48 protein-coding genes (1 of these 48 running past the window's edge) are annotated in these 57,671 nt (G+C 60.1%); 18 read left to right on the top strand and 30 right to left on the bottom strand.

The window, feature by feature from the left end; all coding sequences use genetic code 11:
• Window positions 1-69: 69 nt before the first annotated feature.
• The gene (betB, locus tag ACR0FB_RS16805; protein ID WP_209835194.1) at window positions 70-1,524 is read right to left on the bottom strand and encodes a betaine-aldehyde dehydrogenase; all 1,455 of its coding nucleotides are present in this window, start codon (window positions 1,522-1,524) and stop codon (window positions 70-72) included.
• Window positions 1,525-1,711: 187 nt separating this feature from the next.
• Between betB and ACR0FB_RS16800 the strand changes: the two genes are divergently transcribed.
• Complete coding sequence (locus tag ACR0FB_RS16800; protein WP_480621476.1) at window positions 1,712-2,041, top strand: hypothetical protein; 330 nt, start codon at window positions 1,712-1,714, stop codon at window positions 2,039-2,041.
• 7 nt (window positions 2,042-2,048) lie between these two features.
• Here ACR0FB_RS16800 and ACR0FB_RS16795 read toward each other — a convergent pair whose 3' ends face one another.
• A complete protein-coding gene (locus ACR0FB_RS16795; protein ID WP_480621475.1) occupies window positions 2,049-2,558 on the bottom strand; it encodes a potassium channel family protein in 510 nt (169 codons plus the stop codon).
• A gap of 65 nt (window positions 2,559-2,623) precedes the next feature.
• A complete protein-coding gene (trhO, locus tag ACR0FB_RS16790; RefSeq protein ID WP_209835193.1) occupies window positions 2,624-3,529 on the bottom strand; it encodes an oxygen-dependent tRNA uridine(34) hydroxylase TrhO in 906 nt (301 codons plus the stop codon).
• Window positions 3,530-3,625: 96 nt separating this feature from the next.
• Here trhO and pncA point away from each other — a divergent pair, with 96 nt between their 5' ends.
• Entirely contained in the window at window positions 3,626-4,219 is a 594-nt protein-coding gene (gene pncA, locus ACR0FB_RS16785) for a bifunctional nicotinamidase/pyrazinamidase (RefSeq protein ID WP_480621474.1), read from the top strand.
• On the opposite strand, the gene ACR0FB_RS16780 is transcribed toward pncA, so the two are convergent.
• A complete protein-coding gene (locus tag ACR0FB_RS16780; protein ID WP_171637376.1) occupies window positions 4,216-4,746 on the bottom strand; it encodes a hypothetical protein in 531 nt (176 codons plus the stop codon). The two genes, pncA and ACR0FB_RS16780, sit on opposite strands and share 4 nt — an antisense overlap.
• A 164-nt stretch (window positions 4,747-4,910) precedes the next feature.
• On the opposite strand from ACR0FB_RS16780, the gene pncB reads away from it, so the two are divergent.
• Both pncB and ACR0FB_RS16770 read left to right on the top strand, forming a co-directional pair.
• Complete coding sequence (pncB, locus tag ACR0FB_RS16775) at window positions 4,911-6,203, top strand: nicotinate phosphoribosyltransferase (protein ID WP_480621473.1); 1,293 nt, start codon at window positions 4,911-4,913, stop codon at window positions 6,201-6,203.
• 87 nt (window positions 6,204-6,290) lie between these two features.
• Window positions 6,291-7,451, top strand: coding sequence for a hypothetical protein (locus tag ACR0FB_RS16770; protein ID WP_209835190.1), 1,161 nt, complete (start codon window positions 6,291-6,293; stop codon window positions 7,449-7,451).
• Between the two features lie 16 nt (window positions 7,452-7,467).
• Here the strand turns inward: ACR0FB_RS16770 and ACR0FB_RS16765 are convergent, their stop codons facing one another.
• The 6 genes from ACR0FB_RS16765 to ACR0FB_RS16740 form a co-directional block, all read right to left on the bottom strand.
• Entirely contained in the window at window positions 7,468-8,919 is a 1,452-nt protein-coding gene (locus tag ACR0FB_RS16765; RefSeq protein WP_480621472.1) for an aldehyde dehydrogenase family protein, read from the bottom strand.
• A gap of 33 nt (window positions 8,920-8,952) precedes the next feature.
• The gene (locus ACR0FB_RS16760; RefSeq protein ID WP_480621471.1) at window positions 8,953-10,551 is read right to left on the bottom strand and encodes an ABC transporter ATP-binding protein; all 1,599 of its coding nucleotides are present in this window, start codon (window positions 10,549-10,551) and stop codon (window positions 8,953-8,955) included.
• Window positions 10,548-11,363, bottom strand: a complete 816-nt coding sequence (locus ACR0FB_RS16755) for an ABC transporter permease (RefSeq protein ID WP_480621470.1) — start codon at window positions 11,361-11,363, stop codon at window positions 10,548-10,550. The genes ACR0FB_RS16760 and ACR0FB_RS16755 overlap by 4 nt, the downstream gene beginning before the upstream one ends.
• A complete protein-coding gene (locus ACR0FB_RS16750; protein ID WP_171724716.1) occupies window positions 11,360-12,307 on the bottom strand; it encodes an ABC transporter permease in 948 nt (315 codons plus the stop codon). The genes ACR0FB_RS16755 and ACR0FB_RS16750 overlap by 4 nt, the downstream gene beginning before the upstream one ends.
• Window positions 12,308-12,347: 40 nt before the next feature.
• Window positions 12,348-13,319 carry a ligand-gated ion channel gene (locus ACR0FB_RS16745; RefSeq protein ID WP_480621469.1) on the bottom strand — a complete coding sequence of 324 codons (972 nt, stop codon included), beginning with the start codon at window positions 13,317-13,319 and terminating at the stop codon, window positions 12,348-12,350.
• Window positions 13,320-13,480: 161 nt separating this feature from the next.
• Window positions 13,481-14,968: an ABC transporter substrate-binding protein gene (locus tag ACR0FB_RS16740; RefSeq protein WP_480621468.1), complete on the bottom strand. Its 1,488-nt coding sequence runs from the start codon at window positions 14,966-14,968 to the stop codon at window positions 13,481-13,483.
• A 169-nt stretch (window positions 14,969-15,137) separates the two neighbouring features.
• On the opposite strand from ACR0FB_RS16740, the gene panB reads away from it, so the two are divergent.
• The 3 genes from panB (at window position 15,138) to glpK (ending at window position 18,373) form a co-directional block, all read left to right on the top strand.
• Entirely contained in the window at window positions 15,138-15,977 is an 840-nt protein-coding gene (panB, locus tag ACR0FB_RS16735; protein WP_171637391.1) for a 3-methyl-2-oxobutanoate hydroxymethyltransferase, read from the top strand.
• Window positions 15,974-16,825 (top strand): pantoate--beta-alanine ligase, encoded by an 852-nt coding sequence (gene panC / locus ACR0FB_RS16730; protein WP_480621467.1) that lies wholly within the window; start codon window positions 15,974-15,976, stop codon window positions 16,823-16,825. The genes panB and panC overlap by 4 nt, the downstream gene beginning before the upstream one ends.
• A 69-nt stretch (window positions 16,826-16,894) precedes the next feature.
• Window positions 16,895-18,373, top strand: a complete 1,479-nt coding sequence (gene glpK / locus ACR0FB_RS16725; protein ID WP_480492022.1) for a glycerol kinase GlpK — start codon at window positions 16,895-16,897, stop codon at window positions 18,371-18,373.
• Here the strand turns inward: glpK and smpB are convergent.
• From smpB to ACR0FB_RS16675, 10 genes are all read right to left on the bottom strand, one after another.
• Window positions 18,370-18,846: an SsrA-binding protein SmpB gene (gene smpB, locus ACR0FB_RS16720; RefSeq protein WP_171637398.1), complete on the bottom strand. Its 477-nt coding sequence runs from the start codon at window positions 18,844-18,846 to the stop codon at window positions 18,370-18,372. The two genes, glpK and smpB, sit on opposite strands and share 4 nt — an antisense overlap.
• 58 nt (window positions 18,847-18,904) lie before the next feature.
• Window positions 18,905-19,447 (bottom strand): isopentenyl-diphosphate Delta-isomerase, encoded by a 543-nt coding sequence (idi, locus tag ACR0FB_RS16715; protein ID WP_171724719.1) that lies wholly within the window; start codon window positions 19,445-19,447, stop codon window positions 18,905-18,907.
• 201 nt (window positions 19,448-19,648) lie between these two features.
• The gene (locus ACR0FB_RS16710) at window positions 19,649-20,062 is read right to left on the bottom strand and encodes a c-type cytochrome (RefSeq protein WP_209835180.1); all 414 of its coding nucleotides are present in this window, start codon (window positions 20,060-20,062) and stop codon (window positions 19,649-19,651) included.
• A 113-nt stretch (window positions 20,063-20,175) separates the two neighbouring features.
• Window positions 20,176-21,192, bottom strand: coding sequence for a P1 family peptidase (locus ACR0FB_RS16705; RefSeq protein WP_171724720.1), 1,017 nt, complete (start codon window positions 21,190-21,192; stop codon window positions 20,176-20,178).
• 82 nt (window positions 21,193-21,274) lie between these two features.
• Window positions 21,275-22,021, bottom strand: a complete 747-nt coding sequence (locus ACR0FB_RS16700) for an SDR family oxidoreductase (protein WP_171637403.1) — start codon at window positions 22,019-22,021, stop codon at window positions 21,275-21,277.
• Window positions 22,022-22,081: 60 nt separating this feature from the next.
• Window positions 22,082-22,501, bottom strand: a complete 420-nt coding sequence (gene arfB / locus ACR0FB_RS16695; RefSeq protein WP_171229972.1) for an alternative ribosome rescue aminoacyl-tRNA hydrolase ArfB — start codon at window positions 22,499-22,501, stop codon at window positions 22,082-22,084.
• A gap of 263 nt (window positions 22,502-22,764) precedes the next feature.
• A complete protein-coding gene (locus tag ACR0FB_RS16690) occupies window positions 22,765-23,412 on the bottom strand; it encodes a queuosine precursor transporter (protein ID WP_171637404.1) in 648 nt (215 codons plus the stop codon).
• Between the two features lie 91 nt (window positions 23,413-23,503).
• A complete protein-coding gene (locus tag ACR0FB_RS16685; RefSeq protein WP_480621466.1) occupies window positions 23,504-24,388 on the bottom strand; it encodes an esterase-like activity of phytase family protein in 885 nt (294 codons plus the stop codon).
• A complete protein-coding gene (gene mepA / locus ACR0FB_RS16680; RefSeq protein WP_171637407.1) occupies window positions 24,361-25,224 on the bottom strand; it encodes a penicillin-insensitive murein endopeptidase in 864 nt (287 codons plus the stop codon). Before mepA ends, ACR0FB_RS16685 begins: the two co-directional genes overlap by 28 nt.
• Window positions 25,221-26,588, bottom strand: a complete 1,368-nt coding sequence (locus ACR0FB_RS16675; protein WP_480621465.1) for an MFS transporter — start codon at window positions 26,586-26,588, stop codon at window positions 25,221-25,223. The genes mepA and ACR0FB_RS16675 overlap by 4 nt, the downstream gene beginning before the upstream one ends.
• Before the next feature lie 128 nt (window positions 26,589-26,716).
• Here ACR0FB_RS16675 and ACR0FB_RS16670 point away from each other — a divergent pair, with 128 nt between their 5' ends.
• The 3 genes from ACR0FB_RS16670 to yaaA all read left to right on the top strand — a co-directional run bounded on the left by ACR0FB_RS16670 (window position 26,717) and on the right by yaaA (window position 29,924).
• On the top strand, window positions 26,717-27,004 hold the full coding sequence (locus ACR0FB_RS16670) for a YggT family protein (protein ID WP_005980077.1): 288 nt from the start codon (window positions 26,717-26,719) through the stop codon (window positions 27,002-27,004).
• A 76-nt stretch (window positions 27,005-27,080) separates the two neighbouring features.
• The gene (gene recQ, locus ACR0FB_RS16665; protein WP_210093637.1) at window positions 27,081-29,120 is read left to right on the top strand and encodes a DNA helicase RecQ; all 2,040 of its coding nucleotides are present in this window, start codon (window positions 27,081-27,083) and stop codon (window positions 29,118-29,120) included.
• 33 nt (window positions 29,121-29,153) lie between these two features.
• Window positions 29,154-29,924 (top strand): peroxide stress protein YaaA, encoded by a 771-nt coding sequence (gene yaaA, locus ACR0FB_RS16660; protein WP_209835175.1) that lies wholly within the window; start codon window positions 29,154-29,156, stop codon window positions 29,922-29,924.
• Window positions 29,925-30,014: 90 nt separating this feature from the next.
• Here the strand turns inward: yaaA and ACR0FB_RS16655 are convergent, their stop codons facing one another.
• Window positions 30,015-32,273, bottom strand: coding sequence for a response regulator (locus ACR0FB_RS16655; protein ID WP_480621464.1), 2,259 nt, complete (start codon window positions 32,271-32,273; stop codon window positions 30,015-30,017).
• 116 nt (window positions 32,274-32,389) lie between these two features.
• On the opposite strand from ACR0FB_RS16655, the gene ACR0FB_RS16650 reads away from it, so the two are divergent.
• Together ACR0FB_RS16650 and pbpC are read left to right on the top strand one after the other, a co-directional pair.
• A complete protein-coding gene (locus tag ACR0FB_RS16650) occupies window positions 32,390-37,816 on the top strand; it encodes an alpha-2-macroglobulin family protein (RefSeq protein WP_480621463.1) in 5,427 nt (1,808 codons plus the stop codon).
• A gap of 36 nt (window positions 37,817-37,852) precedes the next feature.
• Window positions 37,853-39,889: a penicillin-binding protein 1C gene (pbpC, locus tag ACR0FB_RS16645; protein ID WP_480621462.1), complete on the top strand. Its 2,037-nt coding sequence runs from the start codon at window positions 37,853-37,855 to the stop codon at window positions 39,887-39,889.
• Here the strand turns inward: pbpC and ACR0FB_RS16640 are convergent.
• From ACR0FB_RS16640 to ACR0FB_RS16625, 4 genes are read right to left on the bottom strand one after another with little or no spacing between them, the layout of a single operon-like run.
• Window positions 39,886-41,928, bottom strand: a complete 2,043-nt coding sequence (locus ACR0FB_RS16640; RefSeq protein WP_480621461.1) for a hypothetical protein — start codon at window positions 41,926-41,928, stop codon at window positions 39,886-39,888. The two genes, pbpC and ACR0FB_RS16640, sit on opposite strands and share 4 nt — an antisense overlap.
• On the bottom strand, window positions 41,925-44,687 hold the full coding sequence (locus tag ACR0FB_RS16635) for a DUF4159 domain-containing protein (protein WP_171724783.1): 2,763 nt from the start codon (window positions 44,685-44,687) through the stop codon (window positions 41,925-41,927). The genes ACR0FB_RS16640 and ACR0FB_RS16635 overlap by 4 nt, the downstream gene beginning before the upstream one ends.
• Window positions 44,684-45,559: a DUF58 domain-containing protein gene (locus tag ACR0FB_RS16630; RefSeq protein WP_171637426.1), complete on the bottom strand. Its 876-nt coding sequence runs from the start codon at window positions 45,557-45,559 to the stop codon at window positions 44,684-44,686. Before ACR0FB_RS16630 ends, ACR0FB_RS16635 begins: the two co-directional genes overlap by 4 nt.
• Complete coding sequence (locus tag ACR0FB_RS16625) at window positions 45,556-46,563, bottom strand: AAA family ATPase (RefSeq protein ID WP_480621460.1); 1,008 nt, start codon at window positions 46,561-46,563, stop codon at window positions 45,556-45,558. Before ACR0FB_RS16625 ends, ACR0FB_RS16630 begins: the two co-directional genes overlap by 4 nt.
• A gap of 64 nt (window positions 46,564-46,627) precedes the next feature.
• Between ACR0FB_RS16625 and ACR0FB_RS16620 the strand changes: the two genes are divergently transcribed.
• Complete coding sequence (locus ACR0FB_RS16620) at window positions 46,628-47,203, top strand: DUF1285 domain-containing protein (protein WP_480621459.1); 576 nt, start codon at window positions 46,628-46,630, stop codon at window positions 47,201-47,203.
• Here the strand turns inward: ACR0FB_RS16620 and ACR0FB_RS16615 are convergent.
• Window positions 47,186-48,154, bottom strand: coding sequence for a DMT family transporter (locus tag ACR0FB_RS16615; protein ID WP_209835169.1), 969 nt, complete (start codon window positions 48,152-48,154; stop codon window positions 47,186-47,188). The two genes, ACR0FB_RS16620 and ACR0FB_RS16615, sit on opposite strands and share 18 nt — an antisense overlap.
• Window positions 48,155-48,312: 158 nt before the next feature.
• On the opposite strand from ACR0FB_RS16615, the gene ACR0FB_RS16610 reads away from it, so the two are divergent.
• Both ACR0FB_RS16610 and ACR0FB_RS16605 read left to right on the top strand, forming a co-directional pair.
• Window positions 48,313-49,068, top strand: coding sequence for a hydroxypyruvate isomerase family protein (locus ACR0FB_RS16610; RefSeq protein ID WP_210093629.1), 756 nt, complete (start codon window positions 48,313-48,315; stop codon window positions 49,066-49,068).
• Window positions 49,069-49,142: 74 nt separating this feature from the next.
• The gene (locus ACR0FB_RS16605; protein ID WP_480609019.1) at window positions 49,143-49,373 is read left to right on the top strand and encodes a DUF2798 domain-containing protein; all 231 of its coding nucleotides are present in this window, start codon (window positions 49,143-49,145) and stop codon (window positions 49,371-49,373) included.
• Window positions 49,374-49,393: 20 nt separating this feature from the next.
• Here the strand turns inward: ACR0FB_RS16605 and polA are convergent, their stop codons facing one another.
• The 3 genes from polA to ACR0FB_RS16590 form a co-directional block, all read right to left on the bottom strand.
• Window positions 49,394-52,192, bottom strand: a complete 2,799-nt coding sequence (polA, locus tag ACR0FB_RS16600) for a DNA polymerase I (protein ID WP_480621458.1) — start codon at window positions 52,190-52,192, stop codon at window positions 49,394-49,396.
• Between the two features lie 70 nt (window positions 52,193-52,262).
• The gene (locus ACR0FB_RS16595; protein ID WP_480621457.1) at window positions 52,263-52,733 is read right to left on the bottom strand and encodes a hypothetical protein; all 471 of its coding nucleotides are present in this window, start codon (window positions 52,731-52,733) and stop codon (window positions 52,263-52,265) included.
• Between the two features lie 82 nt (window positions 52,734-52,815).
• A complete protein-coding gene (locus ACR0FB_RS16590; RefSeq protein ID WP_171637437.1) occupies window positions 52,816-52,992 on the bottom strand; it encodes a zinc-finger domain-containing protein in 177 nt (58 codons plus the stop codon).
• A gap of 87 nt (window positions 52,993-53,079) precedes the next feature.
• Here ACR0FB_RS16590 and ACR0FB_RS16585 point away from each other — a divergent pair, with 87 nt between their 5' ends.
• The gene (locus ACR0FB_RS16585; protein WP_480621505.1) at window positions 53,080-54,072 is read left to right on the top strand and encodes an ABC transporter ATP-binding protein; all 993 of its coding nucleotides are present in this window, start codon (window positions 53,080-53,082) and stop codon (window positions 54,070-54,072) included.
• On the opposite strand, the gene ACR0FB_RS16580 is transcribed toward ACR0FB_RS16585, so the two are convergent.
• Complete coding sequence (locus ACR0FB_RS16580) at window positions 54,069-54,533, bottom strand: DUF1203 domain-containing protein (protein ID WP_171724734.1); 465 nt, start codon at window positions 54,531-54,533, stop codon at window positions 54,069-54,071. The two genes, ACR0FB_RS16585 and ACR0FB_RS16580, sit on opposite strands and share 4 nt — an antisense overlap.
• A 109-nt stretch (window positions 54,534-54,642) precedes the next feature.
• Between ACR0FB_RS16580 and ACR0FB_RS16575 the strand changes: the two genes are divergently transcribed.
• Window positions 54,643-57,561 carry an error-prone DNA polymerase gene (locus tag ACR0FB_RS16575; protein WP_480621456.1) on the top strand — a complete coding sequence of 973 codons (2,919 nt, stop codon included), beginning with the start codon at window positions 54,643-54,645 and terminating at the stop codon, window positions 57,559-57,561.
• A 48-nt stretch (window positions 57,562-57,609) separates the two neighbouring features.
• Window positions 57,610-57,671, top strand: partial view of a group III truncated hemoglobin gene (locus ACR0FB_RS16570; protein WP_480492054.1) — the start only. Its footprint extends 352 nt past the window's final position; 62 of the gene's 414 nt are visible here — the first part of the coding sequence; the start codon lies at window positions 57,610-57,612; its stop codon lies off the right edge, out of view.

The raw sequence follows: 57,671 nt of genomic DNA, 5'->3' as shown, positions 1-57,671 counted from the left end.
GTTTCCTCAGCTCTCGGTGCCGGGCACCGGGAGCTGAGGCGTTAAAAACAGCGGACAACCGTCCTGGATTCAGTACGGGGCTTCAACATCATTCATCGAGACATAGACGGTTTTCATTTCCGAGAAGTGATTGATCGCCAGTTTCGAGTTCTCGCGCCCGACGCCGGACATCTTCGATCCACCAAACGGCGCTTCGACCGGGGCAAGGTTGTAGGTGTTGATATAGCAAGTGCCTGCTTCGAATCCGGCCACGATTCGATGCGCCCGGGTCAGATCATTGGTGAAGACACCTGCGGCCAGACCGAACTCGGTGTCATTGGCGCGGGCCATCACCTCTTCTTCAGTCTCGAAGTCCAGCACCGACATGACGGGGCCAAAGATTTCCTCGCGCGCGATGGTCATGTTGTCCGTGACGTCAGCAAAAACCGTGGGCTGCACAAAATAGCCGTCTCTTTCGATCCGTTCACCGCCATAAACCAATCTTGCGCCTTCGGCTTTGCCCTTTTCGATATAGCCCAGGGCGATGTTCATCTGGTTCTCGCTGACCATCGGGCCAAAGCTGACGTCCTCGTCCATTGGATCGCCGATTTTCGCGTGATCCAGACGTTCTGACAGACGTTTCAGGAAGGCCTCTTTGATACCTTTCTGAACGAAGACGCGGGTGCCATTGGAACAAACCTGGCCCGAAGAGTAGAAGTTGCCCAGGATCGCACCTGAAACAGCGTTTTCGATGTCGGCATCGTCAAAGACGATCATCGGGGATTTGCCGCCAAGTTCCATGGTCACATGCTTCATGCCGTCCGCCGCAGCAGCATAGACTTTGCGGCCTGTCGGCACAGAACCTGTCAAAGAGACCTTTGCCACGCGCGGATCGGTGACCAGCGAAGCACCGACATCGCCGTAACCCTGGATCACGTTGTAGACACCTTTGGGCGCGCCGGCCTCGACAAGAATTTCGGCCACTTTCAATGCCGAAAGGGGCGTGGTTTCCGAAGGTTTGAATACCATCGTGTTGCCGCAGGCCAGTGCAGGTGCACCTTTCCAGCAGGCGATCTGCGTGGGGTAATTCCAGGCGCCGATCCCGACGCAAACGCCCAGCGCCTCGCGGATGGTATAGACAAAATCCCCCCCGCCCAGCGGAATATGCTCGCCAGTCAGAGAGGCGGCCAATCCACCAAAATACTCCAGCGCATCGGCCCCCGAGGTGGCATCGGCCACTGTGGTTTCCTGAATCGGCTTGCCGGTATCATGGGTTTCCAGAACGGACAGGTCGTAATTGCGTTCGCGCATAATATCAGAGGCGCGGCGCAGGATGCGGCCACGTTCCGTCCCGGACAGGGCCGCCCATGCTGCCTGAGCGTTTTTTGCGCTGTTTAGAGCCTGTTCCACGATCGCCGGCGTCGCCGAATGCAAACGTGCAATCACTTCGCCTGTAGCGGGATAGATCACTTCGATGGCTGCGCCGTTTGTATCTTCGACATATTCGCCATCAATGAAATGGCTGGCCCGGGGCTGAAACTTCATACCGTGTCCTTTTCTTTCGCACCCGTCAGGACGGGACAAATGGTCAGTCGAAAATCGGCCTATCGGTTATTGATTGACCAGTCAATAAAATCATCGAAGGGGTGGCTTCACGCCTGCCAAACCCCGCAAACCTTGAAATTTTTGGTTAATGTTCTATTTATGTTCTACATAGTCAGAGGACAAACCGATGACCCAGCAAACACGCCCCACAGCCCTGAACGGGCCGAACAACGACTATCACTTGCTTCCGGTCACCGATCGGCAGATGCGGTATGCGCGAGCGATTGCCGAGAAGTCAGCCCTTGAGATTCCGGTTGAGGCACAGCGTGACCGGCGGCTTTTATCTGACTGGATTTCAGCCCACAAACCACGCGAGACCTCGCAGTTCGACAATTACCCGACGGGAAAACAAGTCGCGTTTGCCGAGCGGATTTCACGCAGTAAACGTCGCCCGATCCCATCCGAGTGTTTCCGCGACAAGAAAATGATGTCGCGCTGGATCGATCACAACAAATAGCCCCGAATTAGGGTCTATCCGGATTGTGGTTGCGGGCATAAAGCGAAACTGCTGCGGCAACAAACATACCCAGTAGGATATAGCCTGTTACGGCCTCGGACACGGCGAGCCCACGGCACATACCGGTCGGGGACATGTCGCCATATCCGACTGTGGTAAAGGTAACATAGGAAAAATACAGGATATCCCCCGGACCCTGCGCACCAACGACACAGTGGTCGTTATACCCAAAGGCCCCGTAAACTGCGGCGAACAGGAATGGAACAACCTGTATGAACGAAACACCCATCAGAAACAAAAGCCTGCGGGGCGATTTCACCTGTGTCATGTAATACCAGGACTGTGACACCAGCCAGATCAACAACCCGATCGAGGCGACTGTGCCAATCGTATCGCCTGCAGCCGCCTCGCTCAGGCGGGACAGGCCATACCAGGCCAGGAAGCTAGCAAGAACCAGCCCCAGTGCCGCAATCAGGGTCGATTTCCATTCGTCCAATGTCGTGGGTTTGCGGTGCATGAACGCCCCCTCAATCCGGTCTTCGGGCAATCATCCGACCTAAAGGCATCGCCCGCAACCCGAATTCAATCCTGCCGCAGATGCGCCTCACCCCGTTCCCGCGCCAGCAGGATCTGCTTTTGCCGCTCGCGAAAGCGCATTTTGTCAGCATCGGACGTCTCATCGATGCATTGATGGCATGAAACGCCGTGCTCGTATTCCGGGCGCTTCATATCCTCGGGCAGGATAGGACGCCGGCAGCCATGACAAAGCTTGTGCGGCCCTTCAACAAGCCCGTGGCCAACCGAAACGCGATTGTCGAATACAAAGCATTCACCCTGCCAGGAACTGTCTTCGGCTGGGATTTCCTCCAGATACCGCAGGATACCGCCTTTGAGGTGATAGACATCCTCGACCCCCTGCCCCAACAAGTAGTTGGTGGATTTCTCGCAACGGATACCGCCCGTGCAGAACATGGCGACCCGCTTGTTGTGAAAGCGGTCCTTGTTCTGTTCCCACCATTCCGGGAAATCGCGGAAACTGGCTGTTTCAGGGTCTATAGCGCCTTCAAACGTCCCGATTGCCACTTCGTAATCGTTTCGCGTGTCGATCAGCACCACATCGTCAGAACGGATCAGGTCATTCCACTCCTGCGGGTCGACATAGTTGCCGACACGGGCGCGCGGGTCCACGTCGGGCTGGCCCATGGTCACGATCTCTTTCTTCAGCCGCACCTTCATCTTGCCGAAAGGCGGGTGGTCCGAGGTCGCTTCTTTCCACTCCATATCAGCGCAACCGGGCAAGGATCGGACATGTGACAGCACAGCGTCGATTCCGGCCCGCGGACCAGCGATCGTGCCGTTGATCCCTTCCTGGGCAAGCAGCAGCGTACCTGTGACAGACTGCGCGCGGCACAGGTCCAGCAAGGGGTCGCGCAACGCGGCCGGGTCCGCGAAACGTGTAAAGTGATAGAGGGCAGCGATTGTGTACATACGCGCGATCTACCTTTGCAGACCCAGAGTCGCAAGGGATTGCATTGACGCCCCGCGCGCCGCCGCCTACCGATAGAGCGGTAAAAGGAGGCCGCCATGACCCATGCCTTGCTCGTGATCGATGTCCAGAACGACTTCTGCCCAGGAGGGGCACTGGCCGTGGCAGAAGGGGACGAGATCGTCGCACCGATAAACGCCATGATGGATGAATTCGATGCCGTGTTCCTGACTCAGGACTGGCATCCGACGGGACATTCTTCGTTTGCCAGTTCCCACGATGGCAAAAACCCGTTCGACCTGGTCGACATGCCCTATGGCCCACAGGTTCTGTGGCCCGACCACTGCGTGCAGGGCACGCGCGGCGCCGGTTTTCATCCCGACTTGCGCACGGATGGCGACCTGATCCTTCGCAAAGGATTCCGCAGTACCATCGACAGCTATTCCGCATTCTTCGAGAATGACCACCAAACACCGACAGGCCTGAAAGGCTATTTGGATACACGCGGTATCGACCGTTTGACACTTGTGGGATTGGCCACCGATTACTGCGTGCGTTATTCCTCGGTAGATGCCGCCAGGTTGGGTTTCGATGTCACGGTCCGCATGGGCGCGTGCCGCGCGATTGATATGGACGGTTCGCTGGCAGCCGCCGAGCAGGCGATGCGAGATGCCGGAGTCGTATTGACCTAAGGTGTGGCCCCTGCGGCGGCCAGAAGCTTGATCATCACGAACAGAACAACCGCCAGACCCAGCGCAAACCCAATGCGCCCTGGTATCGTGCGACGTTCCGGGTTGGTCCGGTCTGACGGAGGTGACGGAACGCGCATCGGTCGGCTGCGCACGATCCCAGCCATGGGTTGCGCGGTTCGCACATAATGCAGGAAATCCCAAAGGTTGAAATCGCCGCAATATTCACCCTGAATTCCACGCGTCCTGATGTTGTCAAACAGCGACCGCAGAATTCGCACCCGATCCGCATGATCCTCGGCCGGAAATACACCTGGCACGATGCCACTGTTGCGCGACTCGAGGCTGAACCCGGCATCCATGAAAATCTTGCGGATTTTCGGCGATGTTCCACGCAACGCGTCCGCGGCTCTGATGTCGCGGAACACCGCACATACCTGGCGTTCCGTATCAGAGGCAGACCCCAGCTTTTCGGGGTCCAGATCTTCCAGCGCTACGTTAACAATATCAAAATCGTACTCGATACCCATTTACAAACTCAGTTTCGACTTTCCATCCCCTCTTCTCACTAACCGGTAAAAACAATGCACAATATGCCGGTATTGTGACGTCAAACTGGCATTGTCACCAAATCAGTGACTCTTGCCATTTCCAGAGTCGATTGATCTAACTACGGAAATCGCAGGAGTTCCCCATGGTCGACATCGCGACCCGCGTCTACAATCACAAATGGAAGATTGACCCGATTGTACGGTCTTTGATCGATACTGATTTCTACAAACTGCTGATGTGCCAGTCAGTGTTTCGAAACAAGCCCCAAACAGATGTCGTTTTTTCGTTGATCAACCGGTCGAATCACGTTCCCCTGGCGCGTTTGATCGATGAAGGCGAGCTGCGGGAACAGCTGGATCACATCCGCTCTCTCAGCCTCAGCCGTGGGGAAAGCACCTGGCTGCGCGGCAACATGTTCTACGGAAAACGGCAGATGTTCCGCTCGGACTTCATGGAGTGGTTCGAGAATTTGCGCCTGCCGCCCTATCATCTTGAACGCAAAGGCGACCAATATGAACTGACCTTTGAAGGCAAGTGGCACGAGGTCATGCTGTGGGAAATTCCCGCGCTGGCGGTGTTGATGGAGCTGCGCTCGCGCGCGGTGCTGAACGATATGCGCCGGTTCGAATTGCAGGTGCTTTACGCCCGCGCGATGACCCGGGTTTGGGAAAAGATCGAAAAGTTGAGCTCGATATACGGGCTTGGGATCGCGGATTTCGGCACCAGACGGCGGCATTCCTTCCTGTGGCAGGATTGGTGCGTGCAGGCGATGATCGAAGGGCTGGGCGCATCCTTTACCGGCACTTCGAACTGCCTGATCGCCATGCGACGCGAGGTCGAGGCCATCGGCACCAATGCGCATGAACTGCCCATGGTCTATTCCGCGCTGGCCGATACGGATGAAGCGTTGGCGCAGGCGCCTTATGACGTGCTCAGCGACTGGCATGACGAACATGATGGCAACCTGCGCATCATCCTTCCCGACACCTATGGCACCAAGGGGTTTCTGGACAATGCTCCTGACTGGCTGGCGGGATGGACCGGCATTCGCATCGACAGCGGAGACCCGGCAGCGGCGGCCGAGGTCGCAATTGACTGGTGGAATGCACGCGGCGAAGACCCGACAGGGAAACGGATCATTTTCTCTGACGGTCTGGATGTCGAGAAAATTCAGGAATTGCACGCCCAGTTCGCGGGCCGCGCCAATATTTCCTTCGGCTGGGGAACTTTGCTGACCAACGATTTTCGTGGGCTTGTTCCCAATGACGCGCTGGCGCCGTTCTCATTGGTCTGCAAAGCGGTATCCGCCAATGGCCGCCCGACGGTGAAACTGTCGGACAACCCGGAAAAGGCGATGGGTCCGAAAGACCAGATCGAACGCTACAAGCGGGTGTTTGGGGTCGGAGAGCAAAAGGCGATCGAGGTGATCGTCTGAACCACGGCGGCGCATTCATCATTTATCGGCAACTCACCTGATGCTATTTTGGAAGGCATTCCCATTGAGCATTAAGGTTGAGATACAATGATTTTTGAACCAAGGAACTTCAACGAAACCGGTGGATCCCGGGATGAGCTTTCACTTTTTTCCTACGCCGCATACCTGATATCCCGCGCGCAGTTTCTGCAAGCCGAAGGCAATGACAGCGACTTTTTACTGTTGGGCCGCGATTGGGAAGAAACCGACGATGCCGTTCTGTCCAAACAGCTTGTCATGCTCGGATTCCGGCCAATTGACGACCGCCAAATATCCGCCCACGAATACATGCGTTTCTTTGATGGCCCCGGCGACCTGAGGCCCTTCGACCTGTTTTCTTTGCCGGAGCCTGAGGGGTATTACCAACGTTTGTTCGAGGCGATCATAGCAGCAGAAGAACAGCCGAACGTCGAATACATCGACGCTGCTTTGAAGCTTGGACTTGCGGCCCCTGATTCAATTGTCGCTCTTGCCGCACTGAGTTCGTGCCTCAAACTGTATTCGCCAGAATCCTTTCCGCCACGTCTTTGGCTTGGTGTGTTTTCGGCACGTTGGACGCAATTGGATCCGCTCTCGCAAGATTTGCTTACTGTGTTGTCGTCCGCTCTGATTTCAGACCCGCCCGCTTCACAGGTTCCACCGGCGCCCGCACAACAATTAGCCGGTGTCCCGGGGTTGCTTCTTGTTCATGGCACTCACTTCGAAGTCAATCCTGACCCCACATGGTACTATCCCCATGTCGGAGATTTGCACAATTACATCAAGCCGCATCGCAACGACATCTATTCAGGGCAGAACTACTATGAATGGGAGGGCCGGTGGTCCGACCGCGGCCGACATATTGCTGCCAAACACTTGAAAAACTGGATAGACCTTGAGGCTTATCACGGCTGCGATGTGGTTGCCCACAGCCACGGCTGCAATGTCGTCATGAAAGCCGCCGAGATGGGGGCGCATTTCAACAAGGTCGTTTTCTTGAGCTGCCCGGTACACTGGCACAAGTACAACCTGAATTCTGGCCGGATCAATGTGCCGTATTCAGTTCGGGTCTGGTTTGACTTCGTGATCCTGGCAGACGGCGGCAGACAAAAGTTCCCCGCCAGTGCCAACGTTTCCGACGAGGTGGTCGGAGGTTGGTTCAGTGGGCATTCTGCCACGCGGACATCACAGATTTGGGGCAATCATACATTGGAAGCAAAGCTGATCTGACTTGCCTGGGAAAAAGCTATCCGTGAAACGCGGCAACTGTCTTTAACTGTGAAAAGCCGTACAAAGCTTCGAACCCTTTTTCGCGGCCATGGCCGGATTTTCCCACACCGCCAAACGGCAGTTCAACACCACCGCCTGCACCGTAGTTGTTGATGAAAACCTGACCGGAGTGCAGCGCTTTCGCCAACCGCATCTGCCGCGCGCCATCCCGCGTCCAGACGCTGGCGACCAGGCCGTAATCCGTACTATTCGCTATATGCAGAGCCTGTTCTTCGGTGTCGAACGGGATCAGAACCTGAACCGGGCCGAAAATTTCGTCCTGTGCCAACTGATGATCTGGCGGCACGTCCGCGAACAAAGTGGGCCGGACATAGGCTCCGGCCTCTGGCGCGTCTTCGACAATCTGTCCCTGCGCAGCGATCGTCAGGTCCGTGGCGGTTTTCAGAAAGCCCCTGACAATCTGTCTCTGCCGGTCCGAGATCAACGGCCCAACCCGCAGATCCTGCATCGCCGGGCCGACGGTCAGTTCTTCATAGGCCTGGGACATGCGCGATCTGACCTGCTCATAAACGCCCCGCTGCACCAGGATCCGGGACGAGGCCGAACAGGTCTGGCCCGCATTTTGGATCCCCGCATTCACCAGAAACGGCAGCGCCGCATCCAGATCGGCATCGTCAAAAACCAATTGCGGGGATTTCCCGCCCAGTTCCAGCGTCACGGGCACCACGTTGCGTCCCGCCGCCTGCTGCACATGGGCCCCTGTGGCAACAGAACCAGTGAACGAGATGTGGTTTACACCCGAATGTCCGGACAGCGCCGCACCCGCCTCGGCCCCCAGACCGGGCACGACATTCAAAGCACCGGCCGGCAGCCCGGCCTGTTGCGCAAGATGGGCAAAGGCCAACGCGGTCAAACAGGCCTCTTCCGCAGGTTTCAGAACACAGGCGTTGCCCATGGCCAACGCCGCCCCGACCGAACGTCCGATAATCTGCATCGGATAGTTCCAGGGCACGATATGGCCCGTCACCCCATGCGGTTCGCGCAGGGTATAGACGGTGTAGCCATCGAGATAGGGAATGGTCTCACCCATCACCTTGTCCGCCGCGCCGCCGTAGAACTCGCAATAGCGCGCCAGGGCGACCGCATCTGCCCGGGCCTGTGTCAGCGGCTTGCCGACATCCATCGCCTCAAGCCGCGCAAGATCGTCCACCCGTTCCAGCACCAGCTGGCCCAGTCGGGTCAGGATGCGGCCGCGTTCCAACGCCGTCTTTCGCCCCCAATCACCATTCAACGCAGACCGGGCGGCTTGTACCGCCGCGTCGATATCCGCCTCGGACCCTCGGGCGATCCGGCAGATCTCGGTCCCGTCCGAAGGGTTGATCAAGGGCAGGCTGTCGCCCGCGGCCGCCCGGATCCAGCGCCCGCCGATCAGGCACAAGGTGGGATCAAACCAAATCTTCTGGGTCATTTTGGGCCTCCAATCAGGCTCTAACAAGGAACTCTACGCCGTCAGCGGCCTTATCTCGGGCAACCGGGGCGCGGCGGCAATCAGTGTTTGCGTATAGGGATGTTGCGGGTTTTCGAACACCTGCTTGGTCTGACCCTGTTCGACGATCCGCCCGGACTGCATCACAAGCACACGGTCGGTGATCGTGCGGACAACGCTCAGGTCATGGCTGATGAACAGATAGGTCAGGTCATAGGCGTCGCACAGTTCAGCGAGCAGATCGAGGATCTGAGCACGGACCGAAACGTCAAGCGCCGAAACCGCCTCGTCGAACAGGATCAGATCGGGCCGGATGATCAGGGCTCGTGCAATGGCGATCCGTTGTCGTTGCCCGCCCGAGAATTCGTGGATGTATTTGCCCGCATCATCAGGGCCGAGGCCCACTGCCGTCAGAATTTCCGAAATCCGGTCCTGGCGTTCTGAATCCTTTGGTGGCGTTTCCAACAGGTGAAAGGGTTCAGTAATCAGGCGCGCGACACGGTGGCGGGGATTGAAGCTGCCATATGGGTCCTGAAACACGACCTGCATCCTCCGGCGTACGGCAAGGTTGGGCCTTTGGCCGGTGAAAACCGGCTGACCATCCAGCATAATCTGACCGGATTGGATATCCTCCAACCCTAAAATAGCACGTGTTAGGGTCGATTTTCCGCAACCTGACTCGCCCACCAGCCCCAACCGCTCCCCTCGGTTGAGGGTAAAGCTGACGCCATCCACCGCGCGGTGGTGGCGCGACGCGTACAGCAGACCTTTGCGGGGAAGGCGGTAATCTCGGACGACCTGCGAAACCTCCAGAAGCGGGCGTTGCTGTGTAGGTTCAGGCAGGGTGACCTGATGACCCGAAGCTTCGAACAACATGCGGGTATAGGGGTGCTGCATATCTCGAAACAGGTTTCGGGTCGCGCCACTTTCGACGACCTCGCCGTGACGCATGACGACAATCTGATCGGCCATATCAGAGACAACGGCCAGATCATGGGTGATCATCAGCAGCCCCATGTCGTATTCGCGCACCAGCCCCTTGAGAAGGTCGAGAATCTGCGCCTGTGTCGTGACGTCCAGCGCTGTCGTCGGCTCGTCCGCGATCAACAGCCTGGGGCGCAGAGCGATGGCCATGGCAATGACCACGCGTTGCCGTTGCCCGCCGGACAGTTCGTGCGGATAGCGGGAAAGGGGGAACCGATCAGGTGGCAGGCCAACGCGGGTCAGCACCTCTTTGGCGCGGGTCCGGGCCTGAGCAGGAGGCATCGCCTTGTGGATCAGGATCGTCTCCATCACCTGATCGCCGACGGTTCTTACCGGATTGAGCGCTGTCATCGGTTCCTGAAATACCATCCCCACGGACGCGCCGCGCAAGGCGCACAAATCGGGCTCTGACCGTGTCAACAGATCCTGACCGTCCAGCCAGATCGCACCTTCCGTGCTGGCCCCATGCGGCAGCAGTTGCATCACCGCCAATGCGGTCATCGATTTGCCCGAGCCGCTTTCACCCGTCACCGCCACGATCTGGCCGGGGTCGATCGACAAGTTGACCTGTTTCAGGATTGGCATCCCGTGGATCGTCAGCGACAGGTTTTCAATCTGCAACAAACTCATGCCCGCGCCACCCTGATCCGGGGATCCATCCAGTCCCGCATTCCGTCGCCCAACAGGTTCAGACCCAGCACCGTGACGATGATCGACAGACCCGGAATCAGAGCCAAATGCGGGGCAAAACTGACCATCGTCTGTGCGTCTGCCAGCATCCGGCCCCAGCTGGGCGTCGGAGGTTGAGCGCCCAGACCGACATATGACAGGCCCGCTTCGGCCAGAATGCCAAGGCTGAACTGGATGGTCCCCTGCACGATCAGCAGATTGGCCACGTTGGGCAGAATATGCTCAGCTGATATCCGCGCGGCCCCTTTGCCCGACACACGGGCGGCGAGGATGAACTCTCTCTCCCAAAGCGACAAAGCAGCCCCGCGGGTGATACGGGCAAAGACGGGGATGTTGAAAATACCGATCGCAACAATGGCGTTGATCGCTCCGGCGCCATAGACGGCCGTGATCAGGATGGCGATCACCAGCGAAGGGAAAGCGAAGACCAGATCGTTGCCACGCATGATGACCTCATCCAGCCATGAGCCTTTGCGCGCGGCCGCTGCCAGGCCAAGAGGAACGCCGATTGCCATGCCGATGCCGACGGCCACCAACGCCACCGCAATCGACGTACGCGCACCGACCATGATCATCGAGAACATGTCGCGGCCGAAATGATCGGTTCCAAACCAATGCGGCCCGTTTGGTGGCTGCAATTTATTGGGAATGTCCAGCGCGGCATGGTCGTAAGGGGTCCAGATGAACGAGACCAACGCGGCCAGAACCACCAGCGACGACAACAAGGCCCCAAGGATCAGGTTCCGGTTCATGTCCTGCTCCTCAGTCGTGGATCCACGGCCGCATAAGCAAGATCGACAAGGAAATTGACCGTTATCACAGCAAAGACCAGCAGCATCACGACCGACTCCACGACGATGAGGTCTCGGGCAGAAATGGCCTGAAACACCAGCCGCCCGAGGCCCGGCAGATAGAACACCTGTTCGATGATGATCGACCCCGCCAGCAGAAAGGAAAACTGCAAGCCGATGATGGTCAGCACCGGAATCAGCGCATTTCGCACCCCATGCCGCCAAAGGGCCTGACGACGGGACAGGCCCTTGGCCCGAGCCGTGCGCATGAAATCCTCACCTAGAATGTCCAGCAAGGCCGACCGCATGACCCGCGCCAGAATCGCCGCCTGTGGCAAGGCAAGAGCCACGGCAGGCAGGGTCAGGGAATGCAGGCCGGCCCAGATCCCGCCGTTCCAACCGACAAACCCGCCTGCATTGAACCAGCGCAGATTGATGGCGAAGATCAGCACAAGCATCATCGCGAACCAGAAGTTCGGGACTGCGATGCCAAGCTGCGTCGCCCCCATCACTGCAAGGTCCCCCGGTTTGCCCCGACGCGCAGCGGCATAGATTCCGGCGGGAAAGGCGATCAATGTGGACAGCGTCAGCGCGTAAAGCGCCAGGGGTAACGACACCCACAGCCGGTCAGCGATCATCTGCGACACTGGTGTGCGATAGGTGTATGACGTGCCGAAATCGCCCACCAGCATGCCGCCAACCCAGTGGAAATAGCGCTGTATCTTTGACCCATCCAGGCCCAGCTCGGCCCGCAGCGCCGCCAGCGTGTCCTCCTGCGCATTGACGCCCAGCATGAACGATGCCGGATCACCTGGGGCAACCTCGATCACGGCGAAGATGACCACCGAGGCGACGGCCAGGCTGACAAGCAAGGAAATCAGTCGTTTGAGGACGTAGCGGAGCATTGGCACCACGTTAGAGTCACATCAGGCACGGGTCCAGCGTCTAAGGCACCAGAAGGAAAGCGGAAACCGCATAGGCAACGATCGCGGCATAGCCCAGTGGATAGATCCACTTGATCGCATAATTGTCCAGGGTGCGCGCCGCCCCCTCCTTGCCGGACACTTTCAATCGTCGCAGCGCGACGTTGAACACGATCAGCGCCCCGGTCATCAGGAACATGCACTGAAGGACAAAATCCAGAAAAGTCAGATAACCCAGCTTGGGCAGATCTGCGGATATTGCCCAGTTGAACGCGACAAAGACCAGCAAGTTGCCGCCAGCAATCTCGATCCTCCGGCGGTATTCATCCAGAAAAAACAGCGCCCAGCCGACCGAGATCAAGACAAGCATCGGCAGGAAAACCCGAATGACGTAATAGGTCAGATGTCGATTGCCCTCAAAAACAAGCGCGACCTGATCGCTTTCTTTCCCGGATAGACCCAAGACCTTGGATGTTTCCAACCGTGCATTGTTCAGAATCCATTCTTCTTCGCCCAGCTGATCTCCGAGGCCCGAGAATTCGTTCAACGGATGGTAAGTGACGTATTCAGAGGGAAAGACCGAAACCACCTCGAAATGAAACTCCTGCGTGTCGAACGGGTATTTTCGGAAATCGAAATGAGGCGCCTGGAGTGTAAGAGACGATTTTTCGACATACAGCACCCGCCCGTCGTAACGCAGGGATGCGGCGGATTCGTGGATCCACTTGTTGGACTGCTGATTGTGAATGACAAAAGCCGGCAGAACGGACCCGATACTTGCCGCATGATTGGCAAGGTCGGGTGGGTTGAAGACCCTGATATCCCTCCCCAGTTCCTCGGGATCAAATGCCAGCGCGGGATCGGTCCATTCCACCCGCAAGACCACAACCGCGCCATAGTTTTCGGCCTTTTGATCAACACCGGTGATCTGGTCGATGCGAATTCCGATCCCAACATTCAACGGATTCTCGGGCGTTCCGGGCAGGGCATCCATCCGACCCCCCAACACATTCTGCGCCGTGGCCGCGACAGAGGAACCGAGCACCAGAAAAAAACTTAAAACCAAGACGGGAATGGCACGGAGCAAGAACATACGTGAGAACACCCTGACACAAAGGAAGGCCCGGGCCGCCCGGCGCGGCCCGGGCTGTAACATCACTCGGACCAGCTGATCTGAGTCAGATCGATTGCGGCGGTGGGCGCGTTCTCCCAAAGGCCCTGAACGCCGACTTTCGCAACGCCCAGTTTGGCCAACTGGAACAGGTAGCCATTGACATAGTCGCTTGCGATCAGGCGCTGCGCCTCACCCAGCAAACGGGTGCGTTCTTCGGGGTCGATGGTGGTGTTCAGAGTGTCCATCAGCGCCTGAAAATCCGTGCTGTCATACTGAAAGTAATAATCAGGCCGCGCATAAATGCCGATATCCATAGGCTCGGTATGGCTGACGATGGTCAGACCGAATTCCTTGCCCTTGAACACGGATTCCAGCCATTGGGCCCATTCCACATTGATGATCTCGGCGGTGATGCCGACCTCGGCCAGCTGCGCCGCTATGATTTCGCCCCCACGACGGGCATAAGACGGCGGCGGCAAATGCAATGTGGTCTCAAACCCATTTTCGAATCCGGCCTCTGCCAGCAACTCTCTGGCTTTTTCGGGGTCGTAAGCGGATTGCGCGGTCAGATCGACGTAGGCCGGATTGTGCGGCGCAAAGTGGGTTCCGATCGGCGTGCCATAGCCAAACATTGCGCCGTCGATGATCGCCTGCCGGTCAACGGCATGGGCCAATGCCTGACGAACAAGGATATCATCAAACGGAGGCTGCTTGTTGTTGGTGGACAGGATCGTCTCACCTTCGGTCGACCCCACCAGGACCTGAAAGCGCGGATCGGCCTCGAACTGGGGCAGGTTTTCCGGCGCCGGGAAGTTGTCAAACACGTCGACATCCTCGGCCATCATGGCGGCAAAAGCGGCGGTCGGGTCCGAGATGAACTTGAACGTCGCAGTCTCTAATGTGGGCTGTTCGCCCCAGTAATCGGAATTTCGGTTCAGCGTGATACTGTCGCCCTGCACCCAGTTTCCAAAGGTATAGGCACCGGTACCAACCGGGTTGGTCTTGATGTTGCCTATGCTTTCCGGCGCGACGATGACGGCATCCCCCCAAGCCAGGTTGAACAGGAAATTTCCGTTCGGCTCTGACAGGGTGACTTTCACCGTCAGCGGGTCGACGACCTCGACGGTTTCGATACCGGCAAACAGGGCCTTCTGCGCGTTGGCGCTGTCTTCCGCGGTTGCGCGGTCAAGGCTGAATTTGACATCCTCGGCGTCCATGGTGGTGCCATCATGGAAGGTCACCCCGTCATGCAGGTTAAAGGTATAGACCGTCCCGTCTTCGGAAATCTCCCAGCTTTCCGCCAATCCGGGCACGACCGAGCCGTCGCCCATGAAACGTGTCAGGCCTTCGAAGATATTGGTGTAAACCACCGAGTCGATGGCTTGCGCCGCGGCGCTTGTCGGGTCCAGATGCGGAGGCTCAAGCTGCATCGCAATGGTGATGTCCGACTTGGCCAAAGCCTGCGTGGCAAGCAGGCTGGCCCCCACGGCCAGGGTCGAAGCAAAGGTCCGGAACAGGAATTTTGTCATGTGAACTCTCCCTACTGAAACGGGTTGTGCCCTTGTTTTCAGGGCCATTTTACTGACAGTCTTCCTGTAAACCTCAGGTCAATCAAGGGAATGTTCGCGCAACCGGGGTTTCTTCGGCCCCTCCCGATCTGCTATGCCGCACTGCAACATAATACTGCAGGAGCGATCCATGAGCGCCACCGCCCGCAAGAAAGCCCCGAACGCCGAGGACATTCGCGCCCGAAAAGGCGGCGAACCTCTGGTCTCTTTGACTGCCTATACCACGCCAATGGCGCGCCTGATGGACGCCCATTGCGATTTCGTGCTGGTCGGTGACAGCGTCGGCATGGTGCTGCACGGGCTGGAATCCACGCTGGGGGTCACGATGGAGATGATGATCCTGCATGGTCAGGCCGTATCACGCGGCCTAAAAAGTGCGATGATGGTCATCGACATGCCTTTCGGAAGCTATGAGGAAGGCCCGGCACAAGCCTTTCGTAACGCCGCACGCCTGATGGCGCACACAAATGCAGGCGCGGTCAAACTGGAAGGCGGGGTGGAAATGGCTGAAACCATCCGCTTTCTGGTGAAACGAGGCATCCCGGTGATGGCTCATATCGGACTGACGCCGCAGTCGATCAACACGCTGGGCGGCTACAAGGTGCAGGGCCGTGACGATCAGGCTGAAGCCGTCATGGCAGACGCCCGCGCCGTAAACGAGGCTGGTGCGTTCTCGGTCGTTCTGGAGAAAGTGCCCCAAGGTCTGGCGAACCAGATCACCGAAGAGATTGCGATCCCGACCATCGGCATCGGTGCATCTGCGGGGTGTGACGGGCAGATTCTGGTCGTGGACGACATGGTTGGCTTTTTCACCGCCTTCAAACCCAAATTCGTCAAACGCTATGCCGAGCTGGGCCCGTTGGCGGAAGCAGCCATCGCAGAATACGCCGCCGAAGTCCGCGCGCGGACCTTCCCGGCGGACGAACATGTCTTTGCCGATCAGGCTCCGGCCAAAGGACAAAAGACATGACCGCACCGATTTTGCGCTCTCTGGCCGAGCTGCGTGCCAACACCACCACATGGCGCCGAAACGGTGAGGGGATCGGCGTGGTTCCGACCATGGGTGCGCTGCACGAGGGGCATTTGTCACTGGCGCAGGCTGCGAAACAGGGCTGCGACCGGGTGATCGTGACGATTTTTGTGAATCCCAAGCAGTTCAACAATCCCGAAGACTTGGCAAATTACCCCCGCACCGAACATGAAGACGCCCAAAAGCTGGCCCCGTATGGTGTGGATGCGATCTATGTACCGGACCCGCAGGAAATCTATCCGGAAGGTTTTTCGACGACGGTATCGGTTGCCGGTCTGACCGACGTGATGGAAGGCCCCTTCCGCCCCGGACATTTCGAAGGCGTGGCCACGGTGGTCGCCAAGCTGTTCCTGCAAACACAGGCGGATCGAGCCTATTTCGGGGAAAAAGACTATCAACAGCTGCTGGTTGTCCGCCGGATGGCGCGCGATCTGAACATCCCAATCGAGGTGATCGGCTGCCCGACTGTCCGAGAACCTTCGGGCCTGGCGATGTCGTCGCGCAACCTTCTTCTTTCCCCCCAAGGGTTGAAGATCGCAGAGCAAATGAACGGCGTCATGCGTCAGGTGGCGGACGATCTGGCCAAGGGAGCAGACTTTGCCATGCTGGCGCAGGAGGCCAAGGAAACCCTGCTGAAGGTCGGGTTCACCGAAGTCGAGTATATCGACCTGCGCTGTGCCGAGACGCTGGAAAGCCTGTCCAGCGCAAGTCAACCCGCCCGCCTGTTCGTCACGGCCTGGGCCGACGGCGTCCGCCTGATCGACAATATTCCTGTCAATCCGGCCTGATTTCTGCACTGGCCCCTTCGCCATTGTTTGCGCTAAAGTCCGGCAAAACGATACCGGGGGAGAGCGGAAATGACCCATATTCTGGCAATCGATCAAGGCACCACATCCTCGCGCGCCATTCTGTTTGACGCGCAGATGCGGCCTGTTGGCACCGCCCAGCAGGAGTTTCCTCAGCACTTTCCGCAGGAAGGCTGGGTTGAACACGACCCCGAGGATATCTGGTCAAGCGTTCTGCACGTGTGCCGCGAGGTGATGGAGACCACCGGTGTTTCAGCGGATCAGATTGCCGGTATCGGCATCACCAACCAGCGCGAAACGACGGTTGTCTGGGACAAACAGACCGGCAAGGCCATCCACAATGCCATCGTCTGGCAGGACCGACGCACTGCCGATATCTGCGCGCGCTACAAACAGGCCGGGTGCGAGGATGACGTCACAGCTCAGACCGGTCTGTTGCTGGATCCTTATTTCTCGGGCACCAAGGTCAAATGGCTGCTGGATACCGTTTCGGGCGCCCGCGAGCGCGCAGAAGCCGGAGACCTGCTGTTCGGCACGATCGACAGTTTCCTGATCTGGCGGCTGACCGAAGGCCGTGTTCATGCAACCGATGCCACCAACGCCGCCCGTACCCTTTTGTTTGACATCCACAAAGGCACATGGAGCGCCGAGATTTGTGACCTGCTGGATGTGCCCCTGAACCTTTTGCCCGAAGTGAAGGATTGCGCCGCGGATTTCGGAACCACCACTTTGTTCGGCGGCGACATTCCCATTCTGGGCGTTGCAGGCGACCAGCAAGCCGCCACCATCGGGCAGGCCTGTTTCCAGCCCGGTATGATGAAATCAACCTATGGCACGGGTTGCTTTGCGCTGCTGAACACCGGCGCGCAGCCGGTTCAGTCGAATAACCGCCTGCTAACGACGATCGCGTATCAACTGGACGGCCGGCGAACTTATGCGCTGGAGGGTTCGATCTTTATCGCGGGGGCCGCAGTGCAATGGCTGCGCGACGCGTTGCAGATCATCGACGCGGCGCCACAAAGCGGCGAACTGGCGGCTCAGGCCGATCCGAACCAGCATGTGGTGCTTGTGCCCGCCTTCACCGGCCTCGGCGCGCCTTATTGGAAACCTGACTGTCGCGGGGCGCTGTTTGGGCTGACGCGCAATTCCGGCCGGGCCGAGATTGCCCGCGCCACGCTGGAAAGCATCGCCTTCCAGACCCGCGACCTGTGGCATGCCATGCAAGGCGACTGGGGCGCCGATGCCGATGTCATCCTGCGCGTCGATGGCGGGATGGCCGCGTCCGACTGGACCATGCAAGGCCTGTCGAACTGTCTCGGCGCGCCTGTGGACCGCCCCGTCATGCAAGAGACGACCGCCCTTGGCGCCGCATGGCTGGCAGGCATGAAAGCCGGAATTTATCCCGATCAGGCCGGGTTTGCGGAAACATGGGCGCTGGATCGCCGGTTCGAGCCAACGCAGGAACAATCCGAACGCGATGCGGCCTATGACCGTTGGCAACTTGCGGTACAGGCTGCGATGGCGTTCTAGCTGTGGTCTTTCAACAAACGCTGTTTCTGCCGTGACCAATCGCGTTTGGCTTGGGTTTCGCGCTTGTCATGGGTTTTCTTACCCTTGGCGATGCCGATCTTAATCTTGGCCAACCCCTTGTGGTTGAAATACAAAACCAACGGCACCAGCGTCATGCCCTTGCGCTGGGTTGCATTCCACAAATCGGACATCTGTTTGCGGGACACCAGCAGCTTGCGACGGCGGCGTTCTTCGTGCTTGAACACCTTGGCCTGCTCGTATGGCGCGATATAGCTGTTGACCAGCCACAGCTCGCCGTCATCGACGGCGGCATAGCTTTCCGCGATGTTGGAGCCACCCGCGCGCAGGGATTTGACCTCGGATCCTTGCAGAACGATACCGCATTCGATGTCGTCCTCGATCGCATAATCGAAGCGGGCGCGCCGGTTTTCGGCGATCACTTTGTAATTCGGGTCTGTCTTCTGCTTGGCCATGACGGGTTGATTTAGGCGGCTTGCGCCGCCCTTGCAAGGCACGGATTTCCAGCCGGGGTCATGATTTGGCAGAAATGATCAGATCCGGGCCAAAAATCGTGTCCGCGTGGCTGTGGAGATATATCTTCAACCAGGGTGTAAACCGGTCCGGGTGGCGTTTCACTTCGGCCAACAGATCGTGATAGTCGATCCAACGGATATCCATGACTTCATCCGGGTTGGGCGCGATTTTCAGCGGGCCGCGGACATGGGCCAGAAAGACGTCGACAACCTCGTTTTCCACCATGCTGTTGCCCACATCGGCGTGATATTCCAGCCGGTGTCGGTATTCGGGATACAGGCCTGTGATCCCAAGCTCCTCATGCAGGCGGCGCACGGCACAGGTGGACGAGCTTTCGTCCCAATCGGGATGCGTACAGCAGGTGTTCGCCCAAAGGCCGGGCGTGTGGTACTTGCCCAAAGCGCGACGCTGCAGCAGGATCTCGGTCCCCCGTACGACAAAAACCGACACAGCCTTGTGCTTGAGCCCCTTTTCGTGAACTTCAAGCTTGTCTACAGGGGTCAACTCACCATCGACCCAAGCTGGGATCATGATACCCATCTGTCCTCTCCTGCTGCCAATCCGCCTGACGAGCCCTGATGTTGATTATAGCTGTTGCCGGACCGGCTTGGCTTTGCGGCGTTGCTTGGCAATCCGCCGTCTGACTTCAAAGTGCGGCTGTTCCACATTGTTATCAATCGCACCAAAGGCCGCAGGGGCTGCGGCCTTTGGTCCTTGTGCAGTGGTGCACAGTATCAGGTGTTATTCACCCGACACGCTTGCGATATAGGCATAGACGTCTTCACCGCCCTTTTTCAGCTTGAAGGTCATTTTCGATTTGGCGGATGTGTCATCCAGATAGGTTTTCAAAAATGCCTTGGGGTCCTGAGCATACTCGACAAAAGTAGTTTCGTCCCAGACCAGACCCTTCTCACCGGCGGCAACGATGCTGTCTCCGTATTTGAAACCCTCAACGGTACCGGCGGTGCGGCCCGCGATTCCATAGAGGTTAGGGCCGGTCTTGCCACCTTTGACGATCACTTCGCCTGCCGGGTCGGCGATCATGTGGCAGGACTTGCATTTGTTGAAGGTTTTCTTGCCCGCCTCAGCGTCGCCTTCAGCATAAGCAGGAAGGGCCAGAAGGCCCATGATTGCGGTAGCGAGGATACGATTCATAGCTTTTGCTCCGATAGAAATTGGCTGCACCGAATGGACCGTCGGCGCAAAAAAGAGTCAACGCGCAGATTGCCGCGCGCGCTTACTGTGCCACTGCGACAAATAGGATGTCCTTAACTTTTGTCATGTACATCGGACCAGCAAGGCAACAGATCGCCCACGGACGGAGTCGCCAGATACACGGCGCGCGCAATAGCTCGCGCGAGGCACAGCGAGGCCGCATGCCCGATGACACCTGGTTCGGTGTCGGTGGCGACACCCCGCGCGCCCGTGCTGACCCCGAATACCAGATCACCATCCCCCGGCGTGTGGGCGGGTACAATAGCACGGGCAATACCGTCATGGGCGGCAACGGCCAGTCTCTGACACTGCGGTTTGGTCAGGTCCGCATCTGTCGCAACGATGGCAATCGTGGTATTGGCCTTGTCCGGCCTCGCGGACTGCATCACCTGCGCTTTGCGACTGACCGTTGGTTGGCCCAGTCCGGCATTGGAATCAGGCCCTAATCCACCGAATTCGCCGTCCATTTCAAATGGGGCGGCCCAGAAATGCCTGTCACCCGGCGTGGTGACACTGCCCAGCGGATTGACTGCAACCAATGCGCCAACGGTAACACCGCTGTCCAGAACAACCGAGGCCGAACCCAACCCGCCTTTGTGCATCGCGGTCAAAGCCCCGGTTCCTGCACCTGCTGTTCCGAGTTCGAACCGGTCCGACGCGGACTCGAACGCCGCACGGCCCAATGCGCGATAGGGATTCTCGTGCCACGCCTTGTCGCCGCCATTCAGCAGATCGAACAGGATCGCCCCGGGCACGATCGGAACCACAGCGGAACCCACCTTAAACCCGCGGCCCAGGGCATGCAGCGCGTCCATGACGCCCGAACAGGCATCCAGCCCGAAGGCCGACCCGCCCGAAAGCACGATCGCATCCACCTGTTCAACGGTCTTGTCGGCGGCCAGCAAATCTGTCTCGCGCGTGCCGGGTGCGCCACCCATCACGTGCACCGAAGCTCGGAGTGGTTGCGCGCCGGTCAGGACGGTGACGCCTGATTTCAAAGGTGCGTTCTGTGCGTTGCCGACCTTCAGGCCGGGGACATCCGTGATCAGGTTTCTGGGTCCGGGGATCATGCAAACCTCGATGGTCGAGCTGGAAAGCGCGCTGGCGCGCGCTGCCTCCGGCGGGGATATTTTTGGCCAGATGAAGAGCGGATCAGATGCATCGGCCTCCGTCCACCTCGAGCGCGGCGCCGGTGATCATGCTGGCCTCGTCCGAACACAGGAAACAGGCGGCATTGGCCATATCTTCGGGGGTTGAAAAGCGGCCCAACGGGATGGTCGACAGGAATTTGGCACGGATTTCGGGCGTATCCTCGCCCATGAAGGATTTCAATAGCGGCGTTTCCCCGGCAACCGGGCAGATCGCATTCACCCGCACGCCGGACGGGGCGAGCTCGACCGCCATCGTTTTAGTTGCGGTGATCATCCAGCCCTTGGAGGCGTTGTACCAGTTCAGGTTTGGGCGCGGCGACAGGCCTGCGGTTGAAGCAACGTTCAGTACTGAACCCGCCCCGCGCGCCTTCATAGGTGGAACCAATGCACGCGCGGTCAGATAGACGGATTTCATGTTCACGTTGAAAACACGGTCGAAATCCGCTTCGCTGACCTCCTCCAGCGGCGTCGGCAGGTGGGTCACACCGGCATTGTTCACAAGGATGTCCAGATGGCCGAAGGTTGAGAAAGCCGCATCCGCCATCTTTTGAACCGAGGCGCCCTTGCCTACATCGACCTGCTGAGCAATCGCCTCGGACCCAAGCTGGGTTGCGAATTCATGCGCGGCATCGCCATTGATGTCAGCGATCATGACACGCGCACCCTCGGCGAGGAACTTCCTTACGATCCCCGCACCAAACCCGGATGCACCGCCAGTGACGATTGCGGTTTTCCCCTCCAGCCTCATGGCGTTACTCTCCTGCACCTTTTGCAGGCCAGACTATCAATGCCCGGACGAGATGCCAGATCAATCTTCGGACACCTTGCCGCGCAGCGCCTTGACGTCGCCCCGCGCCTTTTTCGCCGCAAGCCTGCGTTTGACCGAACCATAGGTGGGTTTCGTCGCGATGCGCCGTTTAGGTTTGACCAGCGCCTTGCCGATCAGCTCGGCCAGCCTTGTTCGCGCAATTTCCCTGTTGCGGGCTTGGGAACGTGTTTCTTCGCATTGAATGATGATCGCACCATCCTTGGTCCAGCGGCGCCCGGCCAGTCGTTTTAGCCGCGCCTTGACCGGATCGGGCAGCGAGGGTGAGCGCGCGGCTTCGAAGCGCAGTTCAACGGCGGTCGAGACCTTGTTCACGTTCTGCCCGCCAGGCCCGGAGGAACGCATGAAGCTCTCGGTCATTTCCCAGTCTTGCAGTGTGATATCGTCAGAGATGCGCAACATGGGCAAGACCATAGCTGGAGCGGGTAAAAACAGAAAGGGCCGCCCCGATGGGACGGCCCTTCGAAAGTTCAGGAGGTCGGGTCGGTTAGATCAATCGACCAGCCGGAGCGTACGCTCGGCCAAGGGCTGCCCTAGCAGGCGGTCCTCCCGGTTGTTCCGACACCTCTCTCCAATCTCTTTCTCGACACTGGATCACCTCCTTTTCTATCTGTTGCGGTTGAAAAGAAGCGTGACACAAGATGCGCCATTCTCAAAGCACTTTTTTACGCAGGCCGTGCAGCGGTCAGTCGCGCAACGATCACCTTGAACGGAATCAGCGCGATCAGAGCCAGCGACAGTTTCACCAACCAGTCGGCAAAGGCCAGCGTCACCCACAGCGGCGCCTCGGGGCCTGACAGCATGAAGGGCACGGGCTCCCACGCCCAATTGATGGCCGCATCTGCATCGGCACCAAAGAAGGTGACCGAGGCCGAGAAGGCGATAGTAAAGAAGATCGCGGTATCCAGCGCTGAACCTACCAGGGTCGAGACCAGCGGCGCACGCCACCATTGACCGCCGCGCATGGCGTTGAACACGGTGACGTCGGTCAGTTGCGCGATCAGGAACGCGGTGCCCGAAGCGACGGCGATGCGCAGCGGCACGGCGGCATAGGTAAACCCGTCGCCCTGAAGCATGATCTGGCTGCCGATCAGCGAGCAGATCACCCCGGTGACGAAGCCCGCGAAAACAACCTTGCGGGCCGGGCCCACACCGTAGACGCGGTTCATAATATCAGTGACCAGAAAGGCCAGCGGATAGGTGAAGGCACCCCAGGTCAACAGGCCGTCAAAGATCAGGAACTGGACCAGGATGTTCGAGGCCACGACGATGGCGGCCATGGCAAGAATGCCGGGAATATAGTTGCGTTGCATTTTGTGATGCCCGTTTTGACAAGGTAGCGGCGACTTGGCCAAGGGACCGTCCCAAGGCAGGCTGTGCGTTTAGACCTTCATCTGCCGTGTGTCAATCGGGCAGCAGATACTCGACCAACTCGGTCCGTTGCAGTGCCAGAAAGTTGTCATCCGAGATCATCGTGGCCCGCAAACGTCCCCGATCATCCCGCCAGATCGACAAGCCTTCTAGGTTGTCATGCGCGCCGGTTCCGGTTTCGAACAGGGTTTCCTCGGCGTTTGGCACGTCGCCTGTCAGATCCCATCGCCGCAGGCGCGAGCGAAATCCGATTGCCGTGAGGTTTCGCTCCAACACGTAGAACCGCCCATCAGGACCGAAATCAGCGGCAACCGGTTTGAACCAACCACGCTGGGGCAGAACAAATGGGGTCGACCAGGTTTGGCCATTCCAGCGATAGACGGGAATATCTCCGTCCGGGGTGCGGTTCGTTTCCGGCAGCGTATACAGCCGTCCGCGCCTGTCGATGGCCAGACCTTCAAAGGACCCGTTGTCGGCGAGATGCTGAAATACCTGCGGGCGAGGCAATACACGCGCCTTCGTGCCCGCTGCGGGGTAATGGGCGACGCGGTGCACCCCTTCGAATGAGATATAGAACCCACCGTCAGGAGCCGCCGCAATCCCTTCGGAATCGCCAACGCCGCCGGACATGAGATGCCCATTGCTGGACAGAACCGGCCATTGCCCCAGAATGCGAAGGCCGGTGATCTCGCCATCAAGACGTTCAATGCGCGCAATCACCAACCGTGCCCGGTCGCTCAGCGCCATCATTTGCTGCCCATTGTCCGAAATGTGCAGCGCCGAGAATCCACCGAACCAATCCGCCTTGTCACGCCATGCAAAACTGCTTTGATGTGTGGCGGTCTTTACATCCACTCCAGGGGCCGCCGTGGCCAGAAACAGTGCCGCACCTACTTGGATTGCAAGACTGAGGCGCATTGCTTCGGCAAATCGGCCAGCACATATTCCCGGCGTTTCTTGGGCGGCGGCGCGTTTGGATCGGGCGGCGGCGGGTTCAGAATGTTACGCACCCATTGTTGCGCCTCGGCACAGCCATCGCCCTTGGGTGGTGCATCCTGGTTGACGCATCCCTTTGATCCTCTTGGGCATTTCAGGCGTACGTGAAAGTGGTAGTGATGCCCCCACCAGGGCCTGATCTTGCGCAGGTAGGCCCGGTTGCCTTTTTCATCGTTGCACATCTGAACCTTCGCACCGGGGAATACGAAGATACGTGCCACGCGCTTGTCCTTGGCGGCTTCGCGCAGTACCGCGTGGTGCTGTTTGGTCCAGTTGCTGTTGACGTAGGCGCCGTTCGAGCGGCGCAGCGATATGGACGAAATATTCTCGCGCGCCTTGCGCGACAGGCGCATGTTGTCACCCGGAAGCATCCAGATATCGATATCCAGCCCCAGCTGGTGCGAGCGATGGCCCGAGGTCATTGGCCCACCCCGCGGCTGGCTGATATCCCCAATATAGAGACCGTTCCAACCCGGCTGTTTCGCCGCAAACCGGCTGAGGTCCTGCACGTAATCGATCGCTTCGGGATGCCCCCAGTTGCGATTGCGCGACAGTCGCATGGCCTGCCACGTGGGCCCGGTCTCGGGCAATTGAACCGATCCGGCCGCACATCCGCGCGAATAACTGCCGAAAGCAGCCGATTTTTGTTGCGAGCTTACCTTCTGTGCCCCGAACAACTGCTTTGCCAAGGGCTGCGCTGATGCCGTATTCGCCAGCGCGGTTATTACCAGTAGTGCCAAAAAACGTAGTAAAATCATCTGCTCTGATCCCCTTCAGGTCTGACCCAGCGCATCAGGAATAGACCCAGAATAAACAACAGAATGATTGGTGACACCCCCAGACGCGCACTGCCGGTTGCGGTTGTTGCAATCCCGATCAACAACGGGGCCGCAAAAGCGGTCGCGCGCCCCGACAGACCATAAAGACCAAAGCTTTCGACCGGGGTTTCGGGGTCGGTGTGGCGCACCATCATCGAACGGCTGGCCGATTGCAGAATGCCTCCCATGCCACCGATCAGCACACCACAGCCAAAGAAGACCATGTCTGGCAGGTTGGATCCGTCAGGCAGGCCGATGCCGTAGATCTGCGTCCGGTCCATCGACACCACTGTGACGCAGACAAAAATCAATACCCAGATCGCCACCAATATCACTGGTTTCGGGCCGTATTTCTTGTCTGCCTTCCCCCCGATCCACGCAAAAACGGCCGAAGCGAGAACGCTGACGATCCCGAATACTCCGATCTTGATCAGATCCCATTCCAACACCAGCCGCGCGTAGACACCACCAAAACTGTACAGCCCGTTCAGTGCGTCGCGATAGAACATGGACGAACCGAGATAACTGGCCAGACTGGCGCGATAGCGCAAGTTAGACACTGATTTCGACAACAGGCGCAGCGCCTCACCCACGCTTCCCTTCCTGTCCGTCGCCGCATCGTCGCGGACCCACAGGAAGTATGGCACCATGAACAGAATGAACCAGATTGCCGTAAATGGGCCGACAAAACGCGTGCCTTCCCGGGTGGCGGCATCCAGACCAAAGGCGGGCGTCATCCCGATCAGGGTTTTGCCGTTTGGCTGTTCCACAAACAGCGCCAGCATGATCGCCAGCGAAATCAGCCCTCCAAAATAGCCAAAGGCAAAGCCCGAGCCCGAGATCTCGCCCACTTCGCTGTCATCGCCCAGATCGGGTAGCTGCGAGTTGATGAAGATCAGCGCATATTCCGCACCTACAAAGCCGAAACCAAAAGCCGACAGCATCAGCCACATGTTCGAGCCATCGGGCATCGTATACCAAAGCGCCGCGGACCCGACCGCATACATGACCGAAAAGGCAAATATCCACGGGATGCGCCGCCCCGAGACATCCGCCATCGCCCCCAGAAGCGGCGCACCAAAAGCGATGATCAGCCCGGTGATCGTCAGACAGTTCGCCCAAACAGTCTGTGCGCGCGCCGCAGCCACCTGCGCATCCAGCCCTTCAGCGGTGAAATACCCGGCGGCGACGCCTGCGAAGTAAGGGCCAAAGACAAAGGTGACCAGAAGGGTGTGAAAGGGCTGGCTGGCCCAGTCAAAGAACCACCAGCCCCAAATGCGCCTGCGCTTGGAAATCTCTGCCATCTCTGCCCCTGTTTATCGTTGCGATTATATGACTGGGCTTTCATTCAAATCGCAAGCGTTGAGTGCCAGACACTTGCTCTTTGTCGCCATGGTGCTTAGGTCTCGGCCAACAAGAATACGGAGAACCCATGCTGTCGCTGATCCAAATCCTGCTGCTGATCCTGGACATTGTCTGGTTCATCATCCTGGCCCATGTGATCATGAGCTGGCTGATCAACTTTCAGGTGCTGAACTTGCACCAACAGCTGGTCGCGCAAATCTGGTACGGGCTGAACCGCCTGTTAGAGCCTATCTATGGCCCGATCCGGCGCATCCTGCCCAATATGGGCGGTCTGGACCTGACGCCGCTGGTGGTGCTGATCGGGGTCTATGCGCTGCGGATCATCCTGATCAACAACGCGGTCTATTTCTACTGACCTCTTGTTCCCCGATTCCGACTGTGTGATTGTCCTTTCAAGAGCAGTCAAATCTTGAAACAGGGCACCCCCGCACATGTTCGACGCCGCGCCTCTGCTGCGAGATGTCTTTGGATTCGATGAATTCCGCCCCGGGCAGGAAGAGATCGTCGATGCCGTAACCGCCGGCCAGAACGTGCTGGCGATCATGCCCACGGGCGGCGGCAAATCCCTGTGTTATCAACTGCCTGCCCTGCTGCGCGACGGGGTCACGGTGGTGATCTCGCCGCTGATCGCCCTGATGCGCGATCAGGTGCGGGGGCTGCAAGAAGCCGGGGTCGAGGCCGGCGCGCTGACCTCGGGCAACACGCCCGAGGAAACCGATGCCGTGTGGGAAGCGCTTGAGGCCGGGCGGCTGAAACTGCTTTACATGGCGCCCGAACGGCTGGCGGCAGGCTCGGCACTGGGCATGTTGCGGCGGATCAATGTCAGCCTGATCGCGGTGGACGAGGCCCATTGCGTCAGCCAGTGGGGCCATGATTTCCGGCCTGATTATTTACGGATCGGAGAGTTGCGGCACGCCCTGAACGTGCCTCTGGCCGCCTTCACCGCGACCGCCGACGCCGAAACACAGGACGAGATCGTCGAGAAACTGTTCGACGGCACGCCTCCGCGCAAGTTCCTGCGCGGCTTCGACCGCCCGAACATCCACTTGGCCTTTGCCGCCAAGGACAGCCCGCGCAAGCAGATCCTGGATTTCGCCGATGCGCGCCGGGGCCAGTCGGGCATCGTCTATTGCGGCACCCGCAACAAGACCGAAGTGCTGGCGCAGGCGCTGCGCGAACAGGGCCACAGCGCCTGCCACTATCACGGCGGGATGGAGGCCGAGGACCGCCGCATCGTCGAAACCCGCTTCGCGCGCGAGGACGGGTTGATCGTGGTGGCCACCGTGGCCTTTGGCATGGGCATCGACAAACCCGACATCCGCTGGGTCGCCCATGCGGACCTGCCGAAATCCATCGAGGCCTATTACCAGGAAATCGGCCGCGCTGGGCGCGACGGCGGGCCGGCCGAGACCCTGACTCTGTTTGGCCCCGACGATATACGTTTGCGGCGGTCCCAGATTGACGAGGGGCTGGCGCCACCCGAACGCCGCATGGCGGATCATGCGCGGTTGAACGCGCTGCTGGGGTTGGCCGAGGCGCTGGAATGCCGCCGCCAGACCCTGCTGGGCTATTTCGGGGAACAGGCCGCACCCTGTGGCAAATGCGACCTGTGCGATACACCGCCCGAAGTATTTGATGGAACAACACCCGTCCGAATGGCCTTGTCCGCGATTCTTCGCACCGAGGAATGGTTTGGCAGCGGTCATCTGATCGACATCCTTCTGGGAAACGAGACCGACAAGATCCGCGCCCGTCGTCATGATGGTCTGTCCACCTGGGGCATCGGCAAGGACTGGTCGCGCGCGCAATGGCAGGCAATATTCCGCCAGATGATGGGGCACGATCTGGTGCGCCCCGACCCCGAACGCCACGGGGCCTTGCGGATGACCGAGGCCGCCAAACCAATTCTCAAGGGCGAGGCAAAGATCAACCTGCGCAAGGACGCCCTACGCAAGGCAACCCGTCGCCCCGCCGTGAAAGCCATGGTGTCCGATGAAGATGCGCCCTTGCTGTCGGCTCTCAAGGCCAAGAGACGCGCATTGGCAGAATCCGCCCGGGTCCCGGCTTATGTCATTTTTCCGGATCGTACCCTGATCGAAATGGCGGAAAAACGCCCCATGACGCTGGACGAGATGGCCCGGATCGGCGGCGTCGGCGCCAAGAAGCTGGAACGGTATGGCGACACCTTCCTTGAAGTGATAGCGGGCGAGGCCCAGGCGTTGCACCCGGCGCGGCGCAAGCTGGCCGGTCGCGATCAGGGCGACATCTATGACCGTTTGCTGGAAGTACAGTCCCAATTGTCCCGCGGTCCCGAGGGGATAGACAAGCCTCTGACCTGCTCGGCCTCGCAACTGGCAAAGGTGGCACAGATGCGCCCGGATGACCTGCGCGGGCTTGAACAGGTGCTGGGCGACCGGCGTCACGAAAGGTTCGGCACCGCCTTTCTGGACGTGCTGCGTGAGGCGGGCTAGATACGCCGGGACAGGTAAGGAAAGAGGGCAGGTATGCTGGTAGTGATTTCCCCGGCCAAGCGGCTGGACTGGACAGAGCGGGATGTTGAAGTCACACAGCCCGATTTTCAGGATGATGCGATCAGACTGTCCAAAACCGCGCGCAATCTGACCCTTGGCGATCTGAAAAAGCTTATGGGTCTGAGCGATGATCTGGCGCGCCTGAACCGCGATCGCTATCGTGCTTTTTCCGAAATGCCAGACGCCGATGCAACGCGCCCGGCCGCGCTGGCCTTTGCTGGGGACACCTATCAGGGTCTGGAAGCAGCTTCGCTCGATCCTGATGAACTGGCATGGGCACAGGATCATCTGCGCATCCTCTCAGGTCTCTATGGTGTCTTGCGGCCACTGGATGCGATACAGCCCTACAGGCTGGAGATGGGCAGCAAGCTGAAAACACGGCGCGGCAAGACCCTGTATGAGTATTGGCGCGACCAGCTGAGCAAAGCTCTGAACACACAAGGCAACATGATCGGCAGCGACGTTCTGATCAACTGCGCCAGTCAGGAGTATTTCGGCGCCGTGGACCCGAACGCTCTGAAATTGCGCGTCATCTCGCCGGTGTTCATGGAAGACAAGAACGGCACTCCGAAGATCGTGAGTTTCTTTGCCAAAAAGGCGCGTGGTGCAATGGCGCGATATGTCATTCAGCACCGCCTGACCGACCCCGATGCCCTGCTGGATTTCGATGCGGGCGGTTACGCGTATCGTGCTGACCTATCGGAAAAGGATAAACCTGTCTTTGTTCGACCTTATTCGTCCTGAGACCCTGACAACCTGATCGATATTTCCTTCCACGGTTCTGGGCCGTGGATCCGAGCAAGGGGCCAGCCCCTCGCGCTCCCCGGGATATTTTCAGCCAGATGAAGTGGGATCCTGTTCGCGGTCACACATGGGTGCATGTTTCTGGGCGAGGTGATTGTCCATGACTTCGCTTACGCCATCCGGTTGGTGTTGCAGGATCATTTGATGAATATGATTTTTGCGCAGCGGTTTCGTCATGTAGTGATCCAACCCCGCGGACAGGATGCCCTGATCGTCACCGGCCATTGCATGAGCAGTTAAGGCGACAATCGGGACATGACGCCCTGTTTCGACCTCGAGCCTGCGGATTTCAGCAGTGGCCTGTTTGCCGTCCATTTTTGGCATCGATATGTCCATGAAGATCAAGTCCGGGTCAAATTCCTGAAACATCTCGACGGCTTCTATTCCATTGGACGCAAATCGCAGATCTATATGCAGGTCTTTGACCATCTTTTTCAGAATCAGCTGGTTGGTAAGATTGTCCTCGGCCGCAAGTACCTTCATGCGCCTTGCTTCCAAGGCCTTGGTTTCTTGGCGGACAGAGACGGGTTTTCGCTGCGTCGAACGACGTTCTGGCGGCGGGGTGTCCTTGAGAGCCACGAGCCTGGAATACAACTCGGCCCTGGGGATCGGCCTCTGCAACACACCGTCGATCAGTTCGCGGGCTGGGTGCGTGTGGATCAGAGATGGATTTGCAGACATCACGATGACCGAGGCGTCGCCCCACCCACGGTCTTTGAGGGTGACGGCAAGATCCAAGCCATCCATATCCGGCAGATCATGATCGCACAGGACAAGTTCAATCGCGCCATGCATTTCTGCCAGCGCCTCGGCCCCTGACGCGCAAACCGTCACTTTGGCCCCCAAACGGCCAAGTTGTTTCGCCAAAATGGCCCGGTTTACGGCCAGATCCTCGACCACCATGACATGATTCACACAATCCGCCAGTTTCGGAGGCTCGGGCTGTGGGCCTTCTGCCGTGGGCAGCGACACCCTGAACCCGAAACAGGATCCCCAACCCGGTTCGCTTTCGACCCAGACTGAACCGCCCATCATGGTGATCAGGCGCCTAGTGATCGCAAGACCCAACCCGGTGCCTTCAAATTGGCGATTGCGTTCATCTTCGACCTGATTGAACTCACCAAAAACGTGGTTGATCTTTTCTGCATCGATACCGATGCCGGTATCTTCGATGGCAACATGGATGTCGCATGTCTGAGCCTGGGCATGCGGAACGCCTGTCACACGGATCAGGACATGACCTTCCGTGGTGAATTTGACTGCGTTGCCGACCAAATTGGTCAGAACCTGCCGTATTCGGCCCGGATCGCCCACAAAAAGGGTGGGCAGGAACAGGTCGTAATCCACAAGCAACGTGAGCCCCTTGTCACGCACGCTTGGCTGCAACAGCATCGCGACTTCAAGAATGCAGCGCTCCAGATCGAAGGGTTCAGGGTGCAGAACCAGCTTGTCCGCCTCGATCTTGGAGTAATCAAGCACGTCGTTGATGATAACCAACAATGCCTCACCCGAATTGCGGATCGTGTTGACATAGAGCCGCTGTTCTTCGTCCAGCGGAGATTCATCAAGCAGTTCGGCCATACCCACGATACCATTCATCGGCGTGCGGATTTCGTGGCTCATATTGGCGAGAAAGGCTGATTTGGCCCTGTTGGCCGCTTCCGCCCGTTCGCGGGCAACCTTCAGTTCTGTTTCGTGCCGGACCGACGCGGTGATGTTGAGTGCCAGGCTGACCACGTCACCACCGCTGCCACGCTGATCAATCAGGCGAATGTAGTGACCGTTCCACAGCAGCATGACGATCGGAGTTGGATTGGCCCGATTCCAGCGTGCCTGCATTCTGGCCTGCCATTCCTCGGCAGTTTCGTCACCGGTATCGACAATTCCTTCGGTGGTCAGCAATTGCAGAATGCGCTGGTAGGAAATCCCTGGCGCCACCTCATCCAGCCCTTCAAACACGCTGAGATATGCAGCGTTTGCGCTGATGAGCCTGCTGTCGCCGTCAAAGAATGCAAACCCGTCCTGAATGGTCTGGATCGAATGCCAAAGGCGGCGTTCGGCAATCTCGATCTTGGCATGAGCAACAGAGAGATCGGATTTGACCTTTTCGTTTTCCCCACGAACAGTTTCGACTTCGGCCTGAGTTTCACCAATGCGCCTGGTCAGCGCCATGGCGTGTTGGCCCAGTTTGCGATTGGCGGCCGAAAGCTCGGCCTGTTTCAAGGCAAGCATTCGTTCGGCTGCCAGACGCGCACGCCGTTCCTGTGCCAGTTTGTTTGCAAGACTCATTTTGATCGATTCCGGGACGTTCGGATTTCAGCATCGCGACAGAGAATGAAAAACTGTTTAAGCCGTTGCGCTACAGGCGCGCGCCATGCAAGGTTGAGCCCAAAGAGGAGAGCACGATGCACCGCTTTGTTTTTATTTCAATAACTTACATAATTGGCCTTCTGATCCTTCCCGCCGCCGTTCTGGCGCAGAGTGCGGTGCCTGAGTTCCGCTATGTCACCTCTCGGGACACGGATTTTTACGGGTCGGATCTGGATCCGTTGTTCGACACCGATCTGAAGTCCTGTGTTCAGGCCTGCTCGGCCAACGCGCAATGTACGGCGTTCACCTATAACACCCGTTCCGATGCCTGCTTTCCCAAAAGTGGCGTGAACAGACAAGAGGCGTATCAAGGCGCATTGTCCGCGCAAAAGGTGCCAAGCAGCGAACAGACTCTAATCTTGGGAAAAACGCGCGCGCAAGCACTGAGCGTCCTGAGTTCTGACGATCTGGATCACGCAAGAAAACAAGCCCGCGATCTGGGATTCCTGCACCCGGCAGGGGGGTATGATCTGCGGGCCGTTCTGGATGCGGCGCGCGACGCAGGCAGTGTCGCACAAACGATGCAGTGGACCGGTGTCGCCGTATCGCTCAGCGACCGCGCGGATCTTTGGGTGGAATATGCGCACCTGCTGCTGGCCATGAACCCTTCGGGTTGGAACGAGCGGCGCGACCTGCGCAACCGCGCGCTGAATGCGGCGATCAATGGCTATCTGCGCGCCGAAACCCCCGGCACCCAGATCGCTGCTCTGATGACCCTTGCGGAAGCCCTGGAAGAGGTTGAGCGCGGGCGCGACATGATTCCCGTTCTTCGGTTGGCCGAGCAGGTGCAGCCGCGCGAAGACGTGCTGACCGCATTGGACAAAGCCATCGGCAAATACGGTTTCCGCGTGGTCGACAGCTCGGTCGAAAGCGATGCGGCAGCCCCCAGGATCTGTATCGAATTCTCGGAATCACTGGTCAAGGCCGGGGTCGACTATGATCCCTTCGTTCAACGTGACGCCGATGGGCTGGTCGTGCAGGCCGAGGACAGCCAGCTTTGCATCGATGGGGTCGCGCATGGCCAGCGTTATCGCCTGACATTGCGCGAAGGCTTGCCTGCCGCCTCGGGCGAAGCACTGAATCGCAGCATCGAACTGACCCATTATGTACGCGACCGGACGCCTTCGGTTCGGTTTCCCGGACGCAGCTATGTCCTTCCGAAATCTGCCAACGCGGCCTTGCCCGTCGAAACGGTCAATGTCACCGAACTGGACCTGACCCTGCGGCGGGTCAGTGACCGGAACCTGTTGCGGGCCGTGCAACAGGACTTTTTCGGCCGCCCGCTCAGCGAATGGCAGGAGGAAGAATTCTCGGACCAGATTGCCCAGGACATCTGGACGGGTACTGCCGAGGTTTCAAACCAGTTGAACCAGACCATGACGGCACGTCTTCCCATGGCCGAAGCGATCTCGGATCAACCTGCCGGTATCTATGCATTGACCGCCCGCGTTCCGGGGGCCGATCCCTATGACGATCCCGGCGCAACGCAATGGTTTGTGCTTTCTGATCTGGGGATCAGCACCGCCCTGGGCACTGACGGGCTGCACGTGACCGTGCGCGGGCTAAGCGACGCGGCACCGCGCGAAGGTGTCGAAGTTTCGCTGATCTCAGGGGCGAACGCCGTCATCTCATCGGCACAGACCGATGAAACCGGCTATGCAAGGTTCGATCCGGGCCTGACACGCGGCACAGGGGCCAGTGCGCCTGCTCTGGTGACGGCGGCAATCGATGAGAGGGATTTCAGCTTTCTCTCGCTGACCGATCCTGCCTTTGACCTGTCGGATCGCGGCGTTGAAGGGCGCGCACCGGCGGGGCCGGTCGATGTCTTTCTGACCACCGACCGAGGTGCCTATAGGGCCGGCGAAGTAATCCATGTCACCGCCCTGTCCCGGGATGGCAAAGCGCAGGCCATCGAGGGCCTGCCTCTGACGGCGATCCTGTATCGCCCGGACGGGGTGGAATACCGCCGGTCTGTCTCGGATGGCGGTGTTGCCGGGGGCCATGTCTTTGCCCTGCCCGTGGCCGCAGACGTACCGCGCGGCGCATGGAAGATTGAAATCAAATCCGATCCAAAAGGCGATGCGCTGGCGCGTCAGACCGTTCTTGTCGAGGATTTCCTTCCCGAACGGATCGATTTCGAACTGACCCTGTCCGACGCACCCCTGCGCCCCGGCGACAGTCCACCGCTCGCGATCGACGCGCGCTATCTGTTTGGAGCGCCGGGGTCGGACCTGAGCATTGACGGGCAGGTCATCGCCCGCCCGGCGAACACGGTCCCGGGCTACGACGGATATCGCTTTGGCCGCTATGATGCAGAAACCTCGATCAAGAGCACATATTTCGGAGACACGCGCACAGACGCAACCGGGCACGCGACCGTGGCGGTCAAAGTCCCCGTGTTAGAAACTGAAGGAAAGCCAATCGAAGCTGAAATCATCGCCCGGCTGGCCGATGGCTCGGGCCGCCCGGTCGAGCGTCGCCTGACCGCGCCCGTCCTGCCGCCGCACCCTGTTATTGGTGTCAAACCTCTGTTCGACGAAGTCATCCCGGAAGGCACCGAGGCAGCGTTCGAGATCGTTGGCCTGTCTCCTGAGTTGACGCCCGTTCCGATGCGTCTCCGCTGGACGCTGAACAAGATAGAAACGCGCTATCAATGGTACCAGCTTCACGGCGACTGGAACTGGGAACCGACAACGCGCCGCAGCCGTGTCGCCACCGGCGAGGTGGACGTCCTCTCTGACCCTCTGACGCTGACGCAACCGGTGGAATGGGGGCGCTATGAACTGGTGGTGCAGCGAGTTGACGGAACATATTCCGAAACCGCCGTCGATTTCTATGCGGGCTGGTATCAGGCCGCCGATGCATCGACCACGCCGGACCGGCTTGAAATGTCGTTGGATCGCGACAGCTATCGCATCGGGGATACGGCGCAGTTGCGGATCGTGCCCCGCATGGCCGGTGTCGCTCAGATCGAAGTCCTTTCGAACCGTCTGATCCACCGCCAGATCGTGGAGGTGCCCGAAGGGGAAACTCTGATCCCGATTGAAGTGACCCAGGATTGGGGCGCCGGGGCTTATGTCACCGCAACCGTGATCCGCCCAATGGATGTTGCAGCCGGTCAGAACCCGGCGCGGGCGATGGGCGTTGCCCATGCCAGCATCGATCCAGTGGACCGCAGACTTTCCGTAACTGTCGACGTGCCCGAGGTCACCGCACCGCGTCAGACGCAAAAAGCCCGTATCAGGGTCGAAAATACCGTGGACGATGAGCCGGTCTGGCTGACGCTGGCCGCCGTCGACGTGGGCATTCTGAACCTCACCGGGTTCAAAAGCCCGGACCCGCAAGGATACTATTTCGGGCAGCGCCGTCTGGGTGTTGATCTGCGGGATGTCTACGGGCGACTGATCGACGGCATGAACGGAGCCATGGGCACAGTGCGCTCGGGCGGCGACAATGACAGCGGGATGCGTCGCCAGTCTCCGCCACCGACACAAGACCTGATGGCCGTGTTCAGTGGCCCGGTCGAGATCGGCGCGGATGGAGAGGTTGAGATCGACATTCCCCTTCCCGCCTTCAACGGAACTGTCCGGCTGATGGCCGTCGCGTGGTCGCGCAAAGCCGTCGGTCAGGCCGAAGCTGAAATGATCGTCCGCGACCCGGTGGTCGCTACCGCCAGCCTTCCGCGCTTCCTTGCCCCGGGCGATCAAAGCCGGATGCGTCTTGAGATCGTCCATGCGGATGGCACACCCGGAGAAATGGCACTTGGCCTGACCGCCTCCAAGGGTTTGGAACTGGGCGCGGCACCGGCCAGCTTTTTGCTGGAGGACGGTGGCAAGGCGGTTTTCGAGATCCCGATCACGGCCAGCGCCATCGGCGATCCTGAAATCAGCGTATCGATCACCACACCTGATGGGCGCGACCTGTCGCAAACCCTGCGCATGCCGGTGCGGGCCAATGACCCGGTGATTGCACAGACGCGGCGTTTTGCCTTGGGCGCAGGCGATAGCTTCCTGTTTTCGCAGGATGTGTTTGACGGGTTCCAGCCGGGTTCGGCCAAGGCCATCCTGTCCGCCGGAGCATTGGCCAAATTCGACACGCCCGGTCTGCTGGATCAGCTGCACCATTACCCCTATGGCTGCACCGAACAGATCACCAGCAAAGCGCTGCCGTTGCTGTATCTGTCATCCGTTGCGCAAGCCACGGGGCTGGGGGATGGCCCGGTTGTGGATCAACGCATCGCCGATTCGATCCGCAGCATCCTGACCCGTCAGGCCGCAAACGGCGCCTTTGGCCTGTGGCGCGCAGACAGCGGGGATTTCTGGCTGGACGCCTATGTGACCGACTTCCTGTCCCGTGCCCGCATTCAGGGGCATCTCGTGCCGGACCGGGCGTTCGCTCAGGCGATGGACAATCTTCGGAACAGGGTCAATTACGCGCCTGATTTCGACGAAGGCGGTCAGGACATCGCCTATGCCCTGATGGTTCTTGCGCGGGAAGGCGCGGCCTCGATGGGCGATCTGCGCTATTACGCGGATGTCAAAGGGGATGCCTTCGACACCCCTCTGGCGGCGGCGCAACTGGGCGCAGCTCTGGCCTCTTACGGAGACCAGACTCGAGCGGATGCGATGTTCAACCGTGCCGCGCGGATGCTGGATCGGCAACAGAACCAGCAACAGAACGTCTGGCGCGCTGACTACGGCACCCACCTGCGGGACGCAGCGGGCTTGTTGAGCCTTGCAGTGGACGCGGGCAGCGAGGCGATTGACCGCGATGCTTTGATCCAATGGGTGAGCACGGGCCGCGCGCCGCTGTCCACTCAGGAGGCCACGTGGTCATTGCTGGCGTCGCACGCGCTTGTGTCTGACCCAACGGGATCGGGCTTGATGGTCAACGGGGCGCCGGTTTCCGGTCCGTTTGTGAAAGTTCTGCAATCCGGACAGGCGGATGAGATCAACGTCACGGCCGCCGACGGTCAGGCGACGGATATCACCTTGACGGTCACAGGCATCCCGGAGGTTCCGCCCGAGGCAGGCGGCACCGGCTATGCAATCGAACGGCGGTATTATTCGATGGATGGCGATCTGATCGATTCAGAACGCTTTGCCGTGGGTGATCGGTTCGTCACCGTACTGCAAGTTACACCGTTCGAAAACGACGGTGCGCGGCTGATGGTGAACGATCCACTGGCCGCCGGGATCGAGATTGACAACCCAAGCCTGCTGCGCTCGGGCGAGGTCCGATCGCTGGACTGGCTGGATCTGTCCGACGCCACCCATACCGAGTTCCGCTCGGACCGGTTCCTGGCCGCCGTTGATTTGTCCGGTCGTGAAACCGTGACGCTGGCCTACGTGGCGCGCGCCGTGACACCTGGCGTGTTCCAACATCCGGCGGCCTCGGTCGAAGACATGTACCGCCCGCAGAACCGGGCGCGGACATCTACCGGACGGGTCGCGATCCAGTGACCGGACTTGCGCCATACCCTTGTTTGGGTGGTCGTCATGCCTAAGCGGTCGCGGCTCTTGTTTGCGCTGGCCGGAGCACTCTACCTGACGGCGCTGGCACGGGATGGTGTTGACCGCTGGGTCGATGCCACAACCCTGCCTTCCGTTATGGCTGAAACTCCGGTCGAGATGCGGGACCGGAATGGCGACCTTCTGCGGGCGTTTCCAGTTGAGGATGGCATCTGGAGGCTGCGGCCCGGCGCAGTTGACCCTGATTTCATCGCTATGCTGATCCGGTACGAGGATAAACGGTTCTGGACCCACGCCGGAGTGGACCTCATCGCGATGCTGCGGGCTGCCGGGCAAAGCCTGTGGAACGGGCGTAACGTGTCGGGCGGGTCCACTCTGACCATGCAGGTGGCGCGGTTGATCGAAGATGGTCCAACCGGGCGCTGGAGCGGGAAATTTCGCCAGATCAGAGTCGCATTGGCGTTGGAGCGGCGTCTGAGCAAACAGCAAATCCTGAACCTTTATCTGACCCATGCCCCCTATGGTGGCAATCTGGAAGGGCTCCGCGCCGGCGCCCGCGCGTGGTTTGGAAAGGACGCCACCCGGCTGACGCCCGCGCAAAGCGCCCTGTTGGTTGCGTTGCCGCAATCCCCCGAGGCCCGGCGCCCGGATCGCAAGCCCGAGGCTGCCCGGCAGGCCCGCGACCGGGTTCTGAACAGGCTGGTGCGCCACACCGTCCTGACCGATGCCGAAGCGCGCGCGGCCATGACCGAGCCTCTTCCGGATCGGATGAATCCGTTTCCGCGTCTTGCACCTCATCTGACTGACCGCGTGAGGCGGCAAGCACCCGCAACACAGGCCTTCGATCTGACTCTGGATGCCGGATTGCAGGCCCGGCTGGAAACCTTGGTGGCCCGGGCCGCCAACCGCGTCGGACCACGCGTTTCCGGGGCTCTGATCGTGGCCGACCATCGCAGCGGCGAGGTTCTGGCATCGGTCGGATCTGCCGGGTACCAAGATGCCCGTCAGGGGTTCGTGGATATGACCCGGGCCGTACGGTCGCCCGGATCGACCCTGAAACCTCTGGTCTACGGGCTGGCCTTCGATCAGGGGCTGGCCCATCCCGAGACCCTGATCAGCGACAGCCCCGTGATGTTTGGCCGATACGCACCGCGCAATTTCGACGGCGCCTTTCGTGGCGATGTCCGGGTGCGGGACGCCCTACAGCTGTCGCTGAACATCCCCGTCGTGCGCCTGACGAATGAGCTGGGCCCCGCTCGGTTGATGACAGCATTGAGGTTGGCCGGATCAGAGCCACGTCTGAATGGCGCAACACCCGGATTGGCGATTTCTTTGGGGGGCGTGGGGTTGAGCCTGCACGATCTGGTGCAGGTTTACGCCACTCTGGCAGCTGGCGGCACAGGCCCGATCTTGCATCATGACGTTCTGGCAGACGCCCAGCGCACCCGGCGCGTTCTGTCGGAAACCTCGGCCTGGCAGGTTTCGGACATTCTGGCCGGGCTTGCGCCACCGGCAGGCGGTGCAACAGGGTCGCTGGCCTACAAGACCGGCACGTCTTATGGCCACCGCGATGCCTGGGCCATCGGCTTTGACGGGCAGCACGTCATAGGGGTCTGGCTGGGCCGCGCCGATGGAACGCCTGTTCCCGGTGCATTCGGGGGCGACCTTGCCGCACCCCTGTTGGCCGAGGCTTTCAACCTGTTGAAACCCGATCTAACGCCCCTGCGCCCACCGCCACCTTCGACCTTGCTTGTCGGCGCGGCCCAATTGCCTCAGCCGTTGCAGCGATTTCGCCCCCGCACGACAGCTTTCAAGGATGATCCCTCGGCACCGGACCTGCTGTTCCCGCCCGATAACGCCGTATTAGAGACGTCAGGAGCACCTCTGACGGTCAAACTGCGTGGCGGCGTCGGGCCGTTTTCCGTACTGGCAGATGGCGTGCCGGTGCTGACCGGGCAGCGGCGACGAGAGTTCGAAATCCCAAATCCGGGGACCGGCTTCACCTCACTTGTCGTGGTGGATGCGCAAGGTCAATCCGACAGGGCGTCAATCAGGATCGATTAGCGCCGCCCCTCGCGCAGCCAACCACCCAACAGGAAACCTCCTGCCAACAGCAAAACCAGCCAAGGTGGCAGCAGACCCGCCTGGGTAACATCCCGTGTCTCGTAGGCATCGCGCGGGGTCAGACCGATCCAGCCCCGACCAGCCGCCGGGCGCCCGGCGCGCACGTTGCGGATCGACGGCAATCCATCTTCCACCCGGATCACGCCGCCCCGCATGCCGGCCAGAACCGGTTCAAGAACATCCCCCGTAGCGATGGTGCGTTCAAACTCCTTCGGCGCGGCGGGACCAAGCCCGATCACGGCCATGTGGTCACCTTCCTGCAAACGGTAAAGACCAATCTCGGGCCCATAGTATTGCGCTTCGAACCGCCCCGGAGAGACCTCCTGCAAGGTGATTTCCAGCGTTTCGCCGTTCGGGCGCGTCACAGTCACCGGACCCACATCATCCCCAAGCGTCTGTCGAATGATGCGCATGGACTGGCCGTTGGCTTCGGCCCACAGCGCCTCTTCCTCGAGTTCGGGTTCCTTCATCATCCAATGGGCCAGCCTGCGCAAAAGTTCCAGTTGCGGACCGCCACCTTCAAAGCCACGGCTCCACAGCCAGGCATGGTCCGATGCCAGCATCGCAACACGCCCTTCGCCCACTCGGTCCAGAACCAGCAGGGGGCGTTCGTCAATGCCCGTCATCAGAACCTCGCCCGAGCGATGGTTCACATCGATCTGGCGCAACCAGGCCCCCCAATCCTCGGAATCGCCAAGATTTGTTGTCACCGGATGGCGCTGACCCAACGCGCTGACCTTTGGAACAAAGCGTTCCTCGAAGACACGCGCGGAAGGTTGCGCTGGCAGGATGGGCGCCAGCGGCGACCGAAAAATGCTGTCAGCTCCGGCGAAATCTGGACCGGCGGCAATCAGAACGGCGCCGCCGTCATTGATATAACTGGTGACGTTGTCCAGATAGATTGCAGGCAGGATGCCGCGCCGCTTGTAACGGTCGAAGATGATCAGATCGAAATCGTTGATCTTTTCCAGAAACAACTCGCGGGTCGGGAAGGCGATCAAAGACAATTCGTCCACCGGCACGCCATCTTGTTTCTCGGGCGGGCGCAGGATGGTGAAATGCACCAGATCGACCGAGCTGTCGGATTTCAGCAGGTTGCGCCATGTGCGCCCGCCCGGATGCGGCTCGCCCGAGACCAGCAGAACGCGCAGGCGATCCCGAACGCCGTTCATCTGGATCAGCGCGGTGTTGTTGCGGTCGGTCAACTCGCCTTCGGCCAGGGGCACGGAAAACTGGATCACGTTGCGCCCGCCATGAGGCAGGGTGACAGGCAGTTCGACATCCCGACCGATTGGTATACTCAGCTGCTGAGGCTCACCACCATCCACGGAAATCTCCAGCGGCGCTGTCGCGGCACCCGCGGGGGCTGCTCCGCTGTCTTCAACGCGCAGGGTCAAAGTCACCGATTCACCGATGATGGCAAAGGCAGGCGCATTTCGGACGATAAGCCGGCGATCCCAGTCGTCCGCACGCCCGGATTGCAGCAGATGCATCGGCGCTGGCAATTCCGGGACCTGATCCGCATCGTGCACGATCCCGTCCGATACCACCAGAATACCTGCGATGCGCGCACGCGGCTCTTCGGCCAGGGCCTCATTCAGGGCGGCCATGACCTGCGTGCCCTCATCCCCGTCACCGTCGCCGATCCGAATGCGGCGCAGTTCCGTATTGTCGCGCGCCTCAATCTCGGCGGCCAGATCTTCGGCGGCCTGCGCCGTTTGTTCGGCCCGGTCCGAAAGTGTCTGGCTGGCGCTTTCATCCTCGATCATCAAAACGATATCCGTCAGCGGCGCGCGGTCCTCGACTTGATAGACCGGACCGGACAGTGCCGCGATGACAACCAGGGCCGCCAATCCCCGCAGGGCCCAGCCCGACAAGCCGCGCCACAAGGCCAGAGCTACTCCGACAGCGGCAATCGCCCCCACAGCAGCCAAAAGCGGCCACGGGATCAGCGGGTCGAATATGACGGTTCCGGTCATTGTCCCAACCTGTCCAAAAGGGCGGGCACGTGGACCTGATCGGATTTGTAATTCCCGGTCAGCACGTGCATCACCAGATTGACGCCAAAACGATTGGCCAGTTCGCGTTGCCGTTCCCCGGCATACCCACGACCGACAGGCAAAAGGGCCTGGCCGTTGCGATCCACGGCCCAGGCCCCGGCCCAGTCATTGCCGCCGATAACCACCGGTGTCACGTTGTCATTGAGGTTGCGGAATGGCATCCCTTCGATCTGTTCTGCATCCCCGGGTGCAGCTTCGACCCAGACTTCTGCGCCGGAATAGCGGCCCGGGAAATCCTGGAGCAAATAAAATGTTCTGGTCAGGACGTGATCGCGGGGAATCGGCTCTAATGCAGGGATATTCAGCGGTCCGGCCAGTTGCTGCAACTTGCGGCCATTCGGACTGGATGCGCCGAAACCGGCAATATCTGCATCGCGCGTATCAAACAGGATCATCCCACCCGAACGCAAATAGGCGTTCAGTTTGATATACGCCTCGGCCGAAGGTTGCGGCTGGTTCGGCGTGATGGGCCAATAGAGAAGCGGAAAGAATGCCAGTTCGTCTCGTTCCAGATCTACGCCGATTGGGTCCGCCGGTTCGACAGAAGTGCGAAAGAACAGGGTTTGCGCCAAGCCCCGCAATCCGGCCTCGGCAATATCGTCCACCTGCGTCTCACCGGTCAGCACATGCGCCAGCACAAGCTCGTGCGTTGCAGCGAGGGCAAATTCGGTATCTTCGGGCGTCTGCGCCTGTGCGTCCGGCACCAGCAGAAAAGCGGCCAGCGCGGCAGCCGCCGTTCGCGCCAGGCCCAGCCTGCCCGACAAGGCCAGCGAGGCAATCACGTCAACCGTCAGCAAGATCAGCGCGAGGCTGAGCAACAGGCCACCAAGCGGGGTTTCCGTGCTGACCTCCTGCCCTTTGATCGGCACATTGGCGGGCCAGGTCACCGGGCGCAGCTCGGTTTCTTCCGAAACCACGTTCAATGCCAGCTTCTGCTTTCCGCTTTCATAGAGACCCGGACGCAAATCTGGCCCGATCCGGCCCGAGATCAGCTGAACGCCATCCACACCGGCCAGAGTTCCGGCATCTGACAAGGCGCCAAACCCGTCCATGATCTGAACCGGCTCCCACGTGGTGCCTTGCAGTTGCGATTCTTGCCGCGACTTGGCTGCCGAAGCCACGGCCAAACGATCCAGCATCTCGACGAACAAACCCGACAACGGCAGGCTGGACCATTCGGCATCCGCAGTGACGTGAAACAGCACCACCTGCCCAAGCCCCAAAGCCTTGCGTGTTACCAACGGAGTCCCGTCAGACAGCGAAGCAATCACGCGATCCGCCAAGTTAGGGTCTGGTTGCGCCATGACTTGGGTCGAAACAACCACGTCCTTTGGGATATCCAGGCCGAAAAACGGAGAGCTTTCGGAGAATGGAGCCAGCGTCTTGGCTTCGCCCCAGCTCATCGCACCGCCGACGGATCGTCCACCGCTGCGCAGCCGCGCCGGCAACAGGGTGTCTTCGGTATCCCTGCCGAGATCGCTGGCCGCCATGCGCGGACCGGCAAAACGCAGCAGAAGCCCGCCCTGTTCGACCCATTCGATCAAAGCGGCCTCTTCCGGCTCCGACATCTGCGCCACGTCCGACAGGACGATCACATCCGGGTTGGCGGGCAGAACCTCAAGCAGGCCGCCATCGACAAAATCCGCGGTCGGGACCAGAACCTGCGTCAGGTAATGGAGGGGTGACAACAGCTCCAGCCCTTCACGGTTGCGGGTTCCGGCAATCAGCGCAACCTCGCGCCGGCGCAGACTGTCATCGGTCAAAGTCACGGCCCCGGCGGACCTTTGGCCCTGAATTTCAAACCGCGTGATACGGGCGCGCAATTCCGACGGCAGCGCCAGATCGGCCTGCGCCGAGGTTTCGCCGGCCTCCAGGGTCAGCTCAACGGAATGCAGCACCCGGGCCGTGCCCGCCGGATCACGGCCTTGCGCCAATACCGTCACGCGGTCTTCCGGTCCGGGGCCCGCGCGCTGAACGGTCAATTGGATCAGCCCGTCCTGATAGGCCGCAGGCCGGATCGCCACGGGCCGGGAGGCCGCCTGATAGACCGTCACATCTCCGCGCGCCTGAAGGCTGGACACCAGTTCAGCGTGGTCTGCATAATCCAGCCTGTCACTGAACCAATGGGTATCAAATCCGCCGTCAACGGCGTTCAACGCGGCAATGATCTGAGCAATCTGATCCGCATTCGGCTGCCAGGGGTTCGGGGTCAGCCCCGGCAAACGCCCACGCCACGCTTCCGCAGCCTGAAATACCGGTGTTTCCGGCTCTGTCAGGCGCAAAATCGCAACCGTTCGGCCCGCGCGCCCGGCCTCCGACAGTTGCGTGTCGATTTGGTCAAGTGTCGCCGGCCAGCGCGCGGCTCCGGCCCAACTGGCGTCCAGCACCAGCAGCAGCGGCCCGGTTCCGGTTTCATCCCGTGACGGGTTCAGAACCGGCCCTGCCAGCCCGATGATGATCGCAGCCGCCGCCAGCATCCGCAGCAGCAGCAGCCACCATGGGGTGCGGTCGGATACGCTTTCGTCGTCCTTAAGGCCCAACAGCAGCGTGACCGCCGGGAACAAGCGGCGGATCGGTGCGGGCGGAACCGCGCGCAGGATCAGCCACAGGATCGGCAGAGTCAGAAGACCCAGCAACACCCATGGCGCGGTAAAGCCGATGCCCGCCAGAACCGTCATCGCGTGCCCCCATCCAAGGCCCGATAAAGCCATAACAGAGCCGCTTGTGCGCTGTCACCCGTGTGGTGCAGGCCCAGTTGCCAGCCCGTCGCTCGGCACAGTTGCCTCAACGCGTCCTTGCGGTGCGCCAGGCGTTCCAGATAACGGTCCCGCAGCTCGGCGGCCTTGAGCGTTTCGTGTCGGACGGACCCTCCGACGCTTTCGAAAATGGTGCGCCCGCGATAGGGAAACGACTCTTCACCCGGATCCAGCACTTGCAGAACCACGCCGCGCACGCCACGGTCGGCGGCTTTGGTCAGGGCAAGTTCAACCTCATCCATGGGGCCCAGAAAATCCGAGATGAACACGGCGCGGGCATGAGGGATCATGGCGCGGTGTTCGGGTGGGGCGTAATCCGCTTGATCATCCTCGGACCAGGCCTGCGCCAGCCGAATGATCTGCGCATTGCCGCGCCGGGGCGGCAAGGTGGTGCCGGTCAGACCTACGCGTTCACCGCCGCGCACCAGAAGGATGGATGTCGCCAGCCCCAACAGCCGCGCGCGATCCGCTTTGGTCGGCAGGGTCTTGTCGGACGCAAACCGCATCGAAGCCCCCTGATCGACCCACAGCATCACGGATTGCGCGATCTGCCATTCCCGTTCACGTACGAACTGCTGATCCCCCCGCGCCGAGCGGCGGTGATCGATCATGCGACGGCTGTCGCCGACCTGTGCCGGGCGGTATTGCCAGAAATCATCCCCCATCCCGGACCGCCGTCGACCGTGGTCGCCCAGAAGAACGGTTCCGGCCAAGTGCTCAGCCCGCGCCAAGAGGGGCGGTAGCCGCGATGCCTCGGCTTCGGATCTTTCGCGAAGGGTCAGCTCGGCATTCACGCCGCGGCCTCGGTCCGGATCAGCCCGACAGCGGTCGAATCAATCAGCTCTGCAAGGCTGTCACCACGCGCCCTTGCCGCAAAGTTGAGCGCCATCCGGTGGCTGAGCACCGGGCGCGCCATATCCAGAACATCCTCGGCATTGGGTGCCAGGCGCCCCTGCAACATGGCCCGCGCGCGCACCGTCATCATCAGCGCCTGCGCGGCACGGGGGCCCGGACCCCAGGCCACGGTTTCGGCAACCCGTTCGGACACACCGGGTTCTTCGGGGCGGAACGCCCGCACCAGATCAAGGATCAGTTCAACGACGGATTCTCCGACCGGCATCCGGCGCAACAAGACCTGCGCGGCCAGCAACTCTTCCTTGCTGAAAATCTGATGCGCATCTTCCTCTTCAACCCCGGTCGTAGCCAGCAGAATATCCCGCTCTGTCTGGCGGTCGGGGTATTCGACGTCAATCTGCACCAGGAACCGGTCAAGCTGGGCTTCGGGCAGCGGATAAGTGCCTTCCTGCTCGATCGGGTTTTGCGTTGCCAGCACGTGGAACGGCGTACCCAATGAACGATCTTCACCCGCCACGGTAACGGTGCGTTCCTGCATCGCCTGCAACAGCGCCGATTGTGTCCGCGGACTTGCCCGGTTGATTTCATCCGCCATCAACAGTTGACAGAAGATCGGGCCGGGAATGAACCGGAAATGGCGGCTGCCATCGTCGGCAGTGTCCAGAACCTCGGACCCAAGAATATCGGCGGGCATCAGATCGGGCGTGAACTGAATGCGGCTGCCATGCAGGCCCATCACCGTCGACAGAGTCTCGACCAGGCGTGTCTTGCCCAAACCCGGCAGACCGATCAACAGGGCATGGCCGCCGCACAAAAGTGCGGTCAGCGTCAGGTCCACGACCCTCTCCTGCCCGATGAAGCGGCGGGTGATCGAGGCCTTGGCCTCTTGCAGCTTGTTTTCCAGCGCTTCGATCTCGGCTACGAGGTCGGCAGGTTCGGTCATGACTTTCCCTTCCGTGGACTATTATGATTGAAGTGTATCGCGCTGAGAGGAAATGGCAAAAGCAATGAGCGGACAAAAACCTGTGAAACCGTCGCCAGATGGTCTGGCGGCATCGGTCAAGGCGGCCAAAACCAACGGTTTACCGCCCGTTCACCTCTGGAATCCTCCGTTTTGCGGCGATCTGGACATCAAGATCGCAAAAGATGGCACATGGAGTTATTTAGGCTCACCCATCAACCGTTTCGAGCTTGTGAAGCTTTTTTCCTCAATTCTTAAGAAGGAAGACGGCAAATACTTCCTCGTCACCCCGGTCGAGAAGGTGGGAATCACTGTCGATGACGCGCCGTTTGTCGCAGTGGATTTCGTCCGGGACGGGGATGGAAAGGACCAGTCCTTGACCTTCACAACCCATGTTGGCGACCGGGCCTTGGCCGGAGCTGATCATCCGATCCGAATTGTAATCGACCCTGAAACAGATGAACCCTCACCCTACATATTGATCCGCGACAACCTTGAAGCTCGGATAGACCGCAAAAGCTTTTACCGCCTCGTCGAGATCGGAACGCACCATGACGGCTGGTTCGGTGTTTGGTCAGGCGGGCAGTTCTTTGGCCTGATCCCTTCAGCCGACCTGAGCTGACCGCGGCGCGCGATCCTGTGCCAGCACGACAGCCATTGCAACAATGCCCGCACCAAATGCCCGGGTCCAGTTCCACTCGTCCCCCAGCATCAGCATGATCAGCATCACGTAGAACGGGGCAACATTGATGTGAAAAGAGGCCAGCGCCACGCCCAGCTTGCCGACGGAGGTGATGAATAATACCTGGCTGAGACCCATGGAGATAAGCGCATAGATCATCAGCATGCCCGCCTGCTGCGTGTCGAACGCAGTTGCAGGCATCACGTCCAGACCAAACTGCGCCGATCCGAAAACCAGCAGCGATGCCATGGCCAGCCCTCCGACGAAGGTGATCGTGGTGCGCCCGGTCTGGCTCAGTTCGGCGAAATCACGGGCGGTTGCCATGCTGGCCCAGCAGAACAGCACCGTTGATCCAACCGCACAGGCCGCGCCCAGACCCAACTGGGCCGGGGCCAAGGCGCTGGTGGCGATCAATCCGCCGACAATCGACACAAGAACGCCCAGCGCAAAATTCCACTTCAGCCGGCGTGTGCCAGCAGCCAATTCAAGCAATGTGGCCACCAAAGGTGCGCAGGAGACGATGATTGCCACCGTCACCGGGTCGGTCAGCTTTTGCGCCAAGATCAACAGGAACATTCCCAACCCGATTCCAAGGCCGCCGACGGTCATTGCATGACCCCAGCGGGCTGAAACAACCCGACGCGGCCCGTCCAGAATCACCCAGACCGGCACCATCACCAACACGGCCAGCGCCAGTCGCGCGGCCAACAGGGCGACGGGCGGCCATGTTTGCAACAGCACCTCGGCCGCCGGAAACCCGGCCGCCCATGTCAGCATCGAAGCCACGGCCAACCCGTTGCCCGACAAGGCAGAATGCTGTCCCGCCGGCGCAGAAAGGCTGTTCCCGCGGACGGGGTCTGGGCTCATCGCCATCGTTTTCAAACCTTCCATTGGCACGGCGTCAGAAAATTGATTCGCCGCAATGCAGGAAGCGTTTCCGATTTCATCGGGTCGATCTGGTCGAATTTCGACAAACTGTCGTTTTCTGTCACTTTCACAGAAATCAACGCGCGGATAAGGTCGGGCCACCTGAAATCCATGGGCCGCCTATGCCAAAATTCGCCGCGAATATCTCATTGCTCTTTGCCGAACTTCCGTATCTGGATCGGTTTCAGGCAGCGGCAGATGCCGGGTTCAAGGCGGTCGAGATCCTGTTTCCGTACGAACTGGCTGCAAAAGAAACCCGGCGTGCCTTGCTGGCCAACGGGCTCGAACTGGTTCTGATCAACGCGCCTCCGCCGAATTATACCGGTGGCGCACCGGGTTATGCCGCCATCCCCGGCGGTGCGTCCCGGTTTCAGTCTGATATCCGCCGCGTTCTGCGCTACGCTCAGGTGCTGCGGCCGGGTTTCATTCATATCATGTCAGGATACGCCGCCGGGACGGATGCGTTGGACTGCTTCGTGCAAAACTTACAGTGGGCCGCCGATTTCGCACCGCAGCAGACATTTACGATCGAACCCCTCAATCCAATGTCCCAACCCGGCTATTTCTTGAACGACTATAATCTGGCGACCGAGGTACTGGGCCGCGTGGATCGCCCGAATGTCGGTCTGCAATATGACAGTTTTCACGCACATATGATCCACGGCGACGCGCTGGCCGTCTGGGAGCGTTTTCACCCCAGCGTTGTCCACGCCCAGATCGGGGCCGCCCCCGAACGTTCTGAACCGGGGCGCGGGCCCACGGATTTCACGCAGCTTTTCGCGGCAATGGATGATGCTGGTTACACCGGTTGGGTCAGTGCCGAATACGCGCCTTCTACCGCTCGAACGGATGCGACCTTGGCTTGGATGCGACATTAACGCCGTTCTTCGGGCTGGAATTAGCAGCCCGAAAGGCGCACATATCGGGCAAGCCGTTTTCAAGGATGACCGATATGATCCCTGCCCGCTTTGCCCATGCCATCTTTGGACTGATCATGTCAGGGCTGATGTCGTGCATTGTCACCGGGATCGCTACGGTCAAGGCAGTGGGGTTCCATCCTGAATTGCTGGGCGACTGGATGGCGTCCTGGGCCTTTTGCTGGCCCATCGCGTTCACGGTGATCCTGGTCCTGGGACCTTCGGTGAAACGTATGGTCGAAGGGTGGGTCAGGCCACAAGGCTGACTTGGGGGGCTGACCCGGCGCTAGTGCGCCTCGGCCCAGTTCGCACCCTGGCCGGCATCAACGCTCAGCTTCACATCCAGTTTCACCGCCGGGTCCGAGGCACCCTCCATCACCTCGCGCGCCACATCGATCAGCGGATCCACGGAATCCTCGGCGACTTCGAACAACAATTCGTCATGGACCTGCAACAGCATCCTGGCGGGCAGCCCATTGATCGCACCCGGCATCCGCACCATCGCGCGCCGGATCACATCCGCCGCCGTGCCCTGAATCGGCGCGTTGATCGCCGCCCGGCGCGAGAATCCTGCATGCGGCCCCTTGGCGTTGATTTCGGGCGTGTGGATCTTGCGCCCGAACAGAGTTTGGACATAGCCGTGCTCTTTGGCAAATGCCACCGTGTCATCCATATACTGTCGAATGCCCGGAAAGCGTTCGAAATAGCGGTCGATGAAACCCTGTGCCTCGGCCCGCGGTATGCGCAGGTTGCGCGCCAGGCCGAAGCCCGAGATGCCATAGATCACACCAAAGTTGATTGCCTTGGCCTGACGGCGGATGTCCGGCGTCATCTCGTCCAGCGGCACGTCGAACATTTCCGACGCGGTCATGGCGTGGATGTCCAGCCCGTCGGCAAAGGCCTGTTTTAGGGTCGGAATGTCGGCGATATGCGCCAGGATGCGCAGCTCGATCTGGCTGTAGTCGAGGCTGACCAGAACATTGCCGGGCTCGGCGACAAAGGCCTCGCGGATGCGGCGGCCCTCCTCGGTGCGCACGGGGATATTCTGCAAATTGGGGTCGGTCGAGGCCAAACGCCCCGTATTCGCCCCGGTGATGGCATAAGACGTGTGCACCCGGCCCGTGTCGGGGTTGATATGGGTCTGAAGCGCGTCGGTATAGGTCGATTTCAGCTTGGACAACTGGCGCCAATCCAGCACCCTGCGCGGCAGTTCATGCTCGGTCGCCAGATCTTCCAAAATATCGGCCCCGGTCGAGTACTTGCCGGTCTTCCCCTTCTTGCCACCTTCCAGGCCCATCTTGTCGAACAGGATCTCGCCCAACTGCGCGGGTGAGCCGACATTGAAATTCTCACCCGCCAGCTCGTGAATTTCAGCCTCTAAACCGGCCATTTTCTGGGCAAAGGCGTTCGACATACGGCTCAGCACGTCGCGGTCGACCTTGATGCCATGCATCTCCATCTCGGCCAGAACCGGCACAAGTGGTCGTTCGAGCGTCTCGTAAACAGTCGTCACCTGCACCCGGTGCAGCTGCGGTTTGAACAATTGCCACAGGCGCAGCGTTATATCCGCATCCTCGGCGGCATAGGCAGTGGCCTCGTCGATCGGCACCTTGTCGAAGGTGATCGCAGATTTGCCTGACCCCAGCAGCGGCTTTATCGGGATCGGCGTGTGGTTGAGATACCGTTCCGAGAGCGTATCCATGCCGTGTCCATGCTCACCGCCATGCATTGCATAGGACATCAACATCGTATCATCGATGGGGGCCACATCGATACCGTGACGCCGGAAAATCTTGGCATCGTATTTCATGTTCTGCCCGATTTTGATGATCGAGGGGTCCTCAAGCACCGGCTTCAGCCGCGTCAGCGCCTCATCCAGAGGCATTTGCCCTTCAGCCAGCGCGTCCGAACCGAACAAATCATCCGCCGCACCATCGCGGTGGGTCAGCGGGATGTAACAGGCTTCCCCGGCCTCGACACACAGCGAAATTCCGACCAGATCGGCGATCATTTCATTCAGACCGGTGGTTTCAGTATCAACAGCGATCCAGCCTCGTTCATGGGCCTGATCGATCCATTTTTGCAAAGCCGCTGCATCACGGACACATTCATACTTTGCCGCGTCAAACGGGATCGTCTCGGCCTCAACTTCTTTGGCCGCAGGCGCCGGAGCGTCGGCGATGGCCGGTGCTTCGGCCCCCAGCTTGTCGGCGATCCGTTTGGTCAGTGTGCGGAATTCCATATCCGCCAGAAAACCCAGCAGGGTCTCGGCATCGGGCTCTTTCACTTCAAGGTCATCCAGCGTGAAATCCAGCGGTGTGTTCTCGTCCAGCTGCACCAGTTTCTTCGACAGTTCGATCTGATCGCGCTTTTCGATCAGGGTCTGCCGGCGCTTGGGCTGTTTGATTTCCTCGGCCCGGTCCAGCAGTGTTTCCAGATCACCGTATTCATTGATCAACAGCGCGGCCGTCTTGACCCCGATTCCCGGAGCGCCCGGCACGTTGTCAACGGAATCCCCGGCCAGCGCCTGAACATCCACAACGCGCTCAGGAGCAACTCCAAACTTCTCGATCACCCCGTCCCGGTCGATGCGCTTGTTCTTCATCGCATCCAGCATCTCGACGCCGTCACCGACCAACTGCATCAGATCCTTGTCGGAACTTACGATGGTCACGCGGCCCCCAGCCTCGCGCGCCTGCACGGTCAGGGTGGCGATGATGTCGTCGGCCTCATAGCCTTCGAGTTCCTTGCAGGCGATATTGAACGCCTTTGTCGCCTCACGGGTCAGCGGAATTTGCGGGCGCAGGTCCTCGGGCATCGCTTCGCGGTTGGCCTTGTACAGGTCGTACAGATCATTCCGGAATGTGTGCGACCCCTTGTCGAAAATCACCGCCACATGGGTTGGCGCATCCGGCCCGGTGTTTCCTTCGACATATTTCTGAAGCATGTTACAGAACCCGGACACCGCCCCAATCGGCAGACCATCCGACTTGCGGGTTAGCGGAGGCAGCGCGTGATAGGCCCTGAAAATAAAGGCCGATCCGTCGATCAGATGCAGGTGACATCCTTTTCCGAAATTGCTCATGCGCGCGCTCCCTGTCGGTCAGGGATGGTTCTGCCACAGGGTCGCGCGGGTGACCAGCCAAGAACGCAGCCTAACCGCCAAACAATCCCGAGAAGACGTCAGAGAAACTGTTCAGCAAAGCCATGATCACCAACACCCCCAGCAAGGCAAAAAATACAAACGCAAAGAACTGGAACAGGATTGCCCCCGTACCTATAACCATTCCGGCGATGGCAGGGCGCCGCTTTTCGTGACGCAGGATGCCAACGGCCGATATGACGGTTGCAAGCCCGCCAAGCATGGCGACTCCGATCCGCAGGAAATCATCCAGGTCGCGGGCGCGGGCAACGGGCTCGGGTTGTTCCATCCCCGCGGCGGCCCTCAGGGTCGATTTGCCGATCTCGGCCGCCAGTTCGCCCAGCGACACACCCGCAGTCTGCTGAGGTGCAAAGGGCCCCGCCCAGAATACGAACAACGCAGCAAACAACGCCAAAGACGCGATGCAGAACCCAGCCCAGCCGAAAACCGGGTTAACATTGTCAGTGGCCGAAATTCCGGTCATCACGTATCCCTGCTTTGGTTGCGCCAAAGCACTAACATGAAAACCGAGGCAAGATTTGGGCCAAACCCGGCTGGTCGGGCAATCAGCCCTGATCACGGCCCTTCAGCACATATTTGCAGTCGCAATACGGGCATTCGACCCAGCCTGTATCCTCGGGGATTTGCAGCCAGACGCGCGGATGGCCCAATGCGCCTTCGCCGCCGTCACAGGCGACACGGGCGGTTTCGACGATCTTGGTTTCCGGCGCTTCGATGGTCACGGCTGGCGATCCTTCTTCGGTTGTCGGCCTCGCGGGCATGTATTAGGTGCGTTTATGAGCGATGAGCAATCCGGGGGCAAGAGCCACATGAGCGATGCGGCAATCAGGATCGAAGGTCTGCGCAAGACCTATCGTGGCGGCAAGGGTCAGCCTGAGAAACACGCGCTGAAAGGCATTGATTTGACTGTTCCCAGGGGCTCGGTTTTCGGGCTGCTGGGCCCGAACGGCGCCGGGAAATCGACCCTGATCAATATTCTGGCCGGGTTGGTGGTGAAGTCCTCGGGCCGTGTGTCGATCTGGGGTTTCGATCAGGATCAGAATCCGCGGCAATCCCGCGCCGCGATTGGTGTGATGCCGCAGGAGCTGAACCTTGACCCGTTTTTCACCCCGCGGGGCGCCTTGGAAGTACAGGCAGGCCTGTACGGCGTTCCGAAATCCGAACGTCGCAGCGATGAAATCCTTGAACTGGTCGGCCTCAGCGACAAGGCCGAGGCCTATGCCCGCACGCTGTCGGGCGGGATGCGGCGGCGGCTGCTGCTGGCCAAGGCGCTGGTGCACCACCCGAAAATCCTGGTGCTGGACGAACCCACGGCAGGCGTGGATATCGAACTGCGCCAGATGCTGTGGGCCAATGTGCGCAAGCTGAACCAGCAGGGCATGACCATCATCCTGACCACCCACTATCTGGAAGAAGCGCAGGAGATGTGCGACGAAATCGCCATCACCAACCACGGTGAAAAGATCGCTCAGGACAGTACCGCCAACCTGCTGGGCCGAATGGACAGCCGGACCATGGTCATTGTTCCCGACACCCCGGTGGTCGACCTGCCGGTGACCGAAGGCGTCGAGGCCAGCTTACGTGAAGACGGCAGCCTGATACTGCAATATCGCAGCGCCCGGACCAGCGCCGAACAGGTTCTGGAATCCGTCCGGGCGGCGGGCATCCGCATCCGCGACGTGCGCACCGAAGAGGCCGATCTCGAGGACGTGTTTCTGGCCCTGACCTCCTCGCGCACCGACGATGCCCCGGCCGACGATCAGGACCAGCCGCGCCGGGGCCTGCACCGGGTCAAGCTTTAAGCCCGGTCGATCCGTGCTTGGTAGCAGTTGTTCCGTGCAGATCTGACGTGAATATAGGCCACGTCCGGGCGGGCAAAAATGTCGCTGACTTTTGCGTTGATCTGATCCTTGGGCGTGATTGCCCCGGTGCCATAAACGATCCGGTCATCTGGTCCATACCCCTTGATCAAATAGTCGGGTGCAGTGGTCAAAATCTCGGGCAGGGCGTCGCCTTCATAGCGCTCGCAAGGCGTTGCGCACAGAAAGATCGGTCCTGTTTCAGCGTAGGGATGTGGCTCTAAAAAGGGGCGATGCGCCAATATCAGCATCTCTGCGCCTTCGGGAATGTTCTTCAGGCAGTGGCGACAGGGGTTGCCGGCCCCCGACGAAACGGCGCGCTCGGGCGCAGCGCCATATGCATCAGGCTGACCTGCCTGAAGGGCGCGGACTTCGTCAGTGGGCAGAGCGGTGATCTTAAACATATGGGTCTCCTTTTTCTGCAACCATGCGCGCCTGGCCTGGTCCAGGCGACCCGTTTCCTGCGCAAAGGACTCGAAAAAGAACAAAACGTGAATATAATGTGGAATCGCCATGTATGCCGAACTGTCGATCACGTCGAACTTCACCTTCCTCACCGGGGCCTCGCACCCCGAGGAGTACATGGAGCGCGCCGTCACCCTGGGCCTGCCCGCCATCGCCATCGCCGATGACAACTCGGTGGCCGGCATCGTCCGCGCCCATACCCAGGCGCGCGAGATCGCCCGCAAGGTCCGTGAGCGCCGCGCGTGGGACGAGCAGAACACGCCCATCGGCCCGCCCTGCCCCGATCACATCCCGAAACCGCCCTCGTTCCCGGTGCATGCGGTGCCGCGCCTGATCCCGGCGGCGCGGCTGATTTTTACCGATGCCCCGCCCGTCACCGCCCTGCCCATCAACCGGCAGGGTTGGGCCAACCTGTGCCGCCTCCTGTCCACCGGACGGCTGCGCGCGGCCAAGGGTGACTGCATCCTGCACCTGTCCGACCTGCTGGAATTTTCCGACGGTCTGCACCTGCTGCTCTGGCCACAGGCGGGCCGCCCAACCGGCGGCGCGAGCGGATGGCGGACACAGGCGGAACAGCTGACGCGCCGCTTTGCCGGTCGCATGCATCTGCTGATTCACCCTCGGTATGATGGCGCCGATAGCGCATTTTTTCACTTGTTAGAGACTGAATCTCATCATCTGAACCTGCCCACAATCGCCAGCGCCGCGCCGATGATGCATCACGGGTCGCGCCGCAAGCTGGGTGATGTGCTGACCGCGATCCGCCTGCGCCGCAAGGTGGACGATCTGGGCCGCGACGCGCTGGCCAATGGCGAACAGCGCCTGCGCTCGGAACCCGAGATGCTGCGCATTTTCAAGGGCTTTGAGGACGCCGTGGCCCGCGCTTATGCGCTCAGCCAGGAACTCACATTCTCGCTGGACGAGCTGCGCTATGAATATCCCAGCGAGGGCAGCGACCAGGAAACCCCGACCCAGCGCCTGCATCGGCTGGCGCATGAAGGGTTGAAATGGCGCTATCCCGCCGGGGCGTCCGAGAAAGCCAAAAAGATGCTGGCGCATGAACTGACGCTGATCGGCAAGCTGAAATACGAACCCTACTTCCTGACCGTCCGCGACATCGTCCATTTCGCCCGCTCGCGCGGTATCCTGTGCCAGGGGCGCGGCTCGGCAGCAAACTCTGTCGTCTGTTTCTGTCTTGGCATCACCGAGGTCAGCCCCGAGATGGGCACCATGGTGTTTGAACGTTTCGTCTCCGAGGCGCGGGACGAGCCGCCCGACATCGATGTCGATTTCGAACATGAACGCCGCGAAGAGGTGATCCAGCACATCTATGACCGCTATGGCCGCGAACGCGCGGGGCTGTGCGCCACGGTTGTCCACTATCGGGGCAAGCGCGCCATCCGAGAGGTGGGCCGCGCCATGGGCCTGACCGAAGATACGATCTCGGCGCTTTCCTCACAGCTTTGGGGGTTTTTCTCGGCCTCGGGGCTCGAGGCACAACGGATGCGCGAGATCGGCCTCGACCCCCAAGACCGCCGCCTGAAACAGACTCTAATGTTGGTTCATGAGATCGACGGCTTTCCCCGCCACCTCTCTCAGCACGTGGGAGGATTCATCATCACCGAGGGTCGGCTGGATGAGCTTGTCCCCATCGAAAACGCCACGATGGAGGGCCGCACGGTCATCTGCTGGGACAAGGACGATATCGACAGTCTTGGCATCCTCAAGGTCGATGTCCTCAGCCTTGGCATGCTGACCTGCATCCGCAAGGCCTTCGACCTGATCGGCCAGCATCACCAGACCAGCTACACCCTTGCCACCCTGCCGCCCGAGGATCCGGTGGTCTATGACATGCTGTGCAAGGCGGACTCGGTGGGCGTGTTCCAGGTGGAATCACGCGCGCAGATGAACTTCCTTCCCCGGATGCGGCCGCGCAATTTCTATGATCTGGTGATCGAGGTCGCCATCATCCGCCCCGGCCCCATCCAGGGCGATATGGTTCACCCCTATATCCGCCGCCGGAACGGAGAGGAGGAGGTCAGCTTTCCCTCGGACGCACTGGGCGAGGTCTTGGGCAAGACGCTGGGCGTGCCGTTGTTTCAGGAACAGGCGATGCAGATCGCCATTGTGGGTGCGGGGTTCACCCCGGAACAGGCCGACCGGCTGCGACGGTCGCTGGCGACCTTCAAGAAGCATGGCAGTGTCAGCGAATTCCGCACCCTGTTCCTGCGCGGGATGCAGCGCAACGGCTATGACGCCGAATTTGCCGAACGCTGTTTCTCGCAGATCGAGGGGTTCGGCTCCTACGGCTTCCCCGAAAGCCACGCGGCCAGCTTTGCGCTGCTGGTCTATGCCAGCGCCTGGATCAAGTGCCACCACCCGGGGATTTTCGCCTGCGCGCTTCTGAATTCGCAGCCGATGGGCTTCTACGCCCCCGCCCAAATCGTGCGCGATGCGCGCGAGCATGGCGTGCAGGTGCGCCCGGTCTGCATCAATGCCAGCTTCTGGGACAACGTAATGGAGCCTGACGGTCAGGGCGGGCTGGCCCTGCGGCTGGGCTTTCGCCAGATCAAGGGGCTGAGCGAGGAAGACGCCAGCTGGCTGACCGCCGCGCGCGGCAACGGCTACCATCAGGTCGATGATGTCTGGCGTCGTGCGGGGCTGGGCCCGTCGGTGATCGAACGGCTGGCCGAGGCCGATGCCTTTGCCGCCTGCAGCCTGACCCGGCGCGAGGCGCTGTGGCAGGCCAAGGCAATTGCCACAGCCAAGCCTCTGCCCCTGTTTGCGCAGGATCTGGAAGGCGAGGCGCTGGACGAGCCCGCCGCCCATCTGCCCCGGATGTCGCTGGGCGAACAGGTGGTCGAGGATTACGTCGCCACCCGCCTGAGCCTGCGGGCGCATCCCGTGGCCCTGCTGCGGCACCTGCTGACGCCGGGGCAGCGCGACAATACCACCTCTGTCACATAACGCCGGAACCGCCTATCTGCCAAAAAACAGAGGTGAAAACAGGCCACCATGACCAGACCAACCCTTCCGCCGCGCTTTCCCGCGACGCCCGAGCAGATCAACGCACAGGT

The sequence above is a fragment of the Ruegeria sp. P10 genome, assembly GCF_056534925.1.
The sequence above is the reverse complement of the archived record's forward strand: the minus strand, read 5'-3'. Positions and strand labels throughout refer to the sequence as shown.

What these genes read in the sequence shown, in the direction of transcription:
- betB (WP_209835194.1), bottom strand. Translation starts at nt 1,524, where the DNA reads ATGAAGTTTCAGCCCCGGGCCAGCCATTTCATTGATGGCGAATATGTC.
- ACR0FB_RS16800 (WP_480621476.1), top strand. Translation starts at nt 1,712, where the DNA reads ATGACCCAGCAAACACGCCCCACAGCCCTGAACGGGCCGAACAACGAC.
- ACR0FB_RS16795 (WP_480621475.1), bottom strand. Translation starts at nt 2,558, where the DNA reads ATGCACCGCAAACCCACGACATTGGACGAATGGAAATCGACCCTGATT.
- trhO (WP_209835193.1), bottom strand. Translation starts at nt 3,529, where the DNA reads ATGTACACAATCGCTGCCCTCTATCACTTTACACGTTTCGCGGACCCG.
- pncA (WP_480621474.1), top strand. Translation starts at nt 3,626, where the DNA reads ATGACCCATGCCTTGCTCGTGATCGATGTCCAGAACGACTTCTGCCCA.
- ACR0FB_RS16780 (WP_171637376.1), bottom strand. Translation starts at nt 4,746, where the DNA reads ATGGGTATCGAGTACGATTTTGATATTGTTAACGTAGCGCTGGAAGAT.
- pncB (WP_480621473.1), top strand. Translation starts at nt 4,911, where the DNA reads ATGGTCGACATCGCGACCCGCGTCTACAATCACAAATGGAAGATTGAC.
- ACR0FB_RS16770 (WP_209835190.1), top strand. Translation starts at nt 6,291, where the DNA reads ATGATTTTTGAACCAAGGAACTTCAACGAAACCGGTGGATCCCGGGAT.
- ACR0FB_RS16765 (WP_480621472.1), bottom strand. Translation starts at nt 8,919, where the DNA reads ATGACCCAGAAGATTTGGTTTGATCCCACCTTGTGCCTGATCGGCGGG.
- ACR0FB_RS16760 (WP_480621471.1), bottom strand. Translation starts at nt 10,551, where the DNA reads ATGAGTTTGTTGCAGATTGAAAACCTGTCGCTGACGATCCACGGGATG.
- ACR0FB_RS16755 (WP_480621470.1), bottom strand. Translation starts at nt 11,363, where the DNA reads ATGAACCGGAACCTGATCCTTGGGGCCTTGTTGTCGTCGCTGGTGGTT.
- ACR0FB_RS16750 (WP_171724716.1), bottom strand. Translation starts at nt 12,307, where the DNA reads ATGCTCCGCTACGTCCTCAAACGACTGATTTCCTTGCTTGTCAGCCTG.
- ACR0FB_RS16745 (WP_480621469.1), bottom strand. Translation starts at nt 13,319, where the DNA reads ATGGATGCCCTGCCCGGAACGCCCGAGAATCCGTTGAATGTTGGGATC.
- ACR0FB_RS16740 (WP_480621468.1), bottom strand. Translation starts at nt 14,968, where the DNA reads ATGACAAAATTCCTGTTCCGGACCTTTGCTTCGACCCTGGCCGTGGGG.
- panB (WP_171637391.1), top strand. Translation starts at nt 15,138, where the DNA reads ATGAGCGCCACCGCCCGCAAGAAAGCCCCGAACGCCGAGGACATTCGC.
- panC (WP_480621467.1), top strand. Translation starts at nt 15,974, where the DNA reads ATGACCGCACCGATTTTGCGCTCTCTGGCCGAGCTGCGTGCCAACACC.
- glpK (WP_480492022.1), top strand. Translation starts at nt 16,895, where the DNA reads ATGACCCATATTCTGGCAATCGATCAAGGCACCACATCCTCGCGCGCC.
- smpB (WP_171637398.1), bottom strand. Translation starts at nt 18,846, where the DNA reads ATGGCCAAGCAGAAGACAGACCCGAATTACAAAGTGATCGCCGAAAAC.
- idi (WP_171724719.1), bottom strand. Translation starts at nt 19,447, where the DNA reads ATGGGTATCATGATCCCAGCTTGGGTCGATGGTGAGTTGACCCCTGTA.
- ACR0FB_RS16710 (WP_209835180.1), bottom strand. Translation starts at nt 20,062, where the DNA reads ATGAATCGTATCCTCGCTACCGCAATCATGGGCCTTCTGGCCCTTCCT.
- ACR0FB_RS16705 (WP_171724720.1), bottom strand. Translation starts at nt 21,192, where the DNA reads ATGATCCCCGGACCCAGAAACCTGATCACGGATGTCCCCGGCCTGAAG.
- ACR0FB_RS16700 (WP_171637403.1), bottom strand. Translation starts at nt 22,021, where the DNA reads ATGAGGCTGGAGGGGAAAACCGCAATCGTCACTGGCGGTGCATCCGGG.
- arfB (WP_171229972.1), bottom strand. Translation starts at nt 22,501, where the DNA reads ATGTTGCGCATCTCTGACGATATCACACTGCAAGACTGGGAAATGACC.
- ACR0FB_RS16690 (WP_171637404.1), bottom strand. Translation starts at nt 23,412, where the DNA reads ATGCAACGCAACTATATTCCCGGCATTCTTGCCATGGCCGCCATCGTC.
- ACR0FB_RS16685 (WP_480621466.1), bottom strand. Translation starts at nt 24,388, where the DNA reads ATGCGCCTCAGTCTTGCAATCCAAGTAGGTGCGGCACTGTTTCTGGCC.
- mepA (WP_171637407.1), bottom strand. Translation starts at nt 25,224, where the DNA reads ATGATTTTACTACGTTTTTTGGCACTACTGGTAATAACCGCGCTGGCG.
- ACR0FB_RS16675 (WP_480621465.1), bottom strand. Translation starts at nt 26,588, where the DNA reads ATGGCAGAGATTTCCAAGCGCAGGCGCATTTGGGGCTGGTGGTTCTTT.
- ACR0FB_RS16670 (WP_005980077.1), top strand. Translation starts at nt 26,717, where the DNA reads ATGCTGTCGCTGATCCAAATCCTGCTGCTGATCCTGGACATTGTCTGG.
- recQ (WP_210093637.1), top strand. Translation starts at nt 27,081, where the DNA reads ATGTTCGACGCCGCGCCTCTGCTGCGAGATGTCTTTGGATTCGATGAA.
- yaaA (WP_209835175.1), top strand. Translation starts at nt 29,154, where the DNA reads ATGCTGGTAGTGATTTCCCCGGCCAAGCGGCTGGACTGGACAGAGCGG.
- ACR0FB_RS16655 (WP_480621464.1), bottom strand. Translation starts at nt 32,273, where the DNA reads ATGAGTCTTGCAAACAAACTGGCACAGGAACGGCGTGCGCGTCTGGCA.
- ACR0FB_RS16650 (WP_480621463.1), top strand. Translation starts at nt 32,390, where the DNA reads ATGCACCGCTTTGTTTTTATTTCAATAACTTACATAATTGGCCTTCTG.
- pbpC (WP_480621462.1), top strand. Translation starts at nt 37,853, where the DNA reads ATGCCTAAGCGGTCGCGGCTCTTGTTTGCGCTGGCCGGAGCACTCTAC.
- ACR0FB_RS16640 (WP_480621461.1), bottom strand. Translation starts at nt 41,928, where the DNA reads ATGACCGGAACCGTCATATTCGACCCGCTGATCCCGTGGCCGCTTTTG.
- ACR0FB_RS16635 (WP_171724783.1), bottom strand. Translation starts at nt 44,687, where the DNA reads ATGACGGTTCTGGCGGGCATCGGCTTTACCGCGCCATGGGTGTTGCTG.
- ACR0FB_RS16625 (WP_480621460.1), bottom strand. Translation starts at nt 46,563, where the DNA reads ATGACCGAACCTGCCGACCTCGTAGCCGAGATCGAAGCGCTGGAAAAC.
- ACR0FB_RS16620 (WP_480621459.1), top strand. Translation starts at nt 46,628, where the DNA reads ATGAGCGGACAAAAACCTGTGAAACCGTCGCCAGATGGTCTGGCGGCA.
- ACR0FB_RS16615 (WP_209835169.1), bottom strand. Translation starts at nt 48,154, where the DNA reads ATGGAAGGTTTGAAAACGATGGCGATGAGCCCAGACCCCGTCCGCGGG.
- ACR0FB_RS16610 (WP_210093629.1), top strand. Translation starts at nt 48,313, where the DNA reads ATGCCAAAATTCGCCGCGAATATCTCATTGCTCTTTGCCGAACTTCCG.
- ACR0FB_RS16605 (WP_480609019.1), top strand. Translation starts at nt 49,143, where the DNA reads ATGATCCCTGCCCGCTTTGCCCATGCCATCTTTGGACTGATCATGTCA.
- polA (WP_480621458.1), bottom strand. Translation starts at nt 52,192, where the DNA reads ATGAGCAATTTCGGAAAAGGATGTCACCTGCATCTGATCGACGGATCG.
- ACR0FB_RS16595 (WP_480621457.1), bottom strand. Translation starts at nt 52,733, where the DNA reads ATGACCGGAATTTCGGCCACTGACAATGTTAACCCGGTTTTCGGCTGG.
- ACR0FB_RS16585 (WP_480621505.1), top strand. Translation starts at nt 53,080, where the DNA reads ATGAGCGATGCGGCAATCAGGATCGAAGGTCTGCGCAAGACCTATCGT.
- ACR0FB_RS16580 (WP_171724734.1), bottom strand. Translation starts at nt 54,533, where the DNA reads ATGTTTAAGATCACCGCTCTGCCCACTGACGAAGTCCGCGCCCTTCAG.
- ACR0FB_RS16575 (WP_480621456.1), top strand. Translation starts at nt 54,643, where the DNA reads ATGTATGCCGAACTGTCGATCACGTCGAACTTCACCTTCCTCACCGGG.